A 57,098-nucleotide genomic window follows, 5' to 3' on the forward strand; every position below is an offset into this window, starting at 1 on the left:
GGCACAACACCGGGATCTCCACGCCCACCTGCTTGGCGGCGTCGTAGATCGTGGTGCCCTCGGGAACGGTCACGTCCCGACCGTCGATCGAGGCGGTGACGGTCCGGCTCTGCTGCGTGACCGGAAGCATCGTGGTCATCCCAGGAGTCTCGTCTCTGATGAGTGCTTTGTCTACGGTATGGAGTCTCTCTGTCTACGGTATGCAGAACGTCTGCGAGCGGCGCCCCCGTCCGCGGTGGACGGGAGCGCCGTACGCACGAGGCGTCAGTCCTCGGACTTGCTGCTGTCCTTCAGGCCCGCGGAGATGAGGTCCATCACCGACGAGTCTGCCAGCGTCGTGACGTCGCCGACCTCGCGGTTCTCCGCGACGTCGCGCAGCAGCCGCCGCATGATCTTCCCGGAGCGCGTCTTGGGGAGCTCCTCCACGACCATGATCTGGCGCGGCTTCGCGATGGGCCCGATCTCCTTCGAGACGTGGTCGCGCAGCGCCTTGATCGCGTCGGCGCCGCCCGCCTCGTCGTGGGCGGCACCGCCACGCAGGATGACGAACGCGACGATGCCCTGCCCGGTGGTGGCGTCGGACGCGCCCACCACGGCTGCCTCGGCGACCGTCGGGTGACTGACCAGCGCCGACTCCACCTCGGTGGTGGAGATGCGGTGCCCCGACACGTTCATGACATCGTCCACGCGGCCGAGCAGCCAGATCGCGCCGTCGTCGTCGTACTTCGCACCGTCGCCGGCGAAGTAGTAGCCCTGGTCGGCGAAGCGCGCCCAGTAGGTCTCGCGGTAGCGCTCCTCGTCACCCCAGATGCCGCGCAGCATCGCGGGCCACGGCTTGTCGAGCACCAGGTAGCCACCGCCTCCGGGGCCGACCGGCTGGGCCTCCTCGGTGACGACCTCGGCGCTGATGCCCGGCAGCGGGCGCATCGCGGAGCCCGGCTTCGTGGCCGTGACGCCCGGCAGCGGCGAGATCATGATCGCGCCGGTCTCGGTCTGCCACCAGGTGTCGACGATCGGGCAGTTGTTGTGCCCGATGTTCTCCCGGTACCACATCCAGGCCTCGGGGTTGATCGGCTCGCCGACGCTGCCGAGCACCCGCAGCGAGGACAGGTCGAACTTCTCCGGGATCTCCTTGCCCCACTTCATGAACGTGCGGATCAGCGTGGGCGCGGTGTAGTAGATCGAGACGCCGTACTTCTGGATGATCTCCCAGTGCCGGCCCTCGTGCGGGGTGTTCGGCGTGCCCTCGTACATCACCGAGGTGGCCCTGTTGGCCAGCGGCCCGTACACGATGTAGCTGTGGCCGGTGACCCAGCCGATGTCGGCCGTGCACCAGTACACGCTCTCACCGGGCTTGTGGTCGAAGACCACGCTGTGCGTGTAGGCGCACTGGGTGAGGTAGCCGCCCGAGGTGTGCAGGATCCCCTTCGGCTTCCCCGTGGTGCCCGAGGTGTAGAGGATGTAGAGCGGCTGCTCGGCGTCGAACGCCTCCGCGGTGTGCTGGTCGGACTGCTTCTCGACGACGTCGTGCCACCACAGGTCGCGCCCGTCGGTCCACGGCACGTCGATCTCCGTGCGCTTGACCACGAGCACGTGCTCGATCGTCGGGGTCTCCGCCGTGGCCTGGTCGGTGCTCTCCTTCATCGGCGCCGGCTTACCGCGCCGGTACTGCCCGTCGGAGGTGATGAGCAGCCGCGCCTCGGCGTCCTCGATGCGCGCCTTGAGCGCACCCGGGGAGAAGCCGCCGAACACGACGCTGTGCATCGCGCCGAGCCGGGCGCACGCCAGCATCGAGAACACGGCCTCGGGGATCATCGGCAGCTGGATGGCGACCCGGTCACCCTTCCCGATCCCGAGCTCGACGAGCGCGTTGGCGGCCTTGCAGACCTCGCGCTGCAAATCGGCGTAGGTGATGGTGCGGGTGTCGCCGGGCTCGCCCTCCCAGTGGAAGGCCACCTGCTCGCCGTGCCCCGCCTCGACGTGCCTGTCCACGCAGTTGTAGGCCACGTTGAGCTTGCCGCCGACGAACCACTTCGCGAACGGGGTGTCCCAGTCGAGCACCCGCTCCCACTTCTGCTCCCAGTGCAGGCGCTCGGCCTGCTCGGCCCAGAACCCCTCGCGGTCCGCCGAGGCCCGGTCGTACCACTCCGCCGTGGCATTGGCCTGAGCCGCGAACTCCTCGCTCGGCGGGAAGGTCCGGTTCTCCGTGGACAGGTTGCTCAGCGTGGCGTGATCCTCGGCCATTGGGGTGCTCTCCTGGTCCTGGGCGTCTCGCGCCGGGCGTCGGCGACCCGGCTCCGCGTGCGTGATACCCGACGCTAGTAGGCGCGCGCGCCCGGCGCACCGTCGGTGCTGCGCGCCCGGCGCGGATCGACGAGCGGACGACGACGCGACGACACACGGCCGGTGAGCGGCGGTCCACCGCCGCCGGACGCGCGCCGACATCCGGCTGCATCCGCACGGCGTAGTGCGGTCGTCCCGCCTACGTCGCGGCGCGTAGGGCGGGAGCATCCGTCGAGCGGACGCCACGACGCCCGCGGCGGCCGAGGATCGCGGCATGGACCCACCGGCGCGCTCGCTCGTCCCCGGCACCCGCCCGGTCCGGGTCCTGCTCGTGCTCGCGGTGGTCGTCGGATCGGTGGCGATCTCCCCGTACGTGCTGCTCGACAGCGGCACGAGCCGGGTGGACGTGACCGGTGGGCTGCACTACGCGCTGCTCGTCGCGCACATCTTCACGGCGATGACCGCCCTCGTGCTCGGGCCGTTGCAGTTCGTGCCCGCGATCCGCGCGAACCGTGCGCGGCACCGGCGGATCGGGCGGGCCTACCTGCTCGTCGGGGTCGTTCCGTCCGGTCTGTTCGGCATCCCGGTGGCACTGCTGTCGGATCGGCTCGTCACGCAGATCGGGCTCCTGATCCCGGCAGTGGGCTGGCTGGTGACGGCCTGGCTCGCGGTGCGCGCGATCCGGCGCGGGGACCTCGAGGCGCACCGGTCCTGGATGACGCGCAACTACGCGCTCACGTTCCTCGCCGTGACCGCACGGATCCTGGTGCCGCTGATGCTGCTGGTCCGGCTCCCGTTCACCGGGGAGGGCCTCGCGGCGGCGGCCGACGCGGTGCCGTCCGTGATCCCGATCGGGCAGGTCCTGGGTTGGGTGGTCAACCTCGTGATCGCCGAGATCGTCATCAGCCGACGTCGGGCGCTTCCCCGCCGGCGCGCTGTCAAGGAGAAGCTGTGAAGCACGCGTCGCCCGCTCTGCCTGGTGCGACCGCCCCACGCTGACGGTGGTCCCGGCGTCGGTGGCAGCATGCGCTGGTGGCCGTGTCCGCCGATCCTCTGGCTCCCCTGCTCGACCTGCCCGGTGTGAACGAGGCCGTCGCGCGAGCGCGGGACGCGCTGGTCGGGGTGCACAACCACCCCGTCAACCGGCGCGGCTGGCCGGCGAACGCGGCCGAGGCCGGGCTGCGGGCCGCCCGCGCGTCCGCGGCGCTGGACGGTGCCGCGCTCACCTCGGGGGACACCGTGGTCGATCCGGTGCTCGCCGGTGCCGTGCGTGCGGTGGAGGAGTCGGGACGGCTGCTCGGCGCCTGGCGCGGATCACCGCTGCAGGCGCTGGCCCGACTGCACGTCGTGGCCGCGGCCGACCTGGTCCCGGCGCCACGCCACGAGGCGGAACTCGGCAGGCCACGCGCGAGCGCGGGCACCGCGGCCCGGTTGGGACTGCTCGCCGACCTCGTCACCGGCGGCACGCGCGTACCGGCCCCGGTGCTCGTCGCGGTGGTGCACGGGGAGCTGCTCGCGCTGGCGCCCTTCCCCGCGGCGAACGGGGTGGTGGCCCGTGCTGCCGCGCGGCTCGCGGGGGTGGCGGCCGGGCTGGACCCGAAGGGTCTCGCCGTGCCGGAGGTGGGGCACCTGCGCCACGCCGCGGAGTACCGCGCCGCCGCGGCGGCCTTCGCGTCCGGCACCTCGGAGGGCGTGCGTGAGTGGCTGTTGCACTGCTGCGCACAGTGGGAAGCCGGGGCGCGGGAGGGCACGTCGATCGCCGACTCCCGCACCTGACGGGACCGGCCGCACAGCGAGACGGGCGGCACCCCCGGTGAGGAGCGCCGCCCGCCCACGCGGGAAGTTCGAGATCCAGGCGTGCACTACGTGTCGTGGTTGTGGCCTCGGCGTCCGGCGTCCCGGTACGCAGGCCCACGACGACATGCCTCCCGCGGCGTGCTGTGCGTGGAGAGCCCGACCTTCCCGCACGGAGCCCTGCTCGGGGTGGACGGGTACTTCTCTGCCGTACCGCCCCTGGCCGATCAGAGGTCCGTACGACCCTTTGTAGTCCGTGACCCGGAGCACAGCAAGGGTCGCTGTCAGGTGCACCGGTTCAGGCACGCAGGGTGGCGATCAGTGACGACTCCGGCACCCTCAGGAGCCCCACCGGACGCACCTGTGGTCAGGAGCCGGCCGGGCGTCGGCGCACGTACCAACCAACCGCAGCCAGCGCTGCAGCCGCTCCCACCCCCGCAGCGGTCAGCGAGGCGCGCAGCGGCGGCGGCCGCAGGCGCATGCGCAGCGCAACCGGATCGGCGAACGTCAGGACGGGCCATCCGCGCAGCTCGGCCTCCCGGCGCAGGGCCCGGTCGGGGTTCACCACCGTGGGGTGGCCGACGACCTCCAGGAGCGGCAGATCCGTGATCGAGTCGGAGTAGGCGCGGCAGTCCGCGAGACGGTAGCCCTGCTCGGCGGCGATCTGCCGCGCTGCCTGCGCCTTCTCCTCCCCGTAGCAGTAGTAGTCGATCACGCCCGTGTAGCGGCCGTCGGCGACGCCCATCCGCGTGGCGAAGCACCGGTCCGCGCCGACGAGCGCCGCGATCGGCTCCACGACCTCCTGCCCCGACGCCGACAGGACGACGACCTCGTCGCCGTTCGCGCGGTGCTCGGCGATCAGCTCCGTGGCCTCGGCGTAGACGAGCGGCTCGACGATGTCGTGCAAGGTCTCGGTGACGATGGCGCGGATCTGCGCCACCTCCCACCCCGTGCACAGCGCGGTGATCCGCCGGCGCAGCAGCTCCATGGTGTCGGCGTCCGCGCCGGACAGCAGCAGGAGCAACTGTGCGTAACCGCTTCGCAACGCCGCCCGGCGCGTGATGAGCCCCTGCCGGCGGAACGGACGGCTGAAGGCGAGCGCGCTGGAACCCGCGATGATGGTCTTGTCCAGGTCGAAGAACGCGGCGGCTCCGGACGCGGACGGGGGCGGAGCAGGGCGGAGCAGGGGGAGCACACCGGACACGCGCGCGAGCTTGCCAGAAGGACCGACCGGACCAGTGCGCCTACCGGCAACGACACCACCGAAGATGGTTCTTGCGACAGTCGCGCGACCCGGCTCGACAGGGGCTACGATGGAGATGTCCGGTTCTGTCCGGACACGGTTCAGCTCGACCCCCCGGAGCTGAACCACCGACGGCCCCCGCCAATCCCCCCTGGCGGGGGCCGTCCCATGTCCGGGGTCCGCCCGCTCAGTAACCGGCGGTCTTGTCGACGACGTTGCCCAGCGGCTCGTCCCGCACGAAGCGGGCGAGGTTGGCGACGAAGACGTCCACACCTCGCCGCCGGGTGGCCGCCGTCGTCGCGCCGTTGTGCGGGGTCACGATCACGTTCGGCAACGACCAGAACGGGCAGTCGGCCGGCAGCGGCTCGACGTCGTGCGCGTCGAGGCCCGCCCCGGCGATCCGGCCTTCCTGCAACGCTGCGAGCAGCGCGGCGTCGTCGGCGATGCCGCCGCGGGACACGCACACGTAGAACGCGGTGGGCTTCATGGCGCCGAACGCCTCGTGCCCGAGCAGGCCCTTGCTCTGCGGGGTCAGCGCCGCGGTGACGACCAGGAAGTCCACCTGCGCGGCGAACTCCACCACCTCCGCGGGCCCGTACATCCGCTCGACGCCCGGGACCGACCGGGTGCTCTCCCGGCGCAGGCCGAGCACCCGCATGTCGAACGCCGCCGCCCGCCGGGCGAGCGCGGTGCCCGCGCCACCCATCCCGACGATCCCGCAGGTGGCCCCGTTCAGCTCGCCGTGGGAGAAGCGGTCCCACTCCCGGGTGCCCTGCGCGCGCATCCAGCGCGGCGCGTCGCGGTCGAGCATCAGCATGAGCATCAGGGCGTGCTCGGCGAGCGGGACAGCGCCGTTGCCCTTCGACGAGGTCAGGACCACGGGGCTCGCCACCAGCTCGGGGAACAGGGCGCCGTCGACGCCCGCCGCCCAGCTGTGGATCCAGCGGAGCCGCCCGGCCGCGGCCAACGCAGCGGGGTCGAGGGTGCCGGCCACCACGTCGGCGTCCGGGAGCCGATCGGCGACGTCGGCGGCGCGGGCCGCGAACGTGATGTCGGCGTCCGGGGCGGCCGCCCGGATCCGCTCCTGCTCCTGCTCGGGCGCACCGCACACGAGCACGACGGGCCGATCGTTCATGACGCCTCCTCGGTCAGGACCAGCACTTCGAACAGCTCGAGCGGCGGCAGGTCCACGCCCGGCCGCCCGTCCCGCACCGTGACCGGCAGGTCGACGCCCGCACGCACGGCGCGCACCCGCGCGCCGGGATCGGCCCACGAGACCCACATCCGCGCCCCGTGCACGGTGACCGGCGGCCCGAAACGCTGCGGCCCGGCGCCGGTGAGGTTCACCAGGTGCGCCACCAGCCCGGCGCGCGAGCGCCCGAGCACCACCTCCACCTGGTCGGGCAGGTCGGTCTCCACGGCGACCGGCACCGGCGCGGCCGTCACGACCGCGTCGACGACCAGGTCGCGGTGCGCGGAGAGGCCCACCTCGCGGTAAGCCCGCCCGGGGGTCCAGGGCAGCACCGTGACCCGGTCCGCGACGAGCACGCCGGGCTGGGCGAGCTCGACGTGCCCGTGGCACTTCTCCGGCGGCCCGTATGGGGCGCGGGACAGCACCCGCATGCCGGTGCGCGCGCCGTCGGCGGGGGTGACGACGTGGTAGGCGCCGATCACGGGCACCGGGAACGCGGGCTCGGCGTCGGGGAGCAGGTGCATCGACCGGACGGCCTCGACGGTGTCGCGCACCGCCGGCCGCTCCGCCACCGGGGAGCCCGCCAGCTGCGCCTCGGCGCCGTCGAACCCGCTGGACCCGGTGCCGACCACCACGCCCCCGGCGCCGGTGAACGCGTCCAGCGCGGCGACCGCGGCCGGGCGCAGGACCCCCAGGTCCGGCAGGACGGCCACGGCGTAATCACCGAGGCGGTCGCAGGCACCCAGCCGCTCCTCCCCCAGCACGTCGAAGGGAACGTGCCGCTCGAGCAGCGCGCGGTACAGCCCCTGGAACTCGGCGACGTCCGGCGCGGGACCGAGCAGGTCGGGTCGCACGAGGACCACCCTCGCCGCGGGGACGAGGTCGGCGTAGACCTCCTCGTGGTCGCGGTGGTGGCGGGTGATCTGCCCAGCGACGTCGAGGCACTCGTAGCGGGAGTCGTCCGGGGTGCCCATCACGTAGGTCGACGGGTTGGCGCCGCGCGAGATCGCCTGCACGAGGTACTGCGCCATGTGCTCGGGCTCCTCCCCCGCCAGCCGGTAGGGCATGTCGACGAAGCCGACCGCGTTCGTGAACACCGGCACCCGCGGACGGAACGTGCGCGCGGCGCTGACGTGCTCGCTCGTGCGGTGGTGCCACAGCGGCCTGCCGACCTGGTTGTTCGCCTCGTGGAAGACGATGTCGGCGGTGTCGCCCATGATCAGCGGCGCCTCCGGCCTGCGTGCCGCGATCAGCTCGCGCATGCGGGCGCAGATGTCGTCGACCATCCTCTTCGCGAACCGCCGCCACACGGGATAGCCGGGGTCGTCCGGGCCCGAGGGCAGAGCGGCGTCGAAGGCCCGCACGCACGACAGGCACTGGCACACACCGCGGTAGCGGGCGCTGTAGTCACGCTCGTTGTAGGAGGCCCAGTTGAAGAAGAAGCCGTCGACGTCGTAGCGCGACAGCACCTCCTCGACGACGGCGCAGCTCTCCCGCTGGTAGTACGGCGCGCTCGGGCAGACGCTGGTGAGCCCGTTGTAGACCTGCCACTCGCCGGCCGGGTCCACGAAGCACCACTCGGGGTGCTCCTCGGCGCGGCGCCGGTCGACCTTGGAGAAGTCCATCCGCGCGAGCAGCCGGATCCCGCGGGCGTGCGCGGCCGCCACCGCGTCGCCGACGAGGTCACCGCTGCCGCGCTGCGCGAGTGCAGGGTTGCGCGTCTGGCTGGGCAGGTCGGTCGGGTAGTTCGAGACGATGCCCCCGACGGACAGCAGCCAGGCGTTCGCCCCGAACTCCTCGATCCGGTCCAGCACGCGCTCCACGTCCAGGCCCGCGTCGATCTCCCGCAGGTTGGTCTGGAAGGTGCGGAACGGCTCGTGCCACCACAGCCCCATCAGGGACGCCCGTCCCAGCGCAAGTGCAGCACCTCGAGCAGCTCCACCGAATCGAGGACGACCGAGGCGCGCCCGTTCGTGACCGTCACGTCCGGCTCGGCACCGGCCACCAGCAGCCGCGCCGTCGCACCGGTGCACCCGGGCGGCAGCGCCACCGAGATCGCGAGCGGGCCCACCGGGACCAGCTCGCGCACCGGGCCGCGCATCGTCATCGGGTTGGTCAGGTTGACCACGCACACCGCCAGCTCGCCGTCGCCCTCGTGCACGGCGACGTCGTGCAGGCCCGGCCCGCTGATGCCGACGCGCGGCGGCTCCCCCAGCGCCCACGTCACCGCGGCGGCGATGAGCTGCCCGTGGTCGGACTGCAGCGCCTCCCAGAACAGCGCCCCGACGTCGAAGGCGAGGTGGACGGTGCGGCCCTGCCCCGGCCGGTGGCGCGCCACCACCGCCGGGTCCTCGGGGGGCCGGCGCGCGTACAGCTCCTCCATGGGCAGGTCCGGGTAGTCGGGCACGAACCGGAACGGCACGTCGGCGTCGGGGGCCGCCGCCACGCGCAGCAGCTGCGTGCCGCCGATGATCCGGCGCGCGCCCGGGTAGCCCGCCGACAGCGGGTGCTCCCCGGTCAGGGCGATGTAGTTGTTCTTCACCGGGCCGCGGGCGTCCTGCTCGAGGTGCACGCCCAGCACGTCGGCGAGCCCGAAGTCCGCCCGCGGGGTGCCGTCCTCGCCGCACAGCGACGTGCGGTACCCGGCCACCACGCCGCCCCCGGCGCGCACGAACTCCTCGATGACGGCGCACGCCTCGTCGCTCATCCGCTCGGCGTTCGCGAGCACCAGGACGCGGAAGCGGCCCAGCTCCTCGGCCGTGAACCGGGCGCCCGAGACGAACTCGAACGGGATCCCGGCCTCCACGAGCGCCTGGTAGAAGCCGTCGTCGTGCGCGTCGTCGCCGGGCTCTGCCGCGTCGAACAGGGCAACATCGGCCGTCACCCGCATCCGGGACAGCACCGGCTCCACCGTCGCGTGCTGCCCGAACGCCTCGACGACCGGCGCGACCCACCGGTCGTCGGGCACGGTGCCGTTGAACTTGGTGAACCACGGGAACGCGCCCTGGGCGACGCCGTCCGCGATCCACATCCGGATCTCCGCGGGGCTGGCCACCGAGTCCTTCCACCGGTGCCCGGGGTGCTCGGGCCCCACCGAGGAGATCAGCCCCACCGGGCGGTCGCGGAATGCGCCGCGGCTGCGCTTGGCGTTGCGGCCCGCGGCCCAGGGCGCCTCGATGCCCTCACGGCCCTGCCGGTCGAGCACGAAGAACGGGTAGTGCCGCTCGATCAGGTCGCGGTCCAGCTCGTGCACGGCCAGCGAGCCCAGGTTGGGGATGAACCGGGCGTGCGGCCGGACGTCCTTCACCGCGGTGTCCCACAGCGCCACCAGCTCGCTGAGCTGCTGGCGCCGCCACGGCACGTACGCCTTCCACGCGACGTCGTCCGGGTCGTAGGGCTCGACCGGCAGCTCGTGGCCGGTGGCGTCGAAGAACGCGCGGCGCGCGTGCTCGCTGTAGGAGACGCCGTGGCCCTGCCAGCGGTTGGCGAACACGGCGTCGATGTCGTAGTCGCGCACCAGCTCGCGCGCGACCTCGGTGATGAACTCCCGGTTGTAGGGCCCGAACGGGCAGGTCACGTACGTGCCGGGGAACGCCCAGTGCTCGCGCGGCGCGCCATCGGGAGTCAGTGCCACCCACTCCGGGTGGGCCGCGAGCGCGTCGGCGTGCACGGCGTGGGAGTCCACCCGCGCCATCACGTGCATGCCAAGCCCGCGCGCACCGTCGACGAGCGCGCCGAACGGGTCGCCGTCACCGAGGTGGCGGCTGCGGTAGTGGTACGGGATCCGCGTCGGGTAGAAGGCCATGTAGCCGCCCGCGCTGAGGCACGTGGCGTTGGAGCGGCTTCGGCGCATGACGTCGATCCAGAACGCCGGGTCGAACTCGACGGGGTCGTTCTCGGTGAGGGTGAGCTGGGTCCAGCGCGTGGCCGTCCGGTGCCAGTCGGAAGAGCGCAGGTTCATTTCAGTCCCGTCGTCGAGATGCCGCGGATCAGGTACTTCTGGGCCGTCGCGAAGAACACGAGGATGGGCAGCAAGGACAGCAACGACATCGCGAACAGGGCGCCCACCCCGTTCGACGTCTCCGAGCTCATCATCGAGTTCAGTGCCACCGGCACCGTGAACATCTCCGTGGAGGTCAGGTAGATCAGCGGGGTGAAGAAGTCGTTCCAGGTCCAGATGAACGTGAAGATCGCCGCGGTGACCAGCGCCGGCTTCATCAGCGGCAGCACGATCGACCAGTAGATGCGGAACGGGCCCGCGCCGTCGACCCACGCCGCCGCGTCCAGCTCGCGCGGGATCGTGCGGATGAACTGGACCATGAGGAACGTGAAGAACGCGTCGGTGGCGAGGAACTTCGGCAGCAGCAGCGGGAAGTAGGTGTTCACCATCCCGAGCTGCGAGAAGAAGATGTACTGCGGCACCACGAGCACGTGCAGCGGCAGCATCACCGACACCAGCGTGATCGCGAAGTACAGCTTCCGGCCCCGGAACTCCAGCCGCGCGAGCGCGTAGGCGGCCAGGGAGCAGGAGACCAGGTTCCCGACGATCGCCCCCAGGCTCACCATGAGCGAGTTGAGGAAGAACAGCGAGAACGGCTCGTCCAGGGCGTTCCAGCCGTCGCGGTAGTTCTGGAACGTCACCTCCGAGGGGATCAGGCCCGGCTCGGACAGCACGAGGTTGCCCGGCTTGAACGAGCTGACCACCATCCAGATCAACGGGTAGATCATCAGCAGCACGACCGCGCACATCGCGACGTGCCGGCTCACGACCCTCATCGCTCGTCCCCGTAGAACACCCAGTACTTCGAGAGCAGGAAGTGCCCGGCCGTCACCACGCCGATGACGAGCAGGAGCACCCACGCCATCGCCGACGCGTAACCCATGTTGAAGCTGTTGAAGCCCTGTTGGTACAGGTAGAGCGTGTAGAACAGCGTGGAGTCCAGCGGCCCGCCCTGGCCCCCGCTGATGATGTGGGCCTGGGTGAAGGCCTGGAACGCGCCGATCGTCTGCAGCACGAGGTTGAAGAACACGATCGGGGTCAGCAACGGTGCGGTGACGCTGCGGAACTGGCGCACCTTGCCCGCGCCGTCCACCCGCGCCGCCTCGTAGAGCTCCTCGGGGATCTGCCGCAGCCCGGCGAGGAAGATGATCATTGGCGAGCCGAAGGTCCACACGTTGAGCACCACGAGCGTCGACAGCGCGGTGTCCGGGTTCTGCAGCCAGCTCTGGCCCTCGATCCCGAACCACGCGAGCATGCTGTTGAGCAGGCCCTCGTGCCCGAACAGCTGCCGCCACAGGATCGCCACGGCCACGCTGGAGCCCAGCAGCGAGGGCAGGTAGAAGGCGCTGCGGTAGAGCGCGAGCCCGCGCATGCCCTTGTCCAGCACCACGGCGAGCAGCAGCGCGAACGCCAGCTGCAGCGGCACCGACACCAGCACGTACCGCAGCGTCACGCCGACCGACGCCCAGAACCGCTCGTCCCCGACCATCCGCCGGAAGTTCTCCATGCCGATGAGGTCCGGGTCGTGGATCAGGTCGTAGTCGGTGAACGAGAGGTAGAGCGACGCCAGCAGCGGCACGGCGGTGACGAGCACCAGCCCCAGCAGGAACGGCAGCAGGAACACGTGCGCCGCGCGGCCCTGCCGGCGGAACGAGGGGGTCCGGCGGCGCGGCGGTGTCCTCGGGGCCGCGACGGCCGGCCGCGCGAGGGTGTCGTGACTCATGAGGCCTGGCCCAGCTCGCGGTCGATGTCGGCGATCACGCGGGCGGCGGCGTCGGAGACGCTCGCCCGCTCCAGGGCGACCTCCTCCACACCCCGCGTCATGATCGTGCGCCATGTGCCGGAACCGGCAGGTGCCTCGTGGCGGGGCTTCTGCGCCTCCGCCATCTCCAGCTCGACGACCTCGAGCATCTTCTTCTCGTCCGCGTTCGCCACCCCGTAGGCCGCCTGCAGCACCTGCGGGTTCGCGGGTGCGCCCACCGACAGCCCGACGATCGGCAGCAGCGCGGGGTCGTTGATGGTGAAGTGCACGAGCCGGCCTGCGGCGTCCACGGCGTCGTCGTCGATGCCCGAGTAGACGGCAATCCGGCTCAGGTAGGCGAAGCGGTGACCCGGGGCGGCGTCGGGGAGCACCGGCATCGGCCGCAGCCCGAACTCGTAGTCGGGGAACATCGGGGCCTCGTCGGCGATGTGGTTGGAGTTGCCGAACGTCATCAGCACCTTGTCGCCGACCACGGGCCACTCCGGCTGCGCGCCCTCCTGCTCGCTCAGGTTCGTGGCGGCACCCGCCCGGCGCAGCACCTCCCACCACTCGAACCAGGAAGCGAGGGCCGCGGTGTCGAAGCCCATGCGCCCGTCGGCGGTCCACAGGTCCTGCCCGTGCTGGCGCAACCAGGCCTCGAAGCACAGGTCGGTCTGAGCGTTGTAATGGATGGCCTTGCGGCCCTCCGGTGCGTTGCGGCTGTAGTCGATCAGGAACTCCGAGAGCCCGTCCCACGTCCAGCTCTGCGCGTCGGCGGCCGGCAGCTGCGCGCCCGCCTCGTCGAGGAAGGTCTGGTTGTAGCGGACCGCGGCCGTGAGGACGGAGCGCGGCAGCGTGTTGAGCTCCCCGTCGATCTTGTAGGACTCGACCTGCTCCGGGCTGAACGCGGACAGGTCGAGCGACCCGATGTCGTCGAGCCGCCGGTACAGCCCCGCGTCCTGGTAGCTCATGACCTGCGGGGACGGGATCCAGAAGACGTCCGGGACGTCGCGTCCTGCGGTCTGGACCGTGATGCGCTCCTGGAAGGCGTCGTAGTCGGCGAACTCGGGGCGGACCTCGATCCCCGGGTTCTGCTGGGCGAACAGCTCCAGCGCCTCGGTGTACTTCTGCTGGCGGACGGTGTCGCCCCACCAGGCGAAGCGGACCGCGTTGCCGCCCGATCCGCCTCCGCCGCAGCCCGCGAGCGCCGTCATCCCGGTGGCGCCGAGCGCACCGAGCCCCGCCAGCTGCATGAATCGCCGTCGGTTCATGGGGTTCATCGAGATCCTGACCTCTCCGTGGACGGATCGTGCTCGGAGCGACGCTACGAATCCGATACTTGTCAGTCAAGATGGCAGGCATACTTGTCTAACAATTGTGCATGTCAGTAGCGTAGCCACATGCCAGCAGGCCCGTCGCGCTTCACGCTCGCGCCCTCGTCGATGATCGACGCCCTCTACGGGTCGTTGCGGCAGCGGATCATCAACGGCGAACTGCCACCCGGGGAGAAGGTCACCGAGGCCAAGGTGGTCGGCGAGTACGGCGTCGCGCGCCCCACCGCGAAGGCATGCCTGGAGCGGCTCACCGCGGCCGGGCTGCTGCGCCGCTCGGCCCACCGCACCGCCGTGGTGCCGGAGCTCGACCGGGCCGAGATCCTCGACCTCTACTTCGCCCGCGACTCGATCGAGCGCCGGGCCGTGCAACGCCTCGCCGAGACGGGTGCGGTCCCCGCCGAGGCCCGCAGTGCGCAGGAACGGATCGAGCGCGCCGTCGCCGCCGGGGTGTTCCCCGACCAGGTGGAGGCCGACATCGCGTTCCACACCTCGCTCGTCGACGCCGTGGGCAGCAAGCGGCTCTCCCGCATGCACGAACTGATCATGGGCGAGGTGCACCTCACGATGGGTCAGTTCCAGGCCCACCGCACCACCGACCCGCGCACGGTGGCCACCGAGCACGACGCCATCCTCGCCGCGATCGCCGCGGGCGACGCGGCGGTGGCCGCCGACCGCATCTCCACCCATCTGCAGGCCGCGCGGGACCGGCTCGTGACGCACCTCGGCCACGACGACGCCGCGGCCGGGCCACCGCCCGTGGAAGCCTGAGGCGTGACCGCACGACCTGCCTGCAGTCAGCTATCCCCGCCAGCCTGCCCCCACCCGGCGACGAAAGCCTGAGGTCAGAGGGCTGCGGCGCGCAGTTATCCACATCAACCACAGGTTGTCCACAGGTTGGGGGATCTGTCCCCACCCACCGCCGCTGCACCCCAGGCTGAGAGCACCCGGCTCGTCCGAGCGGGGCGTCACGAGGAGGCCGCGGTGGGTACGAGAGGTACGACCGAGCACGCAGGTCCGGCGCGGCGGGGGCTCGTCATGGTGTCCGACCCCGAACTGCTCGACGTCCTCCTGCGGCTCGCCGCCGCGGCGGGCTGCGAGCTCCAGCGCGCGCTCGACCCGGCACAGGCACGAGGGTTCTGGGCCGAGGCCCCGGTGGTGCTGCTCGACGCCGCGGGGGCCGCGCGGTGCGCCCGGGCCGGGCTGCCGCGCCGGAGCCACGTCGTCCTCGCCGTGCGCGGGGAACCGGAGGATCCGGTCTGGCGACACGCGGTCGCCGTCGGGGCGGAGCACGTCATCGCCCTGCCGGAGGCCGAGGCGTGGCTGGTCGCCGCCCTCACCGAGGCGGCGGAGGGTCGGCGGCCCGGTGGGCGCGTGCTCGCGGTCGTGGGCGGGCGCGGCGGTGCCGGCGCTTCGGTGCTCGCCGCGGCCGTGGCCGTCGCCGCCGTCCGCGAGGGGTGCCGCACGCTGCTGGTCGACTGCGACCCCCTCGGCGGTGGGCTCGACCTCGTGCTCGGGGCGGAGGACCTCGGCGGGCTGCGGTGGCCGGGAGTCGGCGTCGAGGGCGGGCGCGTGCCCGCCACCGCGCTGCACGCCGCGCTGCCCGCGCCGGCCGTCGGTTCCGGCCGTGGTGAGCTCGGGGTGCTCTCGTGCGACCGCACGGCCCACGGGCCCACCCCCAACGCGGTGCGGGCCGTGGTCGAGGCGGGACGCCGGGCCGGCGAGACCGTGGTCTGCGACCTGCCGCGCTACCCCACCGACGCCGCCGTCGCCGCACTGTCGGCCGCCGACCTCGCGGTGCTCGTCGTCCCGGCCGACGTGCGGTCCTGCGCCGCGGGCGCGCGCGTGGCCGCCCTGCTCACCGAGCACGGCCGACCGCTGCGCCTGGTGGTGCGCGGCCCCGCTCCCGGGGGAATCGACGCCGAGGAGGTCGCGCGGGCGCTCGCGCTCCCGATGCTCGCCGCCATGCGACCCGAGCCGGGGCTCGCGCGTGCCCTGGAACGCGGGGAGGCACCCGCCCGCCCGCGCGGCCCGCTCGCCACCGCAGCGCGGGCCGTCCTCACCGAGCTCACGGCCATGACGTCCGCGGCCCCGGGGGCCCGGCCGTGACGACCGCCGGCACCGCGGCACCCCTGGTCGAGCGCGTGCGGTCGCGGCTCGCGGCGGCGGGCGGCGAGGTCACCCAGGCCGCGGTGGCCGCAGCGGTGCGCGCCGAATCCGGAGGGGTGGCCTCCGACCTCGACGTGCTGTCCGCCCTGCACGTCCTGCGGCAGGAGTTCGTCGGCGCGGGCCCCCTGGACCAGCTGCTGCACGACCCGCGCACCACCGACGTCCTCGTGTGCGGCCCCGGCGCGGTGTGGGCCGATCGCGGTGCCGGGCTCGAGCGCACGCCGGTGCGTTTTCCCGACGACGCCGCCGTGCGCCGCCTCGCGCAACGCCTCGCCATCGCGGCCGGCAGGCGGTTGGACGACGCCAGCCCCTACGTCGACGGCTGGCTCGCCGACGCAGGCGTCCGGCTGCACGCCGTGCTGCCCCCGGTCGCCGCCGACGGCACATGCCTGTCGTTGCGCGTCCTGCGCCCGGCGGCCCACGACCTCCCGGCGCTGCGCGCGCTCGGCACCGTCGACGCGCACGGCGAGGCCCTGCTGCGGGCGGTCCTCGCCGCGCGGCTCGCGTTCCTCGTGGCCGGAGGCACCGGCACCGGGAAGACCACGATCCTGGCCGCGCTGCTCGCCGCCGTCGATCCGCGGGAGCGCATCGTCTGCGTGGAAGATGCCGAGGAGCTTCGCCCGCGGCATCCGCACGTCGTCCGGCTGGTGGCCCGGCCGGCCAACATCGAGGGCGCCGGTGGGGTCACGCTGCGCGACCTCGTACGCCAGGCGCTGCGGATGCGACCCGACCGGCTCGTCGTCGGCGAGGTCCGCGGCGGGGAGGTGTGCGACCTGCTGGCGGCGCTGAACACCGGCCACGACGGCGGCGCCGGCACCGTCCACGCCAACTCGGCGCGTGAGGTGCCCGCACGGATGGAGGCGCTGGCCGCGGCCGGTGGGCTGCCCCGCGCGGCCCTGCACAGCCAACTCGCCGCGGCCGTCCAGGTCGTGCTGCAGATGCGCAAGCTGCCATCGGGGGCGCGCGTGCTCGACACGGTCGGGGTGCTGGAGCGCGAGGGCGACGCGGTCGCGGTCCGGCCGGTGTGGACGCGGCGCGAGGGGTGGACCGCGCAGCGAACGGCGCTGGAAGCGCTGCTGCGGGAGCGGGAGGTCTCGCCGCCATGGTGACCGCAGCCGCCTGCGCGGCCCTCGCCGCCGCGCTGGTCTGCCTCCCCGGCCCGGCGGGTGCGTCGCGCCTCGCCACGCTCTGGCCGCCCGCACACCCCGAGAGGCGCACCCGCCGGTCGGTCGTCGCCGGGCCCGCGGTCCTCGGCGGGCTGCTGGGTTTCGCGGCCGCCGGCCTCGGTGGTGCGTTGGCCGGTGCGCTGGCCGCGATGGTGCTGCGCAAGCGCCGCTCCCGGCACCGTGCGGAACGCCATGCCGCCGCGGCGGCCGAGCAGCTGGCAGCCGCCGTCGCCCGGATCTCCGACGAGCTGCGGGCCGGTAGCCATCCGGCGGGTGCGTTGGCCGGTATCGACGCCGACGGCCCACTCGCCCGTGCCGTCCTCGCACCGGCCGCCGTGGCGGCCCGCCTCGGCGACGGGATCGTGCCCGCGTTGCGGCGCGGGGGCGCGGCGCAACCGGGCGCCACCGTCGACGTCGAGCGGATCGCCACCGTGTGGGCGCTGGCGGAGCGGCACGGCATCCCGCTCGCCGACCTCCTCGCCCGTGCCCAGGACGACATCCGGTGGCGCGTCCGGTTCGGCGCCACCGTCCGCGCGCAACTCGCCGGCCCGCGCGCCACCGCCACCGTGCTCACAACGCTCCCGCTGTTCGGCATCGCGCTCGGCCAGCTGATCGGCGCCGATCCGATCGGTGTGCTGCGGAACGGCCTGGCCGGGCAGGTGCTCCTGGTGCTGGGCCTCGCGTTCGTGGCGGCCGGGCACGCCTGGTCGGAGCGGATCCTCGGCGCGGCGGTGCCCCGGTGACGGGCGGCTCGATCGCGGCCGTCGCGCTCCTCGCCGCCGCGCTGCTGGTGACGGGTGCACCACCCGGGCGCCACCGGCTCCGCGCGTTGCAGGCCCGGCCGGCACCCGCGCCGACACCCGTCGCCCCGCTGCGCCCGGTCTGGGTGGCCGTCGCGGCCGCAGCCGCAGCCGCGCTGGCCGGCACCGTCGCGGGGCCGGCGAGCGCGCTGCTGATCGCCGCGGCCACGGCTGCCGCCGGTGCCGTCGCCGTGCGACGCAGCCGGGCCGGTGGCGGGCTCGCCCTCGAGCAGGACACGGAGCTGGCAGCCGGGTGGGAGTTGCTCGCGGTGTGCCTCGAAGCCGGTCTGCCCGTGGCAGTGGCCTCCGCGGCCGCCGCCGAACCGCTCCGTGGCGCGGCCGGCGCCCAGCTGCGCGGGGTGGCCGGTCTGCTCGAACTCGGTGCGGATCCGGTGTCCGCGTGGCGCTCGGCCGAGCAGGTGCCCGTCCTGTCCAGCTTCGCGCGCGCGGCCGGACGCTCCGCGGGCACCGGGTCCGCGCTGGCCCAGGTGGCCCGGGCCGAGGCCACCCGCCTCCGGGCCGGCCTGCTCGACACCGCCCAGGCCCGGGCACAACGGGCCGCAGTCCTGATCACGGCCCCGCTCGGCCTGTGCTTCCTTCCGGCGTTCCTCGTCCTGGGGATCGCCCCGGTCGTGGTCGGCCTGGCCGGAGAGGTGCTCGCCCAGTGGTGAGCCGACAGAGAACCCACGAGGAGAAGGAGAAATCCCATGATCCGCTCGGCGTCCCGCACCACTCGCCTGCCCGGTCCCGGCCTCCTGCCGCCGTTGCGTCGCCTCCGCGACGAGGACGACGGGATGAGCACGGTCGAATATGCGATCGGCACGGTCGCTGCCGCGGCCTTCGGCGCCCTGCTCTACACCGTCCTCACCGGGGAGTCCGTCCTCACCGCGCTCACCGGCCTCGTCGAACGCGCCCTGTCCACGAACTTCTGACGCCGTGTGACCGCGGGGCCGTCACGGTGGAGGCCGCCCTCGCCCTGTGCAGCCTCGCGGTGTTCCTGGTGGTCGCGGTCGGGGCCCTCTCCGCGGTGGCAGGCTCCGTCCGGTGCGTCGACGCGGCCCGCGAGCTCGCCCGCCTCGCGGCCCGCGGCGAGCCGGAGCGCGGCCGCGCCGTCGCCGCCGAGCTCGCGCCATCCGGCGCCCGGCTGACACTGGACGTGGAGGACGGCCTCGTCACCGCGGAGGTCTCCGCCGAGCTGGTCCGCCCGTTGCCGCTGCGGATCGGGGGCCGGGCCGTCGCCGCGCTCGAGCCGGGAGCGGCACCGCCGTGAACGGGTGGAGCCGGTCCGCCGACCACCACCCGCCACGCGACCAGGGCATCGCCACCGTCTTGGCGGCGGCGGGGATCGCGGTGCTGATGACCGTCCTCGTGGTCGCCCTGCACCTCGGAGCTGCCGTCCACGCCCGACACCGCGCCGAGGCCGCGGCCGACCTCGCGGCGCTGGCGGCAGCGGGGATGGCCGTCCAGGGCACCGAGCCGGCCTGCGCCCGGGCGGCGGAGATCGCCACCGCGATGGGCGGCACGGTCACCACGTGCGGCCTCGCCGGTTGGGACGCGCTCGTCGAGGTCGGCGTGCCGGTGCCGCTGGCGCTGCCGGGGCTCGGCACGGCCACCGGCCGGGCTCGCGCCGGCCCCGTCCCACCCTCCGTCGTTGATGCGCCGGCGGTCGATCCCCCTGGCGGCCCGGAGCACCAGGACGACGAGCCGTAGGCAGCACCGGACGGCACCCGCCAGACCGGCAGCGGCCCTCAGGCCGGCAGCCTGTCAGGACCGATACCCGTCAGGTCGGCCCCGTCAGGCCGGGCATCCGTCAGGCCGGCCCCCATCAAGCCGGCAGCTGTCAGGTCGGCACGCGCCAGACACGCTGCACCCGTCAGGTCGGCACCCGTCGGACCGACACCCGTCAGGTCGGCACGCGCCAGACACGCTGCACCCGTCAGGTCGGCAACCGTCAGGTCGGCAACCGTCAGGTCGGCAACCGTCAGGTCGGCAACCGTCAGGTCGGCAACCGTCGGGCCGGCACGCGCCAGACACGCTGCACCCGTCAGACCGACACCTGCCGGACCAGCCGTGCCCGGCGGGCCGAGAGCAGCAGCAGGCGTGTGGGGCGGGTGCGACGAGCTCGTGCGGGCTGGTCGTCGCACCGCCGAGCCGCACCGGGCGCGGGGCGGGCCCGGCCCGCTCCGTGATCCGTCCCAGAAGCACGCCACCGTCACGACGGCCGCGGTGGCGTACCGCCCGGACCGATCACCGCTCCCTGATCTACGCGAGTCGCACCAGGTGGCGGCGGGCGCCGCTTCGGCGTGCTTCTCGGACGGATCATCACGTCCTGATCGGGGTCGGGGGTGTCTCGCTGCGTGATCGGTGCGAGTCGTACCAGGTGGTGGCCGGCGCCGCTTCGGCGTGCTTCTCGGACGGATCACCACGTCCTGATCGGGGTCGGGGGTGTCTCGCTGCGCGATCGGTGCGAGTCGCACGGCAGCGTCCTCGCGACCGCGCTCCTGTGCGTCTCGTGGGCCGGCCCGCCCCGATGATCGCCAGGAATGGTGTCAGAGCGACAGATCTGTCGCTCTGACACCACTCCCGCTGATCATGAGCGACCCGTCCGTGATCAGGCCGGCCGTGCCGCTGCTCCAGGGCCTCCTGGAGGACCGTGGCGTCTCCCTGACCGTGGAAACGCTCCCCACCACCAGGACCACGCCCGCCGCCACGACAGCCCGGTGATCGAGGAGCGAATCCCGGGTGAACGGAACACCAGAGTCCTCCAGCCATGATCGAACAGCGCTGGTGTTCCGTTCACCCGCAGAACCGGGGCCCGAACGACTCCCGCGCAACCCGGGAAGCGGTCAGCTCGGCGGCACCCCGAACCGGCCCCGTGGCCCCACGTACCTGGTGCCCCGCTGCGGCCGGTTCAGCACCTCCTTGACGTGCCACCACGCGTCGTCCCGGGTCTCCGCGTAGCCGTGGGACGACTTGCCGCCGTCCAGGACGACGGTCCAGCGGTACCGGCCGGTCGCCTCGTTGAACGTCACCGACCCCCGCTGCTGGCTCTCGATCATCAGTCGTGCTTCCGCCTCGTCTGCCGCCTCGCCCATCGCGAACCCTCCGCCGACCTCGGCCATCCAGAACACCACAGCCTCACTCTAACGCCTTTAACGCCAAAAAAGACAGCGGGGCCGTTGTCGACGTTACAGCCGTTAGTGCTGCTCAAGCCGCGTGATGGGACGTACGTTCCGGTCGTGGATCTGCTGACGACCACCCAAGCCGCGGCGGAGCTCGGGGTGTCGGCGCGCTCGCTGGCGAGGTGGGCCCGTGAAGGCAGGCTGAGGCCCGCACTCATCACGCCCGGCGGCGACCGGAGGTCAGGCCGGTACCTCTGGAACCTGGAGGACCTCCGCGAGCAGCTGCTGAAGCTCCGGACCCGCCCGGAGTAGCAGCTCGCTCCCACCGCCCGCCGAGGTTCTCGAGCCGCTCGCGAGCGTCAGCGGGGTCGACCGGCCGAGCGGCGTGCCCGTCGGGGACCCCAGGGTGTTGCCGCCCGTCGTCGAGAAGCTGCCACCGAACGGGCCCCTGCCGCCACGACCAGGCGGTCGACGCCCTCGTCGCGGCCGGAGCAGTGCCACGACGAGCGGTCGACCGCCTCGGACGGATGGGGCGGTGTGGCGGACCGACAGGGGACCGGACGCGATCACGGGCCGTCCGACGACTCGGCGCACCACGGCAACGCTCGTCGTGGCCCCGGTACCGATGAGCGACAACCGCTGGCGACGGCGGGCACAGCAGCGCTTACTGGATGAGGTTCCCGACCGGAAGCGATCGGCGGGACCGTGAAGTTCGCTCCCCAGACTGCGGTGGGGCCGGCGCGTCGCTCTCGACGCCCATCCCCGTGCCCGGCCCACCGCGCGCCGACCGTCGCCGGCCGGCCCGGCCCCCGACGCGGCCGGCCGGCGGCGGTCTATTCCGCCGCCCGCCCGTTCTGCCCGGCGTCGGCGCCGTGCCCGCCGAGCGCGTCGAGCACGACCCCGAGCACGCGCACCGCGCCGGCCTTGTCCAGCGGGGCGTTGCCGTTGCCGCACTTGGGCGACTGCACGCACGAGGGGCAGCCGGTGCGGCACTCGCAGTCGCCGATGGCGGCACGCGTGGCGGCGAGCCAGCGACCCAGCACCGCGTGCCCGCGCTCGGCGAACCCGGCGCCACCGGGATGGCCGTCGTGCACGAACACCGTGGGGTGCCCCGTGTGGGGGTGCAGCGCGGTGGACATGCCGCCGACGTCCCAACGGTCGCAGATCGCGAACAGCGGCAGGAGGCCGATCGCGGCGTGCTCGGCGGCGTGCAGCGCCCCGGGGATCCGGGCCGGGGTCACGCCCGCCGCCACGAGCGCCTCCTCGTCGACGTCGTACCAGACACCGCGGGTGCGCAGCACCTGCTCGGGAAGGTCGAGCGGCACCGTGGCCAGCACCGTGCCGTCCGGTGCCCGGCGCAGGTACTCCACCACCTGCGAGGTCACCGTGACCTCGCCGTAGGACACGCGCACCCGGCCGTGGTCGCGCCGCGCGAGCACGCGGGCCACCTCCACCTCGGCCGTGGAGCGGGCGTCGGTGCGGAACCCGGGATCGGCGGTGGTCACCGCGGCCACACCCGCCTCGAGGTCGAGCCGCTCCACCAGGTAGGTCTCGCCGCGGTGCAGGTACACCGCCCCGTCGTGCACGGTGGCGGGCGCCGACGCGCCGTCCACGGTGCCGAGCATGCGCCCGGTGGCGGCCTCCACCACGGCCACCTGCCCGAGGCCCGAGCCCCGGATGTCCACCGAGCCCGCCGGTCGTTCGTGGGTGGAGGGCCAGTACCAGCCCGTGGGCCGGCGCCGCAGCACGCGGTCGGCCACCAGCTCGTCGAGCACGGCGGCCGCGGCCGCGCCACCGAACACCTCGGCGACGTCCTCCTCCCGCAGCGGCAGCTCCGCGGCGGCGCAGGCGAGCTGGGGGCCCAGCACGTACGGGTTGGTCGGGTCGAGCACGCACCCCTCGACCGGCGCCCCGAGCAGCGCCTCGGGGTGGTGCACGAGATAGGTGTCCATGGGGTCGTCCCGGGCCACGAGCACCACGAGCGCCTCGTCGCGGGCCCGCCCCGCCCGGCCCGACTGCTGCCAGAACGACGCCCTGGTGCCCGGGAACCCCGCCACCACCACCGCGTCCAGGCCCGCGATGTCGACGCCGAGCTCCAGCGCGTTGGTCGTGGCCACGCCGAGCAGCGCACCGTCGACGAGGCCGGCTTCGAGGGCCCGCCGTTCCTCCGCCAGGTAGCCCCCGCGGTACGCCGCCACCCGGTCGGCCAGCGCGGGGTCCACCTCGGCGAGCAACCGCTGCGCGGTGAGCGCGGTGGTCTCGGCGCCGCGCCGGGACCGCACGAACGCGAGCGTGCGCGCCCCCTCGAGCACGAGGTCGGCCAGCATCCGGGCCGCCTCGGTGCCCGCGGGGCGGCGCACCGGGGCACCGTTCTCCCCGCTGAGCTCGGGCAGCAGCGGTGGTTCCCACAGCGCGACGGTGCGCCCCGCGGCAGGTGAGCCGTCCTCGGTCACGGCCACCACGTCACGCCCGGTGAGCCTGCCGGCGAACGCCGCCGGCTCCGCCACGGTGGCCGACGCGAGCACCAGGGTGGGTCGCGACCCGTAGCGCGCGCAGATCCGCAGCAGCCGGCGCAGCAGCAGCGCCACGTGCGAGCCGAACACCCCGCGGTAGGTGTGGCACTCGTCCACCACCACGAACTGCAGCCGCCGCAGGAACACGGCCCACTGGGCGTGCCGGGGCAGCAGGGAGCGGTGCAGCATGTCCGGGTTGCTGAAGACCCAGCGGCCGTGGCGGCGCACCCAGTCGCGCGCGTCGGTGGACGTGTCGCCGTCGAAGGCCGCCGCGCGCACGTCGGGGAGCTCGAGCGCCTCGAGCGCGCGCAGTTGGTCCGCGGCGAGCGCCTTCGTCGGCGAGAGGTACAGGGCCGTGGCCTTGGGGTCGGCGGCGAACCGCGCGAGCACGGGGAGCTGGTAGGCCATCGACTTGCCCGACGCCGTGCCGGTGGCCACCACCACGTCCTGCCCGGCCCAGGCCAGCTCCGCCGCCTCGGCCTGGTGGCTCCACGGCGCCGGCACCCCCTGGCGCTCCCACGCCGCCCGCACCTGCGGAGCCACCCACTCCGGCCAGGCCGCGGTGCGGCCGCTCCGCGCGGAGAGGCGCACCGCGTGCCGCAGCGGCCCCTCGCGCTCCTCCCCCGCCCGACCGCCCACCGCCACGCCGGACGCACCCGGCTCCGAGCCTGCGAGCACGCGGCGGAGCAGGAGCTCACCCCGCCCGGTGGCGCCGACGGACGGCACCGGTCCGCCCTCGCCCCGCTCGCACTCCACAGCCACGGTCACCGAGGTTGGCACACGGGAACGACAACCTCGGCGCCACCTCGTCGTGGACGTCGGTTGCCCGAGCGTGAGGGGGCTCACGCACCGTGTCCGACGCCACACACTTACACTGCTCGCGCCTGTACCGCGTCGACCTGCGGTGACGGGTTTCCTCAGACGCCAGGGATGCCGTCCACGTTCCCTGGCCCGTTATTCAAATCACCGACCAGGAGGACGGATGTTCGTGTCCACCCTCGCCGCGAGCGAAGTGACGCTCGCGGGGAGCGACTACGTCATCGTCGGCGTGGTCGCGGTGGTCGCGCTCGCTGCACTGGCCATCGGCTATGTCCTGCTCCGGGAGGTTCTCGCCGCCGGCGAGGGCACTCCCAAGATGCAGGAGATCGGTCGAGCGGTCCAGGAAGGCGCCGCGGCGTACCTCAACCGCCAGTTCCGCACGCTCGGCATCTTCGTCGTCGTCGTGTTCGTACTGCTCTTCGCGTTGCCCGGTGACATCGGCGAGCGCGTCGGGCGATCCGTCTTCTTCATCATCGGCGCCGTGTTCTCCGCGAGCATCGGCTACCTCGGGATGTGGCTGGCCACGCGCGCCAACATCCGGGTCGCCGCCGCGTCACGGGAGCCCGGCGGCCGCGAGAAGGCCACCCGCATCGCGTTCCGCACGGGTGGTGTCGTCGGCATGTTCACCGTCGGCCTCGGCCTGTTCGGTGCCGCGATCGTGGTGCTCGTCTACACCGGGCAGGCCCCGAAGGTGCTCGAGGGCTTCGGCTTCGGCGCCGCGCTGCTCGCGATGTTCATGCGTGTCGGCGGCGGCATCTTCACGAAGGCCGCCGACGTGGGTGCCGACCTCGTCGGCAAGGTCGAGCAGGGCATCCCCGAGGACGACCCGCGCAACGCCGCCACGATCGCCGACAACGTGGGCGACAACGTGGGCGACTGCGCCGGCATGGCTGCCGACCTGTTCGAGTCCTACGCGGTCACGCTCGTCGCGGCCCTGATCCTGGGCACCGCGGCGTTCGGCCAGCAGGGCCTGCTCTTCCCGCTGATCGTGCCGGCCATCGGCGTGCTCACCGCCGTGGTCGGCGTGTACATCACGCGGACCCGCGAGGGCGAGGGCAGCCTGAAGGCCATCAACCGGAGCTTCTACATCTCGGCCCTCATCTCGGCCGTGCTGTGCGTGATCGCGGCGTTCGTGTACCTGCCGTCGAGCTTCGGCGCGCTGAACGGGCCCACCGACACCACCGTCGTCGACGCCATGGGCGGCGCCGACCCGCGGCTGCTCGCCTCGACCGCTGTGATCATCGGCATCGTGCTCGCCGGGGTGATCCTGTGGCTCACCGGCTACTTCACCGGCACCGAGGACAAGCCCGTCAAGACGGTCGGCGAGTCCTCGCTCACCGGTGCGGCCACGGTGATCCTGGCCGGCATCTCGATCGGCTTCGAGTCTGCCGTGTACACCGCGCTCGTGATCAGCGCTGCCGTCTTCGGTGCGTTCGCGCTGGCCACCGGCTCGATCACGGTGGCACTGTTCGCGGTGGCGCTGGCCGGTACCGGCCTGCTCACCACGGTCGGCGTCATCGTCGCGATGGACACCTTCGGGCCGGTCTCGGACAACGCCCAGGGCATCGCGGAGATGTCCGGCGACGTCGAGGGCGCCGGGGTCGACATCCTCACCGAGCTCGACGCGGTGGGCAACACCACCAAGGCGATCACCAAGGGCATCGCCATCGCCACGGCGGTGCTCGCCGCCACGGCGCTGTTCGGCTCCTACCGCGACGCGATCAACCAGGCGCTGGCCGAGGCGGGCGGCACGCTCACCGACGCCGGCACCGCCTTCGCGTTCGAGGTGTTCGCGCCGAACACGCTCGTCGGCGTGATCATCGGTGCCTCCGTCGTGTTCATGTTCTCCGGGCTCGCGATCAACGCGGTCACCCGGGCGGCGGGCGCGATCGTCTTCGAGGTCCGCCGGCAGTTCCGGGACGAGCCCGGGATCATGAAGGGCACCGTCCGGCCGAACTACGCCAACGTCGTGGACATCTGCACCCGCGACTCGCTGCGCGAGCTGGCCACCCCCGGCCTGCTGGCGATCTTCGCCCCGATCGCCGTCGGCTTCGGCCTCGGCGTCGGTCCGCTGGCCGGCTACCTGGCGGGCGCCATCGCCACCGGCACCCTGATGGCCATCTTCCTGGCCAACTCGGGCGGGGCGTGGGACAACGCGAAGAAGCTGGTGGAGGACGGCAACCACGGCGGCAAGGGCTCACCCGCCCACGAGGCCACGGTGATCGGCGACACGGTCGGTGACCCGTTCAAGGACACCGCCGGTCCGTCGATCAACCCGCTGATCAAGGTGATGAACCTGGTCTCGGTGCTGATCGCCCCGGCCATCGTCACGTTCTCGGTGGGCGACTCGGCCTCCACGCCGATCCGCATCGTGATCGCGCTGATCGCCGTTGCGGTGATCGTCGCGGCCGTCGTGGTGTCGAAGCGACGCAGCACCACCATCGCCGACACCCCTGCGCAGAGCACGGTCGGCTGACGCCGTCCCGTTTTTCCGTCTCGGAAGCCGTCCACCCGTACGGGTGGGCGGCTTCCGTCGTTAGAAGGGCAGTCCGCCTGCGAAGGCCGCCGGCGGGCGGGCGTCACTACCGCCCTGCCGGGAGGACCGATGAGGACCCGCAACTCCATCTGCACGTTCGCCGTGCTCGCCGCGCTCGCCGCGGGGTGCGGTGACGCCGCGGCGAGCGAGGACACCGTGGCCTGGACGAACGGGGTCTGCGGAGCACTGAGCGGCTTCACCCGGGCCGCCTCCACCGGGCCTCAGGTCGACTCGGCGAACCCGGCGGCGTCCGTGGAGGGCGTGCGCAGCTACCTCGGCTCCACCTCCGAGGAGGTCCAGCGGTCCCTCTCCGCACTGGACGCGGTCGGCCCCTCCCCCGTCGAGGGCGGCGACCAGTACGTCGCGCGCCTGGAGGAGGCGTTGCAGAGCATCCGGTCGGGCTTCGAGTCCGCCCGCGCGCAACTCGCCACGGTCGACACCTCGAACCCCGCGGCGCTCGCCACGGCCTTCCCGACCGCGGTGGCACCGTTGCAGGAGCTGCAGGGCCTGCCCGACCCCACCGAGGGCCTCCGTGAGAACGACGAGCTCCGCACGGCGGCCGAGCAGGCCCCCGCATGCCGCGACCTGCGGTCGACGGGTACGCCGACCGGCTGACGGCGAGGGCTGCCGCGCGTCGCGTTGAGCCGCACGGTGGCGCCGGTTCCCTCGGCCGGGTGAGGGTCGGTGCAGGGCGGATCGGCCGGACGGGCACACTGTTCGCGACCACGTCCCCAGCGCCGGGAGCAGACGCATGCCCCGTTCCACCCCGTCGGTCCTTCTCCTCTCGGCCGTCGCGGCCATGGCGTTCGGTACCGGCTGCACGTCCACGGTCTCGGGCGCCGCTTCCGCGGGCGGTGCCGCACCGGCCGCACAGGGCTCCGGAGACGCAGTGGCCTGGGTCGACCAGGTGTGCGGTTCCCTGCTGCCGTTCGTCCGGACGGCGGCCACGCCGCCGGAACCGTCCGAGGCCTCGAGCCCCGCCGAGCTCGTCGAGGACATCACGGGCTATCTGGACGAGGCGGAGAGCGCCGCCGGGTCGGCCGTCGACGGCATGGACGCTGCCGGGCCGTCGCCGGTGGCGGGCGGTGACGACGTCGTCGACCAGCTCGGCGAGACGCTCACGTCGCTGGAGAGCACGTTCCACGACGCCCGCACCCGCATCGAGGCGGTCGACGTGAACGACCGGCAGGCCCTCCTCAGCGAGGTCCCCGCCGCGGTCGGCTCGCTGGAGAAGCTCGCGGCCATGCCGAACCCCATGGCCGACCTGCAGGCCAGCCCCGAGCTGGATCGCGCGGGCCAGGAGGCGGCCAACTGCCAGCAGATCGAGCGCGAGTTCGAGGGCTGAGGCGCATGACCCGCTCTCCGCGCGGCCCGGCCCTGGTCGGCGCGCTCATCGCTGCCGTCATGGTCACCGCGGGCTGCACGACCACCCTCGACGGTGCTCCGATCGCCGATCCGGCGCCCGCCCCGGCCGAGGGCCCGGGCAGTGACCCCGTGGCCTGGGCCGACCGCGTCTGCGGCGCGGTGCTGAGCTTCGCGACGCCGGCCACGTCCGCACCCGACTTCACGGCGTCGGCCGATCTGCCGGCCGTCCAGCGGGAGTTCAGCGAGTACCTGGGCGGGGTCGTCACCGGTGTGCGGCAGGGCAAGGCCCAGCTCGCCGAGGTCGGGATGGCTCCCGAGCCCGCCGGGGACGACGCCGTGAGCCGCGCCGTGGCGGAGCTCGACGCACTCGAGGGCGACTTCACCGAGGTCAAGAGCACCGTGGACACGATGGACCCCGCTGACCCTGCGGGCTTCATGTCGACGCTGACCCGGGCGGAGTCGGCGCTCACCGAGGTCACCCCGCCCAATCCGGTCGGGCAGCTCGGCGACGCCCCGCGCCTGCAGCGGGCGGCCGAGCGCGCCGAGTCGTGCCGGCAGCTGTCGGCGCTGGGAACGGCCGCTCCCCGCTAGTACTCCGGGGAGGAGGGAAGGGTCCCTACCGCGGTGCCCGCTCGGCGTCGCCCGGGATGCCGAGCCCGATGCGGTAGTCCTCGCCCCAGTGCCGCAGCCCGTCGAGCACGGGGGCGAGCGTGCGCCCGAGGTCGCTGAGCCGGTACTCGACCTTCGGCGGGATCTCCGCGTAGACGGTGCGGCACACGATCCCGTCGGCCTCGAGCTCGCGGAGTTGGCGGGTGAGCATCCGCGCCGTGACCCCGGGCAGGGCCCGCTGCAGCTCGCCGAACCGGTGCACGCCCGTGCCGAGGTGCTCCAGGATGACGAGCTTCCACTTGCCGCCCACGACCTCCATCGCGAGCTCCACGGGGCAACGCTGCGCGGCGCGTCCGACCGTGTCGCGCATCGTGGCCTCCTCGACGGGTGTGCGGGCCGTGCCGAGCCTATCCGGCGGCGAGGGCGATCGCCTCGATCTCGATCTTCCAGTCGGGCCGGGCGAGCGCCGGGGTCTGTGCGATGGTGTCGGCCGGGTAGGGACGGGTGAAGTACTCGCGGCGCAGGGCGACGACCTGGTCGATCACCGCCATGTCGGTGACCAGGATCGTCACCTTGACGACGTGCTCCAGGCCGGAACCCGCGGCGCGCAGCACGCGGTCGAGGTTGGCGAACGCCTGGCGGGCCTGCGTGTCGAAGTCCTCGCCGACCGTGGTGCCGTGCTCGTCGATCCCGGCCTGCCCGGAGACGAAGACGAAGTCGCCCGCTCGGATCGCCTGCGAGATCGCGTACGGCTCGTACCAGTCGGGATCGGTGCTCACCTGCTGCCGGGTGATGGTCTCGGTCATGACGCCAGCGTGCGGCCGCCGCGTGCACGGCGACAAGTACGGTCTTCTTCTCTCCTTACTACACCTGCGTACAGCGAGCAGGTCAGGCCGACGCGCCGCGAACGGGCATACCGCAGATCGAACGCGTGTTCTACTCTGTGTTCCGTGTCGCAGCTGTCGATGTTCTCCGCGGAGGTCAGCCCTCCACAGGTGAGCGATCTGGCGGGACTGCTCTGCGGGCCCGGCCAGATCAGCCGCTTCGGGGCCGGTGACCAGGCGCGGCTCTCGATCGTCCTGGACGATCCCGCGCGCGCTCCCGCCGTCGCAGCCGCCTGCGCGGCGACCGGGATCACCGTCAGCACGGTCCGCACGGAGACGGGCGCCACGGCGGTGCGCACCGCGTTCCGCTGCGATCTCGTCGGCCTCGCGCGCGCCTGGACCCGGGGATCGGTCAAGACGGTGCCCCCGGAATGGCAGCTGGACGGCCGGGCGTTACGCCTGTGGGCACTGGCCGCGGGGCGTCCGGACGAGCGGGGCGGGTACCTACTGGCACTCGACCCGCACGCACCCGAGACCCACCTCGCGCTGGTCGCGGCCACCACCCGAGCGGGCATCCCGCCGGCCCGGGTGGGGAGCGCGTTGCGCATCAGCGGCACCCGCCGCGTCCGTAGGCTGGTCGAACTGGTGGGGCCGGTCCCACCGCGGGCAGACATGTCCGGCTGGCCGCGGTACTGGGGGAGAACGGCGTCTTGACGGGCTCGTTAGGCTCTCGCGGCGCAGGTCGGCAGCACGCCGATCCCATCCCGGTTCCGCAGCCCGGTGTGATCAGCGCAACACGGCGGGTGGGTGTGCGAACGTGAGGTTCCGGCACAAGCCGGTTCCGCGGCCACGCATACTCGGTGTCCTGGCCCCGTGCAACCCGGCACGGTCGGCCGGCAAGGACGGCCGGTGCGCGTGCCATGGTGGCGCGGTGCCAAGACAGCCGTAGACGATGGAGTAGGACCAGGTGGCAACCGGAACGACGAGTGCGAAGCCCTCGACCGCGAAGGCCGCGGGCAGCCGCAAGGCGGGTGGCGGCCGGGGTACCGGTACGCCCACCGCCGCCGCGAGCGGGCGACCGACGCGACGGCTGGTGATCGTCGAGTCCGGCACGAAGGCCAAGAAGATCCAGCAGTACCTCGGCCGTGACTACGTCGTGGAGGCCTCGGTCGGCCACATCCGCGACCTGCCCCGCGGGGCGGCCGACGTGCCGGCGAAGTACAAGGGCGAGTCGTGGGCGCGCCTCGGCGTCGACGTCGACAACCAGTTCGCGCCGCTCTACATCATCACGCCGGAGAAGAAGAGCAAGGTCGCCGAGCTCAAGGACGCGCTGAAGGACGTCGACGAGATCCTGCTCGCCACCGACCCCGACCGCGAGGGCGAGGCCATCGCCTGGCACCTGCTCGACACGCTCAAGCCGAAGATCCCGGTGCGCCGGATGGTCTTCCACGAGATCAGCGAGTCCGCCATCCGCGCGGCCGTGGAGAACCTGCGCGACCTCGACCAGGATCTGGTCGACGCCCAGGAGACCCGCCGCATCCTGGACCGGCTCTACGGCTACGAGGTCTCCCCCGTGCTGTGGAAGAAGGTCATGCCGCGGCTCTCGGCGGGCCGGGTGCAGTCGGTGGCCACGCGGATCGTCGTGCAGCGCGAGCGCGAGCGGATGGCGTTCGTCTCCGCCTCCTACTGGGACATCGCCGCCCAGCTCGACGCGGGCGCCGAGGCCTCGCCGCGGCAGTTCCCGGCGCGCCTGGTGGCCGTCGACGGCACGCGCGTCGCCACCGGCCGTGACTTCGGGCCCGACGGACAGCTCAAGAGCAGCGGCCGCAAGGACGCCGCCCGCGCGCTGGACGAGGCGAGCGCCCGCCGGCTGGCGCAGGCGCTGCAGGGCCGCGACCTCGCCGTCGAGTCGGTCGAGTCCAAGCCCTACACGCGCAAGCCCTACGCGCCCTTCATGACCTCCACGCTGCAGCAGGAGGCGGGCCGCAAGCTGCGGTTCACCGCCGACCGCACGATGCGCAGCGCGCAGCGGCTCTACGAGAACGGCTACATCACCTACCTGCGCACCGACTCCACCACGCTGTCGGACACGGCCATCCAGGCCGCCCGCACGCAGGCCCGCGAGCTGTACGGCGACGAGTACGTCTCGCCGCAGCCGCGCCAGTACACGCGCAAGGTCAAGAACGCGCAGGAGGCCCACGAGGCGATCCGCCCGGCAGGCGAGACGTTCCGCACGCCCGGCGAGGTCGCCGGCGAGGTCGACGGCGACGACTTCCGGCTCTACGAGCTGATCTGGCAGCGCACCGTCGCCTCGCAGATGGCCGACGCGCGCGGCACCACCGTCAGCATCCGGATCGCCGGCACGGCGGCCACCGGCGAGGACGTCACGTTCGCCGCGTCCGGTCGCACGATCACCTTCGCCGGCTTCCTCAAGGCCTACGTGGAGACCCTCGACGAGGGCAGCGACGGCCAGGCCGACGACGCCGAGTCGCGGCTGCCGGAGCTCACGAAGGGCCAGGCGCTCACCGCGGCGGAGCTGACGCCGGAGGGGCACGCCACCAACCCGCCGTCCCGCTACACCGAGCCGAGCCTGATCAAGGCGCTGGAGGACCTCGGCATCGGCCGCCCGTCCACGTACTCGTCGATCATCAAGACCATCCAGGACCGCGGCTACGTGTGGAAGAAGGGGCAGGCACTCGTGCCGTCCTGGGTCGCCTTCTCCGTGATCGGCCTGCTCGAGCACCACTTCAACCGGCTGGTCGACTACGACTTCACGGCCACCATGGAGGACGAGCTCGACGCCATCGCGCAGGGCAACCAGCAGCGCACCGACTGGCTGTCGGGCTTCTACTTCGGCGCCGCCCAGGGTGCGGAGGGCTCGGTGGCGCGAGCGGGCGGGCTGAAGAAGCTCGTCGGCGTCAACCTGGAGGAGATCGACGCCCGCGAGATCAACTCGGTGCCGGTGTTCGACGACGTCGTGGTCCGCGTCGGACGCTACGGGCCGTACCTGGAGCGCATGCGCGACGACAAGTCGCAGCGGGCCAACCTGCCCGACGACCTCCCGCCCGACGAGCTCACCCCGGAGATCGCGGAGCAGCTGTTCTCGGTGCCGCAGGAGGGCCGCTCGCTGGGCGTCGACCCGGTCACCGGGCACGAGATCGTGGCGAAGGAGGGCCGCTACGGTCCCTACGTCACCGAGATCCTCCCGGAGCCGGAGCAGCCCGCCGCGACGAACGGCGCCGCGAAGAAGAAGGCCCCCGCGAAGCCGAAACCGCGCACCGGCTCGCTGTTCAAGACGATGGCCACCGACACCGTCACGCTCGAGGAGGCCCTGCGGCTGCTGTCGCTCCCGCGCCTGGTCGGCACCGACCCGGAGAGCGGCGAGGAGATCACCGCGCAGAACGGCCGCTACGGGCCGTACCTGAAGAAGGGCACCGACTCCCGGTCGCTCACCGGCGAGGAGCAGCTGTTCAGCGTCACGCTCGAGGAAGCGCTGGAGATCTACAAGCAGCCCAAGCAGCGGGGCAGGCGCACCGCGGCCGCCACCCCGCCGCTGCGCGAGCTGGGCAAGGACGAATCCACCGGCCAGCCGATGGTGATCAAGGATGGTCGCTTCGGCCCGTACGTCACCGACGGCGAGACCAACGCGTCCCTGCGCCAGGGCGACGCGGTCGAGACCCTCACCGACGAGCGGGCCAGCGAACTGCTGGCCGAGCGGCGCGCCAAGGCCGGCACGACGAAGAAGAAGGCGCCCGCGAAGAAGGCACCGGCGAAGAAGGCCGCCCCTCGCAAGAAGGCACCCGCCAAGTAGAGCGTGGGCGCGCTCAGATCGCCAGCAGCGCCTTCACCGCCGCTGCCACGCGGCGGCCGTCGGCCCGGCCGTCGGCCGCTGCGGTGGCCTTCTTCATGACCTGCCCCATCTGGCGCGGCCCGGGCCGCTCGCCCAGCTCGGCCGTGGTCTGCTCCACGGCCTCGCGGGCGATCACGTCCAGCTCGTCGTCGGACAGCTGCGCCGGCAGGTACCGGGCCAGCACCTCGCCCTCGGCGCGCTCCTGAGCCGCGAGCTCGTCCCGGCCCGCGGCCGAGAACACCTCCGCCGATTCGGCGCGCTTCTTCGCTTCCGTGGCGACGATCGAGAGGACCTCGTCGTCGTCCAGCTGCCGTGCCTCGGTGCCGGCGACCTCGGCGTTGCCGATCGCCGTCAGCGTCATCCGCAGGGTGGCCTTCACCAGCTCGTCCCTGGACTTCATCGCCGCGGTCAGATCACTCCGCAGCCGCTCCTTGAGGGTGCTCACGGGAGCGCACGCTAATGCACCGGCCCGCCGACGTACCCTGCAGACGTGAACAGCTGGGCCCGGCTCGCACTCGGCGCGACCACGACGGGCGCCGCCGCCGTCGCCTACGCCGCGGGGTTCGAACGCCGCCACTGGACGCTCCGCGAGGCCACGCTCCCGGTGCTGGCGGCCGGCGCACGCCCGCTACGCGTCCTGCACATCTCCGACCTGCACCTCACGCCGAACCAGCGCAGCAAGCAGCGCTGGGTCGCCGGGCTCGCCGAGCTCGAGCCCGACCTGGTCGTCAACACGGGCGACAACCTCGCGCACCCGCGCGCCGTGCCGGCCGTCGTCGCCGCCCTCGGCCCGCTGCTGTCACGGCCGGGCGTGTTCGTGTTCGGCAGCAACGACTACTTCGGGCCCACCCCCAAGAACCCGGCGCGCTACCTGGTCAAGAGCTCCCGGCGTCAGCACGGCGCACCGTTGCCCTGGCGCGACCTGCGCGCCGCCCTGCTGGAGCGCGGCTGGCACGACGCCACGCACGCACGAGCCGCCCTCACCGTCGCCGGGGTCGACGTGGCCACCGCCGGCGTGGACGATCCGCACCTCGGGCTCGACCGGTACGACCGCGTGGCCGGGCGCCCCGGCGACGACGCCGGCCTGCGCCTGGGCCTCACCCACTCCCCCGAGCCGAGGGTGCTCGACCGCTTCGCGGGCGACGGGTACGACCTCGTGCTCGCCGGGCACACCCACGGCGGGCAGCTGCGCCTCCCCGGCGTGGGCGCCCTCGTCACCAACTGCGGCATCGACCGCTCCCGGGCCCGCGGAGCGTCCCGCTGGGGCTCCCACACCTGGCTGCACGTCTCGGCCGGCCTGGGCACGTCGCCGTTCGCTCCGGTGCGCTTCGCCTGCCCCCCGGAGGCCAGCCTGCTCACCCTCGTGCCGCGACCGTCGGTCACCACCGCGGAGCGGGCCACCCCCGCGTCGGCTCGCGCGGACGTCGGCTAGACTCGTCCACGGCCCTCGGGCCATCGGGGTGTGGCGCAGCTTGGTAGCGCGCTTCGTTCGGGACGAAGAGGTCGCAGGTTCAAATCCTGTCACCCCGACCAGAAAACGCCAGCTCAGGGCCGGTTCCTTCGCAGAGGAGGACCGGCCCTGAGCCGTTTGATGAGGTTCTGGGAGACGATCTTGTTTGGCGGGAGCCTCCGGCCCCGCCAGCAGCCCTTCCACATCTCGGTCAGGTCGTCGAGCAGCCGGCGGCGCATCGCGGCCGTCACGTGGGAGTAGCGACCCTGCACGGTGCCGTCCGCATGACCCCATCCGCTCATCCATCAGCGGCGGCGGAGTCCCGAGCTCCTGCATGAGCGTCTTGTGTGCGTGCCGGAGGCCGTGCGGCGCAACAGCACCGACGACGCCGGGCCGAACAGCACGACCAGCAGGCCGCCGACGCCGGGACCGGCGAGCACCAGCACGTCACCGATCTACGCGAGTCGCACCAGGTGGTGGCCGGCGCCGCTTCGGCGTGCTTCTCGGACGGATCACCACGTCCTGATCAGGGCCGAGGACCGTCGTCTCGGTGCGAGTCGCACGGCAGCGTCCTCGCGACCGCGCTCCTGTGCGTCTCGCACACCGGCCCGCCCCGATGATCGCCAGGACGACGCCCGCTGCCACGACAGCTCGCTGGTCGAGGAGCGAATCCCCGGGTGAACGGAACACCAGAGTCCTCCAGCCATGATCGAACAGCGCTGGTGTTCCGTTCACCCGCAGAACCGGAGCCCGAACGACTCCCGCGCAACCCGGGAAGCGGTCAGCTCGGCGGCACCCCGAACCGGCCCCGTGGCCCCGCATACCTGCTGCCCCGCTGGGCCGGTTCAGCACCTCCTTGGTGAGCTCGTCGGCTCGACGTGCACGTTTGTTGATTCGCACAGGTCGTGGACGATCCTCAGCCTTGGCGAAGAGGTCGCAGGATCAAATCCTGTCACCCCGACACACAAACGGTCAGAGGCCCCGCGAGGAGCTTCCAGCCAGGCCGTTCGTCGTCGTAGCGCCCCATGAGGCGTCAGGCGGGCACGAGCGCACCGGTCGGATCGCCGCTCTACCCTGCGACCGCGCACCGCTGGTCGTCTTCGCCTGCCACTCCGCGGGGATCCCGCCACGACATCGACCGGAGGTGGCGAACAGGCCCGCAAGGTGCGTCTCGACCAGGCGATGTCCCTCGGCCGGGGTGAGCGTCTCGAGCAGCACGTGGTTCGACACGCCCTCGGCGAGACAGATCAGCGTCATCGCCTCGGAGTCGGGGTCGCGGCCCGTAGCCAGCTGCCCGGCACCGGCGGCACGCCGCAGCATCTCGGCGAGCAGGTCCCGCAACGGGCGTAGCCCGTCGACGGTGATGGCGCGCAGCCGCGGGTCGTGCACGGCACGGGCCAGGTAGGCGACGTGCACCAGCAGCCCGGTACGGCTCTCCGGGCCGAGCGGCAACATCTCGGCGAGCGTCTCGCGGACCACCGACTCCGCATCGGGCGGCCGGCCTGTCCGCCGCGCAGACCAGCCAACCGTGGCGCGCTGCGGCGCTCGACGAGCTGTTCGACAGCCGGGCCGACGCGCGGCGTCGCTCGTCCGGATCCCGCTGGTCTACTCGCTGCCCATCGACACCATGGTGTGGCTCTCCGAGGCGCTGCGGTGGGGGACGATCGGCACGCTGATGGCGCGGAACCTCGTCTACACCCACACTGTCTGGCGCGATCTGCACGTCACCGAGCCCGACCCGTCCGGTTCGGCCGTCGCGCACCGGACCTGACGCGGACCATCGTCCAGGAGGTCGAGCTGACATGACTGACCTGGAAGGGCCCGCCATCCGCCGCCCGGCGCTGGTGCTGGTCATGTCCGAGCACCCGCCCGCGATCCGCGACGTCCTCGAGGCGAGCGGGGGACGCACCGTCGGTCCGCGGAGAGACGGTGCGGTGCTGTGCCTGTTCCGGACGGTGGCCGAGGCCGCCACAGCCGTGCTGGCGGCGCAGCGGCGGTTCCCGGTCACGGCCGGCGTGCACGTCGCCGACATGGATGCCGACGCCGACGCCCAGGCCGCGTTCCGCACGTGCGACGCGCTGGTCGCGGTGTCGGGTACGGGGCGCACGGTTCTCTCGGCCGACGCGGGGGCCGCGGTAGCCGACGCACTGCCGACCGGCGCGTGGCTGCGGGACCTCGGACCGCGCTCCCTGCCCGGCCGGACCGGGCCCGAGCCGACCTTCGAGCTGATCCACGACGACATCACGGGCGCGAGTTCGGCCGGCCACGCCGAACGACCGGCGCACAACCTGCCCGCGCAGCTGACCACCTTCGTCGGGCGCGTGGCCGAGCTGGCCACGCTGCGCGAACTGCTGGAGCACCACAGGCTCGTCACGGTGACCGGGGCCGGGGGGTCGGGGAAGACCAGGCTCGCGTGGCAGCTCGCCGCCGGCATGGCGGACAGCACCCCGGCCGGGGTGTGGTGGGTCGGCCTCAGCTCGATCACCGACCCGGACCTGGTCCCGCGGGCGCTCGCGTCGGCGGTGCACGCGTTCGTCGATCCCTCCGGTGACGTCGCGTCGGCTGTGGCGGCCCAGCTGCGCGGGCGCCACGCGCTCGTGTGCCTGGACACCTGCGAGCATCTGCTCGACGCCTGCGCACACCTGGTGCACCAGGTGCTGACGACCTGCCCCGAGGCCACGGTGCTGGCCACCAGTCGAGAGCGGCTCGGCGTGGCCGGCGAGCTGGTGTGGCGTACACCGCCGCTGGAGGCGGACGACGCCGCGCGGCTGTTCGGCGATCGCGCCGCGCTGGTGCGCGTCGACCCGGCCGATCCCGGCGAGGATGCGGTGGTGCGGGCGATCTGCCGTCGCCTCGATGGCCTGCCGTTGGCCATCGAGCTCGCCGCGGCGTGGACGCGGGTGCTCACCCCGTCGGCGATCGCCACCCGGCTCGACGACCGCTTCCGGCTGCTCGTCGGTGGCCCGCGCGGCGTGGACGACCGGCACCGCACGCTGGCCGCATCGATCGGGTGGAGCCACGACCTGCTGGCGGCGTCGGATCAGGCGCTGTTGCACGCGCTGTCGGTGTTCTCCGGAGGGTTCACCGCCGAAGCCGCCGCCGCGGTCTGCGGGGGCGACACGCTCGCCGGGATCACCCGGCTGATCGACAAGTCCCTCGTGGTCGTCGAGACGCGCACCGCCGAACGGTTCCGCCTGCTCGACTCGATCCGCGAGTACGCATCGCGCGAATTGCAGGCGGCGGGACGGTCGGCGGCGCTGCGCGATCGCCATCTCGACTTCTACGTCGCGTTCGCCGAATCCGCCGCGCCGAGGTTGGAGCGCGATCAGGACCGTTGGCGCGTCGCGCTGCTGGCCGAGCACGACAACCTGCGCGCCGCGCTGGAGTGGGGATTCGCTGCGCGCGATCCCGATCGCGCCCGGCGCCTGGCGGCCGCACTGGCTCGGTTCTGGTTCCTGACCACGCACGCGCGGGAAGGCCGGGGCTTCCTCGACCGGGCACTTGCCGCCGCGCCCCAGGACCGGACCGCCCTCCAGGCCTCCCTGCTGTCCGGCGCGGGGCTGCTCGCCATCGCCGGTGGGCTCTCGGCCGACGCCTGCCGCCTGGCCGAGCGGGCGCTGGTGATCGCGGACGCCCTCGACGACGACGCCAACCGGGGGCGCAGCCACCTCGTACTGGGCGCGGGACTCTTCTACACGGACCGCAAGGCGATGGAGCGACACAGTCGCGAGGCGGAACGGTTCGCCCTGACGGCGGGCGATCCGTTCGTCGTCGACGCCGGATGCCTGCTTCGGGCGCGGACGCGCACCAACATCGATCGGCACGCCGAGGCCGCGTCCCTGGTTCGAGGCCGGTTCGCCGCCGCCCGGGCACGGGGCGAGCGCGCCGTCGGCGGGTTCCTCCTGGCGGTGGAGGTGTGGGCAGCGCTGTTCACCGGGGACCTGCGCACGGCGACGAGGCTCGGCCGGGAGGCGGTGGCCACGACCCGTCCGCTCGGTGACCTGTACTCCTTCGGGCACATGACGGTCAACCTGGCCTGGGTCACCGGGCTCCGCGGTGACCTCGCCGCCGCCGAACGGTTGCTCGAGCCGATCCTCGGCACGGTCAGCGCCGCGGCCGGCCCCGAGTTGTTGAAACTGTTCGCGCTGGTGCCGGGCAAGCTGCGCCTGTGGGCGGGCGACCACACCGAGGCCGTGCGATGGTTCGAGACCGCGGCCCGGTTCGGCGAACCCGTGACCGACAACTGGCACGTCACACAGGCGTTGCCCGGCCTCGCCGCAGCGCAACGCAGACTGGGCCGTACCGACGAGGCCCGGATCCACGCCGAGCGGGCGTTGCGGCTGGCGGCCACACTGGACATGCCGCACATCCGGGCGGACGCGCTCGAGGAGCTGGCGTTCCTCGCCGCGACCCCGGGCGCGGAGGAGGACCTGCACCACCAGGCCCTGAACATCCGCACAGAGGCATCACTGTGGACGTTCGTCGTGCACAGCTACGACGCCCTCGCCGGCTGCGCGGCGACAGCGGGCGACCCTCGCAAGGCCGCTCGCGTGCTCGGCGCGAGCGACGCCGCCCGCACGAGCATGGATCATCCGCGCCCCCCGGGCGAACAGCCGGATCACGACGGGCTGCTGACCCGGCTGCGCGCCGACCTCGGCGCCGCCGCACTCGCCGACGCCATGGCGGAAGGAGCGGCGCTCTCGCGTGACGACCTGCACGCCTACCTGGTCCGTTCGCGCGCAACCCGGCGGCGACCTGTCACCGGGTGGGACGGGTTGACCCGCGCCGAACGCGAGGTCGTCGCCCTGGTCGCCGACGGCCTCACCAACCCGCAGATCGGGGCGCGGCTGTTCATGAGCCGGTCGACGGTCAAGACCCACCTCGCGCACGTGTTCGCGAAGCTGGGGATCACCAGCCGCGCCGAGCTCGCCGCCGCGGCCGCGCGCCACGCCGACCCCGACGCGTAGCCGCGCGCATCGGCCACCCAGCACGCGCCGGGTCGGCCGGCCGGCCGATGCGCGGACGGACCGCCGTGTCCACGATGGCTTCACGAGGCGGCCCCTGATGACGAGGACCTTCCGTGAGCACGTCGACCAGGCCAGCACACGGCACATGGAGGCGATCATGAACGACCGAGCACCCAGCGCAGCCCTCCCACCTGTGGTCGACAGAACGACCTGGCAGGAAGCGCGGGAAGCACTGTTCGCACGGGAGAAGGCACACACCCACGAAGGGGACGCGATCGCGGCGGCGCGGCGTCGGCTGCCGATGGTGGAGGTCGACGCCACCATCGAGGTCATCGGCCCGCAGGGACCGATCACGATCCTCGAGGTCTTCGAGGGCCGCAAGCAGCTCATCGCGTACTTCCACGCCTGGTGGCCCGGCCGGCCGGCCGCGGAGCAGTGCGAGGGCTGCACGTTCTTCAACTGCCAGGTCCGCGAGCTGTCCTACATCCACTCCCGCGACGCCACGTACGCCACGCTCTGCAAGGGCCCGTACGAGGAGAGCATCCGCTACCGGGACTTCATGGGCCTGGACATGCCGTGGTACTCGGTCGAGCAGACGGCGGCGCAACTGCTGGAGGGTCGCGACTGGCAGAGCCACCACCTCGTTTTCTACGTCCGCGACGGCGAGCGGGTGTTCGAGACCTACTACACCGGCGGTCGCGGCGTCGAGATCATGGCTCCCACCCACGGACTGCTGGACATGACCGTCTACGGACGCCAGGAGACCTGGGAGGACTCCCCCGACGGCTGGCCCCAGCCCTGGAGTGAAGAACACGGCCGGCACCACTGGCGTACGAACGGTCGCCCCATCGCCCAGTGGTCCCGGATCGAAGCCGGCCGTTCCGACGAGCTGACCTGAACGTCCGGAGCACCCAGCTGTCCCGGCCCGTCATCCGAGGAGCTCGTCGTCATGCGCGTCAGCATCAGCCTCAACAACTACTCCTGGCCCGGCGAGCCCGGGAACCCGCACACCCACGGACGCCGGCTGGCCGAGATCGCGACCGCCGCGGACCAGGTGGGCATCGACACGGTGTGGGTGCCCGACCACCTCCTGCAGGCCGATCCGACCGTCGGGGCCGACGACCACGACATGCTCGAGGCCTACACGACACTGGGCTACCTGGCCGCCGTCACCGACCGGGTCCGGTTGGGCACAGCCGTCAGCGCCATCACGTTCCGCGAACCCGCGCTCCTGATCAAGGCTGTGGACACCGTGAACGCGCTGTCCGGCGGCCGGGCCTGGCTGGGGATCGGTGCCGGGTACCACGCCGAGGAGGCCGACGCGATGGGCCTGCCCCTCCCGCCCGCAGCCGAGCGCTTCGAGCGCCTCGAGGAGACCGTGCAGATCGCCGCCCGCATGTGGGCAGGCGATGCCGCGCCGTTCGAGGGCACCCACTACCGGCTCGCCCGACCGGTCGGGCGGCCCGCCCCGCTGCGCCGACCACCGATCATGATCGGTGGCACGGGCGAGCGCCGCACGCTGCGGTTGGTCGCACGCTACGCCGACGCCTGCAACGTCTTCGACATCCCCGACGGCGGCACCACCGTCCGGCACAACCTCGACGTCCTCGCCCGGCACTGCGCCGACGTCGGCAGACCCTACGACGACATCGAGAAGACGATGGGCACCCGGCTGTCCGACCGCGAGACCGCCCACGACCTCACCGCACGAGCCCGCGAGGCCGCGGCGCTCGGTATCGAGCACCTCGTGTTCGTCAGCTCGGCGCCCTGGACACCCGCCCGCCTCGCCCCGCTCGCCGCCGCCGTCCCCGCCATCACCGAGATCGAACGCACCGCTGGATGCGGCACACCACGACGGAGCACAGTGTGAGCGACCCGGTCGTGGTGATCGGCAACGGGCCGGTCGGGCAGACCACAGCGCTGCTGCTGGCTCGCTGGGGTCTGCCCGTACTCGTGCTCGACCAGCGCCCCGGCCGCGACCCCGTCGGATCACGCGCGATCTGCCAGCAACGTGATGTGCTCGACATCTGGGCGTCGGTCGGTGCCGGCGAGCGCATCGCCGCGGAGGGCCTCACCTGGGCGACGGCCCGCACGTTCCACCGCGGGACCGAGCTGTTCGCCACGACGCCGGCGGACCCGCCCGGCTCGCGGTTCCCGCCGTTCGTCAACCTGTCGCAGTCGCGCACCGAGCAGATCCTCGACGAGTGCATCGCGAGCCAGCCGTTGATCGACGTCCGCTGGCGGCACCAGGTCGACGACCTCACGCAGGACGCGGACGCGGTGCGGATCACCTGCGCGGGAGGCGCCACCATCCGCACGCCCTACGTCGTGGTCTGCGCCGGCCCGAGCTGCACCGACCTGCGCAACCAGCTCGGCGTCACGTTCGAGGGCTGCTCCTTCGACGATCGCTTCCTCACCTGCGACGTCCACGCCGACCTCGGACGGGCGGCGGAACGGCACTTCCACTTCGACCCCGTCTGGAACCCCGGCCGGCAGGTACTGATCCATCCCTGCCCCGGATCGAGCTACCGCATCGACTGGCAGGTCCCGCCCGACTTCGACCTCGCCACCGAGATCGCGACGGGTGGCCTCGACCGGCGGATCCGGCACGTCATCGGCGATGTCGACCACCAGGTCGGGTGGACGACGGTTTATCGGTTCCACTCACGGTGTGTGAACCGGATGCGCGTCGGGCGGGTCCTGATCGCCGGGGACGCCGCCCACCTGATGTCCCCGTTCGGGGCCCGCGGGCTGAACTCGGGAGTGGCCGACGCGGAGAACGCCGCGTGGAAGATCGCGTTCGTCTCCCGCGGATGGGCGCCGGACACGCTGCTGGAGACCTATCACCACGAACGGCACGCCGCAGCCAGGGAGAACCTCGCGGTGACCACGGCCACGATGAACTTCCTGGTGCCCCCCGACGCGACGCGGGCCGCGCACCGCCGTGACGTCCTGGCGCGGGCCGCGACCGACCCCGCCGCCCACCACCTGGTCGACTCGGGCCGGCTCGCCGAGCCCTTCTGGTACATCGACTCCCCGCTGACGACCGCGTCGCCGGCGCGGCCGTTCTCCGGGCGACCCGAGCGGGGCAGATCCCCCGCCCCGGCGCCGGGTGTGCTGGTGCCAGACGTGTGCGTCGCCGACGGGACGTCCGGTGTCCGGAGGCTTCGCGAGGTTGCCCGCGAGGGTGTGCTCGTGCTGACCGAGGCGGATACCGCGGCCGCGCGCGTCGCCGCCGCCTCGGTACCGGCCCCGGTGGCTGTGCTGGAATTCCGGAACACCGGCGAGCTCGCGAAGGCACTGGATGTTCGACCGGGCGAGACCTGGGTCCTGCGGCCCGATGCCCACATCGCCGCCGCGCTCGACCGACCCTCTCCCGAGGCCGTCGTGCGGGCGTTGCGCCGGGCGACAGCGCACATCTGAACTGCATCGCGCCTGTCCCGCGAGGGTGTCGATCCGGCGGCGCCCACGGTGGCGTCGCACGCGGTCCATTTTGCAGCGCGCACGGGGTTCGCTCGGTTCTCACACCCGGGCGCGACATCGTCCACCCGGCCGGATCCTGACCAGTCGGCCGATGCTCCGCGAGCCGCGCTCCCCGGACAATGCCGGATCAGCCCGCGAATGTAGGTCTTGCACGCTGAGGAGTCGCACTGTGACATCGATCGAGCTTCCGCACGGAGTCGTGAGCTTCCGGGTCGCCGGCCCCGCCGACACGGCCGCACCGCCGGTTCTCTTCGTCCACCCGTTCTTGATCGACGGGACGCTCTGGTCTGGTGTTGCCGACCTGCTGGCGACGCAGGGCATCCGCTCCTACGCGCCGGACTGGCCGCTGGGCGCCCACCGCACCCCCGTGAGGCCCGGAACAGATCAGTCACCACGCGGAGTCGCCAGGCAGATCCTCCGGTTCATCGAGGCGCTCGATCTACGCGACGTCACGCTCGTCGGTGGCGACACCGGTGGCGCGCTGTGCCAGTTCCTGCTCGACACGGACCCGAGTCGGATCGGGCGGGTCGTCCTCACCAATTGCGACGCGTTCGACGTGTTCCCGCCGTTCCCGTTCAACGTCATGTTCTTCCTGCTCAAGGGCGAGACCAGGATGAAAATCAACATGCAGCCGATGCGATGGCGCGCCTTCCGGCACTCACCGTTGGGACTGGGATTGCTCGCCAACGAGCTCGACCCCGCACAGACGAGGTCCTGGATCGAGCCGAGCCTCACGGACGGTGCGATCCGTAAGGACGCCGTCGAGTTCCTCAAGGCCGCCGAGCCCAAGGATCTGCTCGACGTCTCGACCAGGCTCAGCCGGTTCACCGGCCCGGTCACCATTGTGTGGGGCACCGCCGACCGCGCCTTCACACCGAAGCTCGGCCGTCGGCTGCAGCACGCATTCCGCAACGCCCGCTTCGTGGAGGTCCCGGAGGCCAGGACGCTCGTCCCGCTCGACGCTCCACAGCAACTCGCCGACGCCATCGCCGCCAGCACGGCGCCGCAGCCCCGACCGGGCGCGTCAGCCCCTTGAGGAGCGTGCACTGCTCGGCGTGGCGGGTGCCGCGGTGTCGAGCCGTGGAACCTGCGGACCGGACAGCCGGTGTGGAGCACGAGCACCGACGACTAACGGCGGCCCAGGTCTTCGAGAGCCGCCGGCCGGTCGCCGCCTCCAACACGAGACTGGTGTGGCCTCCGGCGACCACAGCCCGCCCACGGGGACGGCTCCGGGTCAGGCGTTGTAGCCGCCGTGGGCGTCCAGCACCGCACCCGTGACGTACGAGGCGGCAGGGCTCGCCAGGAAGGCGATCGCGGCGGCGATCTCGCGCGGATGGCCCTTGCGCTGCAGCGACAGCGTGCTGAGCAGCGCCTCGAGAACCTCGGGCTCGGTTTCCATCCCGCCCTCCATCAGCCCGGCTTGCACCACGTTGGCCGTGATGCCCCGGGATCCGAGGTCGCGAGCGGCGCCCATGGTGTACCGCTCGACCCCGGACTTGGACGCCGCGTAGTCGGCGACACCGGGGGTGCCGACCCGGGTGCCGAATCCCGTTCTCACCGTGATGATGCGGCCGTTCGCGCGCAGTACCCGGGAGGCGGCCCGGATGATCGCGATCACGCCGCGGTAGTTCGTGGCGTGCATGCGGTCCATCGCGGCGGTGTCGGCTTCCGGGTCGTCCACCGTGCCCGCCGCACTGGTCGGACCGGAAGGCCGCGACCTTCGCGCCCGTGCCGCGAACCTCGTCGACGACGGCCTGCGCCTTCGCCTCCGAGCTGACGTAGGTGAACCCGACGTCGGCGCCCTGCTCGGCCAGGAGCCGGACGGTGGCGGCGCCCAGCCCGCGGGACCCTCCGGTGACCAGGGCGACCTTGCCGGTGAGCGGCTCGTCCTTCCAGCCGTTCGGTCGGGGACCGAGGCAGGCCCCCGACCGAACCGCTGCCGCCACCACCGGTACCGGCCGGCGATGTCCCGTCGTCGGCGTCAGAGGCGCGTGGCGGCGGCGGGCCCGGCGCTGCTGATGATCGGGGTCAGGAAGCGTTGCCGGACAGGTGCGCGACGATGCCGTGGAGATCGTCGATGAAGTTCTGCTTGTCGACGGTGTGGCCGGCCCCGTGCTCGCGGCCCTCGTGCGGGATGCCCGCCTTGTCGAGCTGAGCGCGGAACGCCCGCTGGTTGGGGAGCACCTCGATCTCGTTGACGTCGGCGATGAGACGGCTCGGGTCGGTGTCCTTGAAGGGGCCGGCGCCGGCGGACAGGAAGATCCGCTTGCCGCGGAAGCTGTCGATGTGCTCGGCCGGGTTCTCCTTGCTGACCTTCCCCTCGTCCCACGGCACGCCGAAGGCGGTGCCGCCCATCAGTTCGACGACGGCCGAGGACGCGTTGGCCCAATGGCCGACCACGCCGAAATCGTGGCGCAGGTCCGCCGGGCCGGAGTGCGAGCTCACCGAGTCGAACAGGTCGGGGTGAGCGGCCATGTACTTCAACGCGCCGAATCCGCCCATCGAGAAGCCCGAGACCGCGCGACCTTCGGCATTGCCGATGGTCGAGAAGTTGGCATCGACCCAGGGGATCAGCTGGTCGATGTGGAAGGTCTCCCAGTTGCGCTTGCCGGCGTTGCTGGTCTTGGCGTCGGTGTACCAGCCGGCCATACCGCCGTCCGGCATCACGACGATGACATCCATGCCGACCGTCCCCTGACGAATGCCGTAGTCGTCGAACGCCATGAAGTCCTGGCCGGGGCCACCACCGTGCAGCAGGTAGAGAACCGGGTAACTGTGTCCCGGGTCGTAGCCGTCCGGGAGCAGGACGTTGACCCTGGGGTTGAAGCCGCCGATCTCGGGGGTGGAGAACTCGTAGAACTTCATACGCGGGTCGTGCTCGTCACGCTTCACGACCTCCAGCCCGGCGGCACCTTCGACCGCGCCGGCAGGTGGCGCCGTCGTGACGAGGCCGCCCGCGCTCACAGCCAGGACCGCTACGGCTGTGGCGACGGTCTTCAGCACGCCCCTTCGAGTGGGACGGAACTTGCTCACTTGTCCTCCTGGTCGCATAGTGGTCGGACAGTCGGCGCACCGTGGAATGCGTCCGTGCTGTCGGCCCGGCGACCGTAGGAAATGCCGATCAGGTCCTGATGAAATCGTGGTGGAACACGACCGCGACGCACCGAGGCCGGCCCGTGGCTCAGCGGGCGGTGATCACCTGTTCGGCGCCGGGGCCTCCACCGGGCCAGATCTCGAGCGGACCGACGCGTGCGCCGGCTCCGGTCGTGCCCGCCGCCGTGGTCGCGACCAGCGTGCGCACCAGGCCGAACTGCTCGGCCGCCAGGGCGTGTTGCCCCGCTGCGAGGTGGCATCCGCCCAGCCTGTTGCGCAGCTCCAGCTCCAGGTGGACGGAGGTCTGGTCCGAGATCATGGAGAGGGCGCGGTGGTGGAGCTCGAATGCCGCGTCGAGATTCCCCAGCGCCTGCTCCGCGGCACCCAACCTGGACAGAGCACTCGCCTGGAGCGTGACGTCCGCGACCCGCTCGGCGAGCTCGATGGCCTGGCGCAGATCCGTCGCGGCCTCGACGGGCCTGCCGAGATCCAGCTTGACGCTCCCCGAGTAGTACAGCGTTCTCCCGGCCGTGGCCTGACTACCGATCTTCCCGCCCAGCAGGCGCGACCGTTCCAGGCACTCGAGCGCCTCCTCGTACCGCCCCTCCCGGCCGTGGACGAACGCGAGGCAGGACATCGTCCATTCGGCGAGCCAGTCGTCCCCGATCTCGTCGACCAGCGTGTTCACCTCGGTGAGGGCCGCCAGCGGATCGGGGCTGATGCCGGCCATCACCTCGACGAGCGCGAGGCCCCCCAACGCCCTGACCTCTTCACGCCGGTCGCGCAAGTGCCGGCTGATCCGGAGAGCCTCGGTGAACGCGGCATGCGCCTGCTCGACGTTGCCCTGCATACCGCGGGAGAACCCGAGCCAGAACCGCAGCGCGGAGATCATGCGCCGGTCGTCGACCTCGTCGACCCGGGACAACGCGGTCTCGAGCGCCGCCCAGCACTCGTGGAATCGGGCCCTGCGGACCAGGTGGTCGGTCACCGCCTCGGCGATCCAGCAGGCGTGGTCGACCTCCCCGACGGCCACGGCATACCCGACGACATCGGCGAGGTCTCCGGCCGCGTCCAGCCAAGCCGCCGCGTCCTCCCAGCCGCGAAACGGTACGTCGGCCGGCTCCGGTCCGGTCGGGAAGCTCGCGACACCCCCGTCGTTCGCGCACCGTCCGGCAGCCACGTAGAGCCGGAGCACCCCCACCCGAGCGGTTTTGCGGTCCTCAGCGGGTTCCGCCGCGGCCAGCTGCCGCGCGTACGCCGCGACCAGGTCGTGCGGCCGGTACCGACCGGGTCCCACCTGCTGCAACAAACTCGCGTCCACCAGGCTCTCCAGGACGCGTTCGGCCTCCCCCGGCGGGCAACCGAGCATCGCGGCCAATGCGAGCCGGTCCAGCACCGGCACCGGTGCCAGACCCAGCACACGGAACGCGCGCTGTTCGGCACACTGGAGCTGGTCGTAGGAGAGCCGGAACGCCGCCTCGACGCTGCGGTCGTCCGCGGCGAGCTCCCCGAGCCGGGTCTCGTCGTCGGCCAACCGCGAGACCAGGTCCTCGATCGTCCACATCGGACGTGTCTGCAACCGTGCACCCGCAATGCGCAGCGCCAGCGGCAGCCGCCCGCACAACCGGGCCAGATCGCGCACCGCAGCTCGTTCGCGACCCGCTCGCGGCGCGCCCACGATGCGGCCCAGCAACCGCTGCGCGGCGTCGAGGTCGAGCGGCCCCAAGGAGACCCTCCGGATCGCGTCCAGCCCGACCAGCCGTCGGCGACTGGTCACCACCACCACGCTGCCCGCACCCGACGGAAGCAGCGGTCGCACCTGCTGGGAACTGGACGCGTCATCGAGTACCAGCACCAGACGAAGCGACGCGGTCGCGGCCCGCCAGGTGGCGGCCAGTTCGTCGAGATCGTCCGGGATGTCGTTGTCGTCGACGCCGACCGTTCGCAGCAGCCGACGGAGGACGCGCTGCTGCAGCAGCGGGGCCACCCGCCCGCTGTGCCCGTGCAGATCCACGAACAGGCAATCGTCCGGGCTTCGCTCTCGTAGCGCCCGTGCCGCGTTCACCGCCAGCGCCGTCTTGCCGGCACCCGCCACCCCGTCCACAGCCACGACCGTCACGGCCCTGGCGACAACCGGCGCGGTGAGCAGCTCGAGCTCCCGGTCCCTGCCGATCAACGAACCGACACCGGCGGGCAGCTCGTTGCGTGCCCGGCGGGTCGGCACGACCGGCGCAGCCGCGACAGCCCGGGGCGGCGCGGGCGGCTCCTGCCGGGAAGCGATTCCGAGGTACCCGTCGTCCCGGCGGAGCACCGCCTGGTGCGCGCGTTGCACCTCGTCGCCGGGCTCCACCCCCAGGTTCTCGACGAGCCGGGCACGCAGATCGGGAAGCACCTTCAACGCGTCGGCCTGCCGGCCGCTGCCGTAGAGGGCACGCACCAGCAACGCGGCCATCGACTCGCTGAGGGGGTACGCCACCGACCACATCGACAGCTCGTCGATCGCCTCGTCGTAGCGGCCCAACCCGATCTGCGCGTCCAGCTTGTCCTGCACGAACGCGATCCGCCGCTCCTGCAGCCGACGTCGCTCCCCTTCGGCGAACGGACCCGGCACGCCGGCCAGCGGCTCACCCCGGAGCAGCGCCAATGCCCGGGAACGGGCATCCACCACGCCCGCCAGATCGCCGGCAGTTCGCGCGTCGCTCGCCTCGCCGGCGATCTCCTCCTGCTCGACGATGTCGAGCTGGGCACAGCTGCTGGCGAATCGGTAGCCGCCGCGGGAGCTGGCGATCACAGATTTCGCATCCACTCCCGCGGACTGCAGGATCCTGCGCAGGCGGAAGATGTAGCCCGGCACGTTCTTGACGCCCGTGCTCGGCTGATCCAGGCCCCATACGCGGTTCAGCAGCTCCCGCTGGCTCAGCGTCACATCCGGGCGCAGCACGAGGGCCGCCAACACGGCCTGTTGCAGGACCGGCCCCACATCCAGTTGCACCGCACCCGCCGCCACCTCCACCGGGCCGAGTACCGAGACCCTGAGTTGCGGCGGCGGGACCGTCTGAGTCCGCTGGGTGAGCACGGCATCCCCGGGCATGCCGCACATCAGACCGTCCGGGTGACGCTCGAGACAAACCCGGTGACCGAGAGACAGCAACACCTGTGATCAGCATCATGGTCCGACGCGAAGCGGAGTCAGATCGTTCACCGAAGATTGTTGTGCCGGACCCGCTCGGCGCCACCGCCGCCTGCGCCGGATCAGAGGCACGTCGAGCTACCGTGCGCCGCGCTCGGTACCGCGTCAGCCGCGCAGCCGGCGGCCGACCGCGGGGATCACGATCGCCGCGGCGACCAGGTGCGTCACCATCAGCAGCACCTTCGTGGCGATGGCGGCGTCGACGAGCAGGTCCGGCACCAGGGAGAGCACGGTGAGCGCCACGGCGGTGCGGATCCACGCGGTGCGCGGGCTGTGGGCGAACCGGCGCAGTGCCAGGGCGATGAGCAGCCCGACGACAGAGAAGATCACCGTCAGCGTCGCGAACCCGGGCACCGGGATCGGGGCACCGGAGATGGCGAGGCTGATCCCGACCGCCTGACCGACGGCGGCGACCGCCACGGTGGCCGCCGCGGCGACCACGGTGGCCACGGACCCGCCCCGCAGGAGCGATCCGATCGACGGAGCGGCGGTCGTGGCGGCGGGGGCGGCGGTGCAGGTGACGGACATGGTGACCTCCGGTGGTGGCCGACCGGCCCGTTGCCGGTCTCCCAGCAGAACAGACCCGCGACACGGCCGGAACTCATCGGAGATCCGGCTGCGGCGAGGATGCTGGTCCCCCATGAGCGACGATCGCTGGGCAGAGCTCGCCGACCGGTTCGTGGACGGCACGTACGCCACCGTGAAGGGGCGGGTCCGGACCCGCGTCCTGCACCACCACCTGATCGACCACCTCCCGCCGCCACCGGCAGCCGTCCTGGACGTCGGTGGCGGGGCCGGCCACCAGTCGTTCCCGCTGGCCCGAGCGGGCTACGAGGTGACGCTCCTGGATCCCTCGCCGGCGATGCTGGGCAAGGCGGAGCAACGGCGGGCGGCGGAAGCTCCGGAGGTGCGCGCACGCGTCCGGCTGGTGCAGGCCCGCGGCGAGGACGCTGTGCAGGCGACCGGGGGTCAGCGCTTCGCGGGGGTGCTCTGCCACGGCGTCCTGATGTACGTCGAGCAGCCGGGGCCGCTGGTCGCGTCCCTGTCGGCGTGCGCGGAGGCCGGCGGCGTGGTGTCGGTGATGGCGCTCAACGCCGCGACGCTGGCGGTCCGGCCCGCGCTCGAGCGTCGCTGGGACGACGCCCTGGCCGCCTTCGACGCCCGTGGCGAACGCGGGGTGCTCGGCGTCGACACCCGGGCCGACACCGTCGAGGAGCTGTCCGAACTGCTCCGGACCCACGAGGTGGATCCGGTGGGCTGGTACGGCGTGTGGCTGTTCACCGACTGGATGGACCTCACCGACGCGGGCCCCGAGGAGCTCTCGAACGTGGAGGCCGTCGAGTTGCGGGCCAGCCGTCAGGATCCCTACCGCCGGTTCAGCCGGGTCTTCCACCTCGTCGGCCGTCGCCGGTCGACCGGGTAGACGACGTCGCCGCGCAGCGATGAATCGTCGCGTTCCCACGCGTCCCACCCACCGGATGCTGTGACGCCGAGCGGAGGAGGAACCGTGGAAGATGTCTGGTCACTGGTGCACGCGGAACGAGCAGCCCTCATCGGCGACCTCGAGAACCTCGACGATCATCGGTGGGAGACGCCGTCGCTCTGCCGGGGGTGGACCGTGCACGACGTGGTCGCGCACCTCGTGGACACGGCGCGGACCACGCGCGTCGGCTTCCTGGTCGGTCTCGCCCGGGCGGGGTTCGACTTCCACCGTCTGAACGCCCGTGGGGTGGAGCGCGAGCGCCGCGCCTCGCCCCGGGACACGTTGGAGCGGCTCCGCCAGGTCTCGTCGCGCACGTCGACCCCTCCGGCGCCCCTCGACAGCCGCCTCGTCGAGGAGATCGTCCACGGCGAGGACGTCCGTCGACCCTTGGGGATCACCCGCTGCTACCCGCAGGAGGCCGTCGTCCGGTCGCTCCGCCTCCAGGTCCGCACGCCGGCGTCCTTCGGTGGCGCCAGGGAGCTCGTGGCGCGGGTCCGGCTGACGGCCACGGACGCCGACGTGTCGATCGGGGACGGACCGGACGTGAGAGGTACCGCCCTCGCCCTGCTCCTGGCCGTCTCCGGGCGCCGGGTAGGGCTGGACGACCTCGATGGGCCGGGGATCGACGCGCTGACGCCTGCCACCTGACCCAGGTGGTGCACGTCTCACACGTTCCGGTTGCGGGAGCCGGGCCCGTCCACGTTCCAGGACAGGATCCGCCGGGGCCGGATCCGCAGGGCCTCGCTGGTGAAACCGTCGAACAGGGGCTGGTCCACGGAGACCAGCTCCGCGTGTCCCCGGATCTCCAGCCCCCGCCCGCGCTGCCCATCGGGACCCACCGCCTCGTCCTGGATATCGTCGATCACGATCGATACCCGGGGGTCGGCAGCGACGTTGCGAGCCTTCGCCGACGACCCCAGGGCGGGCCCTCCGACCTGGACCACGCCCGTGTCCGCATCAACCCAGCAGGCCACGGCATGGTTCATCGGCGCACCGGCCGGCCCGATGGTCGCCAGCCGGCCCAGCAGGTGGCCGGTCAGGTACCGCTTCTCGTTCTCGCTGAAGATCATGACGCCGATCCTCACAGTTGAAGGCCGCTTCAGGTCAAGCCGTCGAGGTGGCGCCCGAGCTCGGCGGCGGCGTGCAGCATCGCGCGGGCGCGGTCGTGCAGGCGGGCGCGCCGGTCGACGAGTGCGGACGCCACCGAGGCGGACGAGTTGGCGTTCCGCAGTTCGTCGAGCAACGGCACGATCTGCGCGAGGAGGTACCCGCTGCGGCGCAGCTGCGCGACGATGTGCGCATCGCGGACGTCGTCGGGGCCGTAGACGCGGTACCCGGTGGCGGGATCGCGATCCGGTCGCAGGAGGCCGGCCCGCTCCCACCGCCGCAGCGTGGCCGGTCGGAGCTCCAGCCGGTGGGCGACCGCCGCGATCGTGCTGGAGCGCTGGTCGCGCCGGTCGGAACCGGTCAGCGCGGTGAGCGCCTGTTCGATCGCGTCCAGGGCCTGGCGGTCCGCGAGCAGCTCGGCGTGGCTGCGGTCGACGACGACGAGCGCCTCGTCGGCGCGCCCGTCGTTCACCAGAGCCATGATCGACCGCGCCACGGCGTGGCCGTGCGCGGGCACCAGGGCGAGGAACGTCCGCAACGCGGAGGCGTGCTCGGCGGTGTAGTTGCGGTATCCCGAACGCGTGCGCTCGGCGGCAGGCAGGACACCGGCGGCCTCGTAGTTGCGGATCGCCTGCCCCGACAACCCGTAGGGCCGAGCGAGGTCCACGGGTCTCATCGGCGCTCCGGTTCGAGGTCGGTTGTTCCCGGCATTCTCGACGCGAGCCGAGCTTCCCCTGCCCCGGGTCGACACGCGCTAACGTCGTCCGGCATGGCGGAAGTCCTGCTGTTCCACCACGCCCTCGGTCTCACGCCCGGCTGCCTGTCGTTCGCCGAGGAACTGCGCGCCGCAGGCCACGTCCTGCACGTCCCGGACCTCTACGGGGGCAGGACCTTCACCGAGCTCGCCGACGGTGTCGCCCATGCCGAGCAGCTCGGCTTCGGCACCCTCGTCGAGCGGGGGCGGGCGTGCGCGGACGGGCTCGCCGAGGAGATCGTCTACGCCGGCTTCTCGCTCGGCGTGGTGCCCGCGCAGGCGCTGGCCCAGACGCGTTCCGGCACGCGGGGAGCCCTGCTGATGCACGGCTGCGTCCCGCCGTCGGAGTTCGGAGCGCCATGGCCTGCGGGCCTGCCGCTGCAGATGCACACCATGGCCGACGACGAGCTGGGAGACGTGGACCTCGCCCGTCAGCTCGTGGAGACGATCCCTACGGCGGAGCTGTTCCTCTATCCCGGTGATCGGCACCTGTTCACCGACAGCAGCCTGCCCGACCACGACGCCGACGCCGCGGCGCTGCTGACGCGGCGCGTGCTCCGGTTCCTCGACGCGACCGATCGCTGACGGCCGGTTCCCGCTGCGGCGACGTGCGCATCGGGCCACCATGGCGGGGACCAGCACGATCCGGGAGAGGAGTGGGACCAGGTGGGCAGACCGACCATGACAATGGCCGCAACGGTGCTCGACGCGCCGGACCCCCGCGCCCTCGCGCGGTTCTACCACCAGCTCCTGGGCTGGCCCGTGGTCGACGACGATCCCGCCTGGGTGACCCTGCGGCCACCCGGCGGCGGGCCCGGGCTGTCGTTCCAGCTCGAGGAGCTCTACGAGCGGCCCGCGTGGCCCGCCGAACGCGAACGCCAGCAGATGATGCTGCACCTGGACATCGAGGTCGAGGACCTCGATGCCGCCGTCGCCCACGCGCTGGCCGCGGGAGCGTCGCTCGCCGAGTTCCAGCCGCAGGAGCATGTGCGCGTCGTCCTGGACCCGGTCGGGCACCCCTTCTGCTTCTTCGTGAACGACTGACGGGCCCGGGTGGGGCATGATCCTGGGGGTGAGTGTGAGTGCGCACCCCGCCGCCCCTGTTCCCGACCGGCTCTTCGACGACGAACGCGAGCAGCGCTGGCGCGCCCGGTTCACCGCGCCGCGGATGTCCCGGCCGGGGTGGGCACGCGACGTGCCCGATCGGTGCGTCTACACCTCGAACGCCAGCGGCACCACGGAGGTGTACGTCTGGGACCGCGCCACCGACCAGCACCGGAAGGTCACCGACCGCCGCAGCGGCACGCACATCGCCACCTTGCCGCCCGACGGCGGCTCGGTCTGGTGGTTCGCCGACAGCGACGGCGACGAGTTCGGGCACTGGGTACGCGAGCCGTTCGCCGGCCTGCCCGACCGCAGCGAGCCGGCGCCCGCCCTCCCCGGCGTCGAGGACGGCTACCCGGCCGGGCTGGAGATCGGACGCGCGACGGTCGCCGCCGGCACGTCGACCGACGACGGCACGAAGATCTGGCTGCGCCGCGGCGACGGCCCGGCCGAGATCGTCTACCAGCACGCCGAGGATGCCGGTGTCGGCGCGCTGTCGGAGGACGAGACGCTGCTCGCGATCAGCCACTCCGAGCACGGCGACTCCCGCCACCCGGCGGTGCGCGTCGTGCGCGTGTCCGACGGCCGGCTCGTCGCCGAGAAGTCGGACGGGCCGGGCAGGGGCCTCACGCCGCTGGAGTTCGCACCGGTCCGCGGGGACGGGCGGCTGCTGTTGCTGCACGAGCGCCACGGGCGCGAGGAGCTGCTGGTCTGGGACGTCCTGAGCGACACCGAACGGGAGGTGGCGCTCGACCTGCCCGGCGAGGTCGTCGCCGACTTCCACCCCGACGGGCGGCACCTGCTCGTCTGGCACACCGCCGCCGCCCGCACCCGGTTGTACCGGTACGACCTGCAGACCGGCGCGCTCACCGAGCTGCCCGTGGCGCCCGGCTGCGTGGGCTCGGCGCAGGTGCGTCCGGACGGCACCGTCGAGTACACGTGCTCGTCGGCCGCCGAGCCGTCGAGCGTCCGGGCGTTGCACCCCGACGGCACCGACCGCGTGCTGGTCGCGCCGCTGGGCGAGCGCGCGCCGGGCTCGGTGGCCGTGGATGACCTGTGGGTGGACGGCCCCGCCGGGCCGGTGCACGCCCTCGTCGCGCGGCCGGCGGGCGTCGAGGGCCGGCCCCCGGCGGTGTTCGCCCTGCACGGCGGCCCGCATGCCGCGGACGAGGACCGGTTCAGCGCCGGACGGGCGGCGTGGGTCGAGGCCGGGTTCGTCGTGGTCGAGATCAACTACCGCGGGTCCACGGGCTACGGCTCCACCTGGCGCGACGCGATCGAGGGCCGGCCGGGGCTCACCGAGCTCGAGGACGTGGCCGCAGTGCACGACCGCTGCGTCGCCGACGGCCTGGTCGACCCGCAGCGCTGCGTGGTCGAGGGCTGGTCCTGGGGCGGCTACCTCGCGCTGCTGGCCGTCGGCACGCAGCCCCGGCGGTGGGCCGCGGCGCTGGCCGGGGTGCCGGTGGCCGACTACCTCGCGGCCTACGAGGACGAGATGGAGCAGCTTCGCGCGTTCGACCGAGCGCTGTTCGGAGGTTCCCCCACCGAGCGGCCGGAGGTCTACCGGGAGGCGTCCCCGCTCACCTACGTCGACCGCGTTCGGGCGCCGGTGCTGCTGCTGGCGGGCGAGAACGACCCGCGCTGCCCGATCCGGCAGATCGACAACTACCTGGAGGCGCTCGCCGCACGTGGCGACGTGCCCTACGAGGTGAGCCGGTTCGACGCGGGCCACGGCTCGCTCGTGGTGGAGGAGACGCTGCGCCACGTCGCCACGGAGATCGGCTTCGCGCGTCGCGCCACGACCTGAAGGTCGTAGCTACCCGTCACCCGCTGGTAGCGGATCGGAAACCTGCCCCGGGGATGCTGGCGCAGGTGGCACTGTGGCGGATGCACGTGGAGTTGGAAGACCGGCCCGGACGGCTCGGCGGCCTGGCGTCCGCGGTGGGGGCGGCCGGCTGCAACATCCTCTCCCTGCACGTCGTCGGCGAGCCGGGCGACAACGGCGCGGTCACCGACGAGCTCCTGGTGCAGGTGCCGGAGCACGTCGAGCCGACGGTCCTGGTCGATGCCGTCGACTCCGCCGGTATCCCGTGCACGCTGCTCGTGCGCGCCGACGCCACCGAGCTCTCCGATCCCGCCACCACGGCGCTGGCGCTGGCGCGCATGGTGGCCGCCGACCCCGGCAGCGCGCCGAGCGCGGTCGCCACAATGCTGCGGGCGCGCCTCGTCGACCCCGCCGCGGCTGCCACCGGCGAGGTGCACACCCTGCGCGGCGGCACCCAGCAGATCCACGTCGGGCGCCCGTGGCCGTTCACCGCCACCGAGCTCTCCCGCGCGGCCGCGCTGCTCGAGCTCGCCACGCAGCTCGCGATGCGCACGCCGGCGCCTGCGGCCTCCGGCGACCGCACGCTGGTCCTGCGCGACGGCTCGGAGGTGCGCCTGCGGACCGCGGGCCCGGCCGACGGGCCGCTCGTGGCCGCGCTGCACGCCCGCTGCTCCCCGGCGTCCCGGCGCGCCCGCTACCTGAACCCGGCGCCGCGACTGCGACCCGACGAGCAGGCCGCCCTGCTCGGCTCGGGTCTGCTCGCCCTCACGACCGACGGCGGCAGCGCCGTCGGGATCGCCAACCTCGAGCCCGACCTGCGCGCCCGCCCGGTCTCGGCACGGGCGTCGGTGCTGGTCGAGGACGCCTGGCAGGGTCGCGGCCTCGGCACCGCCCTGCTGCGCCGGATCGCCGACCTGGCGGCCGAGCAGGGCGTCGGCGAGCTGACCGGTACCGCGCGGCCCGACGACGTCGGCATCACGCGGTTGCTGCGCCGCGCCGGACTGCGCCCGGAAGCCGGGATCTCCGGCACCGAGGTGCGGCTGCGGGCGGCCCTACCGGCGCCCGTCGGCTGACGCACCGCGGCCCCGGGACCGTGGGTCCCGGGGCCGCGTGCGAGAGAAGACGCTCAGAGCTCGATGCGCTCGCCCGTGTCGCCCGCGAACATGTGCAGACGGCCTTCACGCGGCAGGAAGTGCATGATCGAACCCTTGTCGGGCGGGGTGCGACCGTCGACGCGCGCGATCACCGGGCGCCGCTCGCCGCCGACCTCGGTGGTGCCGTAGAC

The 57,098-nt window shown here is 72.9% G+C and carries 53 protein-coding genes, 1 tRNA gene and 1 pseudogene (1 of these 55 running past the window's edge); 32 read left to right on the forward strand and 23 right to left on the reverse strand.

Going from position 1 to position 57,098, the window contains the following annotated elements; genetic code table 11:
* A partial coding sequence (locus CFP66_RS50245) for a 2Fe-2S iron-sulfur cluster-binding protein (RefSeq protein WP_198961355.1) occupies positions 1-139 on the reverse strand: 139 nt, incomplete at its 3' end.
* Positions 140-264: 125 nt separating this feature from the next.
* On the reverse strand, positions 265-2,244 hold the full coding sequence (gene acs / locus CFP66_RS09775; protein WP_094922436.1) for an acetate--CoA ligase: 1,980 nt from the start codon (positions 2,242-2,244) through the stop codon (positions 265-267).
* 313 nt (positions 2,245-2,557) lie between these two features.
* Here acs and CFP66_RS09780 point away from each other — a divergent pair, with 313 nt between their 5' ends.
* Together CFP66_RS09780 and CFP66_RS09785 are read left to right on the forward strand one after the other, a co-directional pair.
* Positions 2,558-3,238: a DUF2306 domain-containing protein gene (locus tag CFP66_RS09780; RefSeq protein ID WP_094922438.1), complete on the forward strand. Its 681-nt coding sequence runs from the start codon at positions 2,558-2,560 to the stop codon at positions 3,236-3,238.
* 74 nt (positions 3,239-3,312) lie between these two features.
* Positions 3,313-4,059 (forward strand): oxidoreductase, encoded by a 747-nt coding sequence (locus CFP66_RS09785; protein WP_094922440.1) that lies wholly within the window; start codon positions 3,313-3,315, stop codon positions 4,057-4,059.
* Between the two features lie 385 nt (positions 4,060-4,444).
* Here the strand turns inward: CFP66_RS09785 and CFP66_RS09790 are convergent, their stop codons facing one another.
* The 7 genes from CFP66_RS09790 to CFP66_RS09820 all read right to left on the reverse strand — a co-directional run bounded on the left by CFP66_RS09790 (position 4,445) and on the right by CFP66_RS09820 (position 13,524).
* Complete coding sequence (locus CFP66_RS09790; RefSeq protein ID WP_094922441.1) at positions 4,445-5,281, reverse strand: HAD family phosphatase; 837 nt, start codon at positions 5,279-5,281, stop codon at positions 4,445-4,447.
* 226 nt (positions 5,282-5,507) lie between these two features.
* Complete coding sequence (locus CFP66_RS09795) at positions 5,508-6,455, reverse strand: D-2-hydroxyacid dehydrogenase (protein ID WP_094922443.1); 948 nt, start codon at positions 6,453-6,455, stop codon at positions 5,508-5,510.
* Positions 6,452-8,407, reverse strand: a complete 1,956-nt coding sequence (locus CFP66_RS09800; RefSeq protein WP_094922445.1) for an alpha-amylase family protein — start codon at positions 8,405-8,407, stop codon at positions 6,452-6,454. Before CFP66_RS09800 ends, CFP66_RS09795 begins: the two co-directional genes overlap by 4 nt.
* Entirely contained in the window at positions 8,407-10,473 is a 2,067-nt protein-coding gene (locus tag CFP66_RS09805) for an alpha-amylase family protein (protein ID WP_094922446.1), read from the reverse strand. Before CFP66_RS09805 ends, CFP66_RS09800 begins: the two co-directional genes overlap by 1 nt.
* Positions 10,470-11,288: a carbohydrate ABC transporter permease gene (locus CFP66_RS09810; protein ID WP_094922448.1), complete on the reverse strand. Its 819-nt coding sequence runs from the start codon at positions 11,286-11,288 to the stop codon at positions 10,470-10,472. Before CFP66_RS09810 ends, CFP66_RS09805 begins: the two co-directional genes overlap by 4 nt.
* A complete protein-coding gene (locus tag CFP66_RS09815) occupies positions 11,285-12,235 on the reverse strand; it encodes a carbohydrate ABC transporter permease (RefSeq protein ID WP_094922449.1) in 951 nt (316 codons plus the stop codon). Before CFP66_RS09815 ends, CFP66_RS09810 begins: the two co-directional genes overlap by 4 nt.
* The gene (locus CFP66_RS09820) at positions 12,232-13,524 is read right to left on the reverse strand and encodes an ABC transporter substrate-binding protein (protein WP_198961356.1); all 1,293 of its coding nucleotides are present in this window, start codon (positions 13,522-13,524) and stop codon (positions 12,232-12,234) included. Before CFP66_RS09820 ends, CFP66_RS09815 begins: the two co-directional genes overlap by 4 nt.
* 129 nt (positions 13,525-13,653) lie before the next feature.
* Here CFP66_RS09820 and CFP66_RS09825 point away from each other — a divergent pair, with 129 nt between their 5' ends.
* The 9 genes from CFP66_RS09825 to CFP66_RS49890 all read left to right on the forward strand — a co-directional run bounded on the left by CFP66_RS09825 (position 13,654) and on the right by CFP66_RS49890 (position 20,443).
* Positions 13,654-14,355 (forward strand): GntR family transcriptional regulator, encoded by a 702-nt coding sequence (locus tag CFP66_RS09825; protein ID WP_094922452.1) that lies wholly within the window; start codon positions 13,654-13,656, stop codon positions 14,353-14,355.
* Positions 14,356-14,568: 213 nt separating this feature from the next.
* Complete coding sequence (ssd, locus tag CFP66_RS09830; protein WP_233159283.1) at positions 14,569-15,693, forward strand: septum site-determining protein Ssd; 1,125 nt, start codon at positions 14,569-14,571, stop codon at positions 15,691-15,693.
* Positions 15,690-16,862 carry a TadA family conjugal transfer-associated ATPase gene (locus tag CFP66_RS09835; RefSeq protein ID WP_094922456.1) on the forward strand — a complete coding sequence of 391 codons (1,173 nt, stop codon included), beginning with the start codon at positions 15,690-15,692 and terminating at the stop codon, positions 16,860-16,862. The genes ssd and CFP66_RS09835 overlap by 4 nt, the downstream gene beginning before the upstream one ends.
* Positions 16,856-17,662, forward strand: coding sequence for a type II secretion system F family protein (locus tag CFP66_RS09840; protein WP_094922457.1), 807 nt, complete (start codon positions 16,856-16,858; stop codon positions 17,660-17,662). Before CFP66_RS09835 ends, CFP66_RS09840 begins: the two co-directional genes overlap by 7 nt.
* Positions 17,659-18,390: a type II secretion system F family protein gene (locus tag CFP66_RS09845; RefSeq protein WP_233159284.1), complete on the forward strand. Its 732-nt coding sequence runs from the start codon at positions 17,659-17,661 to the stop codon at positions 18,388-18,390. Before CFP66_RS09840 ends, CFP66_RS09845 begins: the two co-directional genes overlap by 4 nt.
* Before the next feature lie 36 nt (positions 18,391-18,426).
* Entirely contained in the window at positions 18,427-18,651 is a 225-nt protein-coding gene (locus CFP66_RS09850) for a DUF4244 domain-containing protein (RefSeq protein ID WP_094922459.1), read from the forward strand.
* A 26-nt stretch (positions 18,652-18,677) separates the two neighbouring features.
* Positions 18,678-18,989, forward strand: a complete 312-nt coding sequence (locus tag CFP66_RS09855; protein WP_233159285.1) for a TadE family type IV pilus minor pilin — start codon at positions 18,678-18,680, stop codon at positions 18,987-18,989.
* Positions 18,986-19,429 carry an Rv3654c family TadE-like protein gene (locus tag CFP66_RS09860; RefSeq protein WP_094922461.1) on the forward strand — a complete coding sequence of 148 codons (444 nt, stop codon included), beginning with the start codon at positions 18,986-18,988 and terminating at the stop codon, positions 19,427-19,429. Before CFP66_RS09855 ends, CFP66_RS09860 begins: the two co-directional genes overlap by 4 nt.
* A gap of 882 nt (positions 19,430-20,311) precedes the next feature.
* Positions 20,312-20,443, forward strand: coding sequence for a hypothetical protein (locus CFP66_RS49890; protein ID WP_255413839.1), 132 nt, complete (start codon positions 20,312-20,314; stop codon positions 20,441-20,443).
* Positions 20,444-20,565: 122 nt separating this feature from the next.
* Here the strand turns inward: CFP66_RS49890 and CFP66_RS09865 are convergent, their stop codons facing one another.
* Positions 20,566-20,853 carry a hypothetical protein gene (locus CFP66_RS09865; protein ID WP_094922462.1) on the reverse strand — a complete coding sequence of 96 codons (288 nt, stop codon included), beginning with the start codon at positions 20,851-20,853 and terminating at the stop codon, positions 20,566-20,568.
* A 105-nt stretch (positions 20,854-20,958) separates the two neighbouring features.
* On the opposite strand from CFP66_RS09865, the gene CFP66_RS09870 reads away from it, so the two are divergent.
* Positions 20,959-21,153 carry a helix-turn-helix domain-containing protein gene (locus CFP66_RS09870; RefSeq protein WP_233159286.1) on the forward strand — a complete coding sequence of 65 codons (195 nt, stop codon included), beginning with the start codon at positions 20,959-20,961 and terminating at the stop codon, positions 21,151-21,153.
* Between the two features lie 521 nt (positions 21,154-21,674).
* On the opposite strand, the gene CFP66_RS09875 is transcribed toward CFP66_RS09870, so the two are convergent.
* The gene (locus tag CFP66_RS09875) at positions 21,675-24,110 is read right to left on the reverse strand and encodes a DEAD/DEAH box helicase (RefSeq protein WP_369805023.1); all 2,436 of its coding nucleotides are present in this window, start codon (positions 24,108-24,110) and stop codon (positions 21,675-21,677) included.
* 226 nt (positions 24,111-24,336) lie between these two features.
* Between CFP66_RS09875 and CFP66_RS09880 the strand changes: the two genes are divergently transcribed.
* From CFP66_RS09880 to CFP66_RS09895, 4 genes are all read left to right on the forward strand, one after another.
* Positions 24,337-26,649, forward strand: coding sequence for a sodium-translocating pyrophosphatase (locus CFP66_RS09880; protein ID WP_094922464.1), 2,313 nt, complete (start codon positions 24,337-24,339; stop codon positions 26,647-26,649).
* Positions 26,650-26,778: 129 nt separating this feature from the next.
* Complete coding sequence (locus tag CFP66_RS09885) at positions 26,779-27,324, forward strand: hypothetical protein (protein WP_094922466.1); 546 nt, start codon at positions 26,779-26,781, stop codon at positions 27,322-27,324.
* Positions 27,325-27,460: 136 nt separating this feature from the next.
* Entirely contained in the window at positions 27,461-28,054 is a 594-nt protein-coding gene (locus CFP66_RS09890) for a hypothetical protein (RefSeq protein ID WP_094922467.1), read from the forward strand.
* A 5-nt stretch (positions 28,055-28,059) separates the two neighbouring features.
* Entirely contained in the window at positions 28,060-28,665 is a 606-nt protein-coding gene (locus CFP66_RS09895) for a hypothetical protein (protein ID WP_094922469.1), read from the forward strand.
* A 25-nt stretch (positions 28,666-28,690) separates the two neighbouring features.
* Here CFP66_RS09895 and CFP66_RS09900 read toward each other — a convergent pair whose 3' ends face one another.
* Both CFP66_RS09900 and CFP66_RS09905 read right to left on the reverse strand, forming a co-directional pair.
* Positions 28,691-29,053 (reverse strand): helix-turn-helix domain-containing protein, encoded by a 363-nt coding sequence (locus CFP66_RS09900; protein WP_094922471.1) that lies wholly within the window; start codon positions 29,051-29,053, stop codon positions 28,691-28,693.
* A gap of 37 nt (positions 29,054-29,090) precedes the next feature.
* Positions 29,091-29,489 (reverse strand): RidA family protein, encoded by a 399-nt coding sequence (locus tag CFP66_RS09905; protein ID WP_094922472.1) that lies wholly within the window; start codon positions 29,487-29,489, stop codon positions 29,091-29,093.
* Between the two features lie 144 nt (positions 29,490-29,633).
* Here CFP66_RS09905 and CFP66_RS09910 point away from each other — a divergent pair, with 144 nt between their 5' ends.
* Complete coding sequence (locus CFP66_RS09910; RefSeq protein ID WP_094922474.1) at positions 29,634-30,221, forward strand: hypothetical protein; 588 nt, start codon at positions 29,634-29,636, stop codon at positions 30,219-30,221.
* A gap of 253 nt (positions 30,222-30,474) precedes the next feature.
* Positions 30,475-33,318: a type I DNA topoisomerase gene (gene topA / locus CFP66_RS09915; RefSeq protein ID WP_369805002.1), complete on the forward strand. Its 2,844-nt coding sequence runs from the start codon at positions 30,475-30,477 to the stop codon at positions 33,316-33,318.
* Between the two features lie 13 nt (positions 33,319-33,331).
* Here the strand turns inward: topA and CFP66_RS09920 are convergent, their stop codons facing one another.
* Positions 33,332-33,802 (reverse strand): GatB/YqeY domain-containing protein, encoded by a 471-nt coding sequence (locus CFP66_RS09920; RefSeq protein ID WP_094922475.1) that lies wholly within the window; start codon positions 33,800-33,802, stop codon positions 33,332-33,334.
* A 45-nt stretch (positions 33,803-33,847) separates the two neighbouring features.
* Between CFP66_RS09920 and CFP66_RS09925 the strand changes: the two genes are divergently transcribed.
* On the forward strand, positions 33,848-34,789 hold the full coding sequence (locus CFP66_RS09925; RefSeq protein WP_094922477.1) for a metallophosphoesterase: 942 nt from the start codon (positions 33,848-33,850) through the stop codon (positions 34,787-34,789).
* A 24-nt stretch (positions 34,790-34,813) separates the two neighbouring features.
* Positions 34,814-34,890 (forward strand) — tRNA-Pro (locus CFP66_RS09930).
* Positions 34,891-35,779: 889 nt separating this feature from the next.
* Here CFP66_RS09930 and CFP66_RS09940 read toward each other — a convergent pair.
* The gene (locus CFP66_RS09940) at positions 35,780-36,286 is read right to left on the reverse strand and encodes a TetR family transcriptional regulator C-terminal domain-containing protein (protein ID WP_094922479.1); all 507 of its coding nucleotides are present in this window, start codon (positions 36,284-36,286) and stop codon (positions 35,780-35,782) included.
* A 49-nt stretch (positions 36,287-36,335) separates the two neighbouring features.
* Between CFP66_RS09940 and CFP66_RS47100 the strand changes: the two genes are divergently transcribed.
* The 6 genes from CFP66_RS47100 (at position 36,336) to CFP66_RS09965 (ending at position 44,293) form a co-directional block, all read left to right on the forward strand.
* Positions 36,336-36,578 carry a hypothetical protein gene (locus tag CFP66_RS47100; protein ID WP_143517197.1) on the forward strand — a complete coding sequence of 81 codons (243 nt, stop codon included), beginning with the start codon at positions 36,336-36,338 and terminating at the stop codon, positions 36,576-36,578.
* A gap of 31 nt (positions 36,579-36,609) precedes the next feature.
* Positions 36,610-39,774, forward strand: coding sequence for a LuxR C-terminal-related transcriptional regulator (locus tag CFP66_RS09945; protein WP_094922480.1), 3,165 nt, complete (start codon positions 36,610-36,612; stop codon positions 39,772-39,774).
* Positions 39,775-39,871: 97 nt separating this feature from the next.
* A complete protein-coding gene (locus CFP66_RS09950) occupies positions 39,872-40,672 on the forward strand; it encodes a DUF899 family protein (protein ID WP_233159288.1) in 801 nt (266 codons plus the stop codon).
* Between the two features lie 51 nt (positions 40,673-40,723).
* Positions 40,724-41,644, forward strand: a complete 921-nt coding sequence (locus CFP66_RS09955; protein WP_094922482.1) for a TIGR03560 family F420-dependent LLM class oxidoreductase — start codon at positions 40,724-40,726, stop codon at positions 41,642-41,644.
* Entirely contained in the window at positions 41,614-43,197 is a 1,584-nt protein-coding gene (locus CFP66_RS09960) for an FAD-dependent monooxygenase (RefSeq protein WP_094922484.1), read from the forward strand. Before CFP66_RS09955 ends, CFP66_RS09960 begins: the two co-directional genes overlap by 31 nt.
* 229 nt (positions 43,198-43,426) lie before the next feature.
* The gene (locus CFP66_RS09965) at positions 43,427-44,293 is read left to right on the forward strand and encodes an alpha/beta fold hydrolase (RefSeq protein ID WP_094922485.1); all 867 of its coding nucleotides are present in this window, start codon (positions 43,427-43,429) and stop codon (positions 44,291-44,293) included.
* A gap of 198 nt (positions 44,294-44,491) precedes the next feature.
* Here the strand turns inward: CFP66_RS09965 and CFP66_RS49895 are convergent, their stop codons facing one another.
* The 5 genes and pseudogenes from CFP66_RS49895 to CFP66_RS09985 form a co-directional block, all read right to left on the reverse strand.
* Complete coding sequence (locus CFP66_RS49895) at positions 44,492-44,938, reverse strand: SDR family NAD(P)-dependent oxidoreductase (RefSeq protein ID WP_304528762.1); 447 nt, start codon at positions 44,936-44,938, stop codon at positions 44,492-44,494.
* Positions 44,939-45,014: 76 nt separating this feature from the next.
* Positions 45,015-45,206: pseudogene (locus tag CFP66_RS49900) on the reverse strand (SDR family NAD(P)-dependent oxidoreductase); the annotation flags it as partial.
* Positions 45,207-45,285: 79 nt separating this feature from the next.
* Positions 45,286-46,290, reverse strand: a complete 1,005-nt coding sequence (locus CFP66_RS09975) for an alpha/beta hydrolase family protein (protein ID WP_304528763.1) — start codon at positions 46,288-46,290, stop codon at positions 45,286-45,288.
* A 148-nt stretch (positions 46,291-46,438) separates the two neighbouring features.
* Positions 46,439-49,504, reverse strand: a complete 3,066-nt coding sequence (locus CFP66_RS09980; RefSeq protein WP_143517198.1) for a BTAD domain-containing putative transcriptional regulator — start codon at positions 49,502-49,504, stop codon at positions 46,439-46,441.
* Between the two features lie 141 nt (positions 49,505-49,645).
* Positions 49,646-50,068, reverse strand: a complete 423-nt coding sequence (locus tag CFP66_RS09985; protein WP_094922490.1) for a DUF6069 family protein — start codon at positions 50,066-50,068, stop codon at positions 49,646-49,648.
* A 112-nt stretch (positions 50,069-50,180) separates the two neighbouring features.
* Between CFP66_RS09985 and CFP66_RS09990 the strand changes: the two genes are divergently transcribed.
* Positions 50,181-50,963, forward strand: coding sequence for a methyltransferase (locus CFP66_RS09990; RefSeq protein WP_094922492.1), 783 nt, complete (start codon positions 50,181-50,183; stop codon positions 50,961-50,963).
* A gap of 84 nt (positions 50,964-51,047) precedes the next feature.
* Positions 51,048-51,671 (forward strand): maleylpyruvate isomerase family mycothiol-dependent enzyme, encoded by a 624-nt coding sequence (locus CFP66_RS09995; protein WP_094922493.1) that lies wholly within the window; start codon positions 51,048-51,050, stop codon positions 51,669-51,671.
* Between the two features lie 17 nt (positions 51,672-51,688).
* Here the strand turns inward: CFP66_RS09995 and CFP66_RS10000 are convergent, their stop codons facing one another.
* The gene (locus tag CFP66_RS10000; protein WP_094922495.1) at positions 51,689-52,093 is read right to left on the reverse strand and encodes a PPOX class F420-dependent oxidoreductase; all 405 of its coding nucleotides are present in this window, start codon (positions 52,091-52,093) and stop codon (positions 51,689-51,691) included.
* A gap of 29 nt (positions 52,094-52,122) precedes the next feature.
* Positions 52,123-52,806 carry a MerR family transcriptional regulator gene (locus CFP66_RS10005; protein WP_094922497.1) on the reverse strand — a complete coding sequence of 228 codons (684 nt, stop codon included), beginning with the start codon at positions 52,804-52,806 and terminating at the stop codon, positions 52,123-52,125.
* A gap of 93 nt (positions 52,807-52,899) precedes the next feature.
* Here CFP66_RS10005 and CFP66_RS10010 point away from each other — a divergent pair, with 93 nt between their 5' ends.
* The 4 genes from CFP66_RS10010 (at position 52,900) to CFP66_RS10025 (ending at position 56,886) form a co-directional block, all read left to right on the forward strand.
* Entirely contained in the window at positions 52,900-53,469 is a 570-nt protein-coding gene (locus tag CFP66_RS10010) for a dienelactone hydrolase family protein (RefSeq protein WP_094922498.1), read from the forward strand.
* Positions 53,470-53,550: 81 nt separating this feature from the next.
* Entirely contained in the window at positions 53,551-53,928 is a 378-nt protein-coding gene (locus CFP66_RS10015) for a VOC family protein (RefSeq protein ID WP_369805003.1), read from the forward strand.
* A gap of 34 nt (positions 53,929-53,962) precedes the next feature.
* Positions 53,963-55,795, forward strand: a complete 1,833-nt coding sequence (locus CFP66_RS10020) for a prolyl oligopeptidase family serine peptidase (protein ID WP_369805024.1) — start codon at positions 53,963-53,965, stop codon at positions 55,793-55,795.
* A 65-nt stretch (positions 55,796-55,860) separates the two neighbouring features.
* The gene (locus CFP66_RS10025) at positions 55,861-56,886 is read left to right on the forward strand and encodes a GNAT family N-acetyltransferase (protein WP_143517199.1); all 1,026 of its coding nucleotides are present in this window, start codon (positions 55,861-55,863) and stop codon (positions 56,884-56,886) included.
* Between the two features lie 53 nt (positions 56,887-56,939).
* On the opposite strand, the gene CFP66_RS10030 is transcribed toward CFP66_RS10025, so the two are convergent.
* Positions 56,940-57,098 carry the 3' end of an ABC transporter ATP-binding protein gene (locus CFP66_RS10030; RefSeq protein WP_094922505.1) on the reverse strand. It continues 927 nt past the right edge of the window, so the window shows 159 of its 1,086 coding nt (coding positions 928-1,086); its start codon lies beyond the right edge, outside the window; the stop codon is at positions 56,940-56,942.

Source organism: Pseudonocardia sp. MH-G8 (assembly GCF_002262885.1).
Taxonomy (GTDB): domain Bacteria; phylum Actinomycetota; class Actinomycetes; order Mycobacteriales; family Pseudonocardiaceae; genus Pseudonocardia.

Bases quoted from the DNA above. Each gene is read 5' to 3' on its own strand.
- CFP66_RS09795 (WP_094922443.1), bottom strand. From the start codon at position 6,455: ATGAACGATCGGCCCGTCGTGCTCGTGTGCGGTGCGCCCGAGCAGGAG.
- CFP66_RS09960 (WP_094922484.1), top strand. From the start codon at position 41,614: ATGCGGCACACCACGACGGAGCACAGTGTGAGCGACCCGGTCGTGGTG.
- CFP66_RS09990 (WP_094922492.1), top strand. From the start codon at position 50,181: ATGAGCGACGATCGCTGGGCAGAGCTCGCCGACCGGTTCGTGGACGGC.
- CFP66_RS09820 (WP_198961356.1), bottom strand. From the start codon at position 13,524: ATGAACCGACGGCGATTCATGCAGCTGGCGGGGCTCGGTGCGCTCGGC.
- CFP66_RS09815 (WP_094922449.1), bottom strand. From the start codon at position 12,235: ATGAGTCACGACACCCTCGCGCGGCCGGCCGTCGCGGCCCCGAGGACA.
- CFP66_RS09840 (WP_094922457.1), top strand. From the start codon at position 16,856: ATGGTGACCGCAGCCGCCTGCGCGGCCCTCGCCGCCGCGCTGGTCTGC.
- CFP66_RS09880 (WP_094922464.1), top strand. From the start codon at position 24,337: ATGTTCGTGTCCACCCTCGCCGCGAGCGAAGTGACGCTCGCGGGGAGC.
- CFP66_RS09955 (WP_094922482.1), top strand. From the start codon at position 40,724: ATGCGCGTCAGCATCAGCCTCAACAACTACTCCTGGCCCGGCGAGCCC.
- CFP66_RS09800 (WP_094922445.1), bottom strand. From the start codon at position 8,407: ATGGGGCTGTGGTGGCACGAGCCGTTCCGCACCTTCCAGACCAACCTG.
- CFP66_RS09885 (WP_094922466.1), top strand. From the start codon at position 26,779: ATGAGGACCCGCAACTCCATCTGCACGTTCGCCGTGCTCGCCGCGCTC.
- CFP66_RS09805 (WP_094922446.1), bottom strand. From the start codon at position 10,473: ATGAACCTGCGCTCTTCCGACTGGCACCGGACGGCCACGCGCTGGACC.
- CFP66_RS09825 (WP_094922452.1), top strand. From the start codon at position 13,654: ATGCCAGCAGGCCCGTCGCGCTTCACGCTCGCGCCCTCGTCGATGATC.
- acs (WP_094922436.1), bottom strand. From the start codon at position 2,244: ATGGCCGAGGATCACGCCACGCTGAGCAACCTGTCCACGGAGAACCGG.
- CFP66_RS49890 (WP_255413839.1), top strand. From the start codon at position 20,312: ATGAGCGACCCGTCCGTGATCAGGCCGGCCGTGCCGCTGCTCCAGGGC.
- CFP66_RS10010 (WP_094922498.1), top strand. From the start codon at position 52,900: ATGGCGGAAGTCCTGCTGTTCCACCACGCCCTCGGTCTCACGCCCGGC.
- CFP66_RS10000 (WP_094922495.1), bottom strand. From the start codon at position 52,093: ATGATCTTCAGCGAGAACGAGAAGCGGTACCTGACCGGCCACCTGCTG.
- CFP66_RS10005 (WP_094922497.1), bottom strand. From the start codon at position 52,806: ATGAGACCCGTGGACCTCGCTCGGCCCTACGGGTTGTCGGGGCAGGCG.
- CFP66_RS09810 (WP_094922448.1), bottom strand. From the start codon at position 11,288: ATGAGGGTCGTGAGCCGGCACGTCGCGATGTGCGCGGTCGTGCTGCTG.
- CFP66_RS09850 (WP_094922459.1), top strand. From the start codon at position 18,427: ATGATCCGCTCGGCGTCCCGCACCACTCGCCTGCCCGGTCCCGGCCTC.
- CFP66_RS09780 (WP_094922438.1), top strand. From the start codon at position 2,558: ATGGACCCACCGGCGCGCTCGCTCGTCCCCGGCACCCGCCCGGTCCGG.
- CFP66_RS09900 (WP_094922471.1), bottom strand. From the start codon at position 29,053: ATGCGCGACACGGTCGGACGCGCCGCGCAGCGTTGCCCCGTGGAGCTC.
- CFP66_RS09985 (WP_094922490.1), bottom strand. From the start codon at position 50,068: ATGTCCGTCACCTGCACCGCCGCCCCCGCCGCCACGACCGCCGCTCCG.
- CFP66_RS09945 (WP_094922480.1), top strand. From the start codon at position 36,610: ATGACTGACCTGGAAGGGCCCGCCATCCGCCGCCCGGCGCTGGTGCTG.
- CFP66_RS09950 (WP_233159288.1), top strand. From the start codon at position 39,872: ATGACGAGGACCTTCCGTGAGCACGTCGACCAGGCCAGCACACGGCAC.
- CFP66_RS09890 (WP_094922467.1), top strand. From the start codon at position 27,461: ATGCCCCGTTCCACCCCGTCGGTCCTTCTCCTCTCGGCCGTCGCGGCC.
- CFP66_RS09895 (WP_094922469.1), top strand. From the start codon at position 28,060: ATGACCCGCTCTCCGCGCGGCCCGGCCCTGGTCGGCGCGCTCATCGCT.
- CFP66_RS09905 (WP_094922472.1), bottom strand. From the start codon at position 29,489: ATGACCGAGACCATCACCCGGCAGCAGGTGAGCACCGATCCCGACTGG.